We start from the raw sequence: 56,533 nt of genomic DNA, 5'->3' as shown, positions 1-56,533 counted from the left end.
GCCAGCGGTTCGCTCAGCGTGTGAGGTGCGAAGTAGACAAGCTCGAACCAGACAGCGGCGGCCACCGCCGTGACGACGGCGTGCGCCCGCGAGATTCGTGCGCCGAAATGCCATGCCGTCAGCACGATCGACAACGAGGCAAGTCCGACCAGGAGGCGCGGCACGACGAAGGCGCCCCACCCGCCTGGGGCAAGCCAGTCTCCAAGCGCGACCGGCCCCGCGAACAGGGTCGGCAAAAACCAGCTCCGGATGCCGTCGCGCCATTCCCAGGTCACGACGCCCTCATGGCCGAGCAAGCGCCAGGCGGGCTCCAGATACTGATAGATCTCGTCGGCATGGTTGATGTTCGGCCAGAAGGCCAGCGGCAGCCGCAGGGCCGCGGCCAACAACAGCACTGCGCAAAGCATGCCGTGCCGCTCCGCGAAGCTCGTGGCCTTGACGGCTGGGACTGTGACGGCCTCGGATAGTGTTGCAGCGCCGGCTGTCATGGTTTTTTGGCTACGTCGGCAAAATCGGGCCTGACGTACACAGTTTCGTACGCGCCGATGTATTGCTCGCGCCAGCCGCGCTTCTCGACGAGAAAGTGCCGCAGCTGGTCGTGCGCCTTGACCCATAGCACGGCGTCGATCCGGTACTTGTCGAGCACAAGGTCCCACGCCGTCTGGTCCACGTCCCAGCTCACCAGCCTGAAATAGTCGCGCAGGAGATCGTCTGGATAAGCCGTGGCGGCGCGGCCGTCGACGAACAGGGGCACCTCGCCGCGCGTGCGGAAGATCAGGTAACCGCCGACATTCCAGTTGTTCAGGACGCGCGCGCCCGCGAAGTGCTTTTGCAGATAGCCGGCATCTTCGCGCGACAGCATCTCCGGAAGTGCGAGATCGGGCGCAACGCGCAGGTAACCGATCGGCAGCGTGCATAATCCTACGATGCCCGCGGCGAGCAGAGGTCCGCGAAAATCGCCATTGGTGAATCGCGCAGGCAGCAACCGATCGATGTGAAGGGCGAGCGGCCCGGTCGAGAATATGAAGAAGAAGGCGATGTACCTGAACTGATAGAGCCCAAGGAGCAGGAACAACCAGGACATCAAGCGTGTTTCGAGCGGGATTGGTTTGGAGTTGCGAAAGTGCAGCTCCAGCGCGACGAAGCTCAGCATGTACAGAATGCCGGGAAGGCTGCCTGGCATTTCCATGTTGTGGTAGTAAGACAGCCACTCGCCAATATTGCCCTGGACGAAGTGCCCCATCGTCGCGGCTGCACCGGTGTAGATTTTCCAGCCGAGCGGATTGACGAATGTCGCAGCGAAACTTCCGATTCCGGCGAGCGCATATATCCTGAGATCGGGCCAGGCGCGCCGGAGCAGGGCTACGCAGAAGAATACGCCGATCACGAAAAATCCGAGCAGGAAGCCGCCGTGCAGATTGGCCCAAAGCGCCATCAATGGAGGAAGCACCAGCCACCGCGTTCGGCTCAGGCATTCACGGTAGAAGACGACGCAAAACAACATTGTGCATGTGTTCGGCGACACAGCGAGATAGATGTTCGGCGACGCTTCGTAAGCGGGATAGAGCAGGCATCCCAGAAACACGGCGATGCACACCGCTATTGGCGATGCGCCAAAGCCGAGACAGATGGACGTGAGAATGCCGATGATCGCCGCGCCAGAGAGCACAGCAAAGAGGACGAGGCCGCCGAATCCTGCATATTGAAACGTTGCGCTGGCGAGCGCGTCCCAAAGCCAGGACAGGTTGAACCATGTCTTGGCATTGTGGGTGAACGACCAGGGATCCTGGACAGGGATGCTGTTCCGCTCACGGATGAGGTCGCCGGCGGCGAGATGCCAACCCAGATCGTAGTGACCAAGCAGAACCGGCCCGTTCAAGAGGTAGAACAGGCCAACGAACGAGATCAGGAACAGATAGACTGCCGATCGGAGGAAGAACGGCCCGATCGCGTTGGCAACCTTGTCCAACGTCGGCTGGTGCCAGACCTCGTGCTGATCCATCGCTTCCCTCGGAACAAAGCCAGCCTGAGGGCTGTGCACCGGCCGATCGCCGGATGCGAGCTTTGGCGATGATTTACGGCCAATTTATCTAAGGTGGAGTAAATTCCGGCAATGCAATCCGTCGGGATTCGACTGGAGGAGCAAGCCCAATCGACCGAAGAGCCTACACGATCGTGTGTCGGAAATTGCGTGGGGGCTGATGGTGCCCGGCCCGCGGCCGCGTCGATCGAGTGATGGTCCGCCGAGCGCCACCTCGAAAACTGACGCTGTCATGAATTTGTGCCGTCCGCATCCAGGCGCTCCGGCTCGGCCCGAAAATCGAGCAGCAGGATCCAAAAGGATGTCAGGGCAACGATGAGCAGACCAAAGCCGCCTTCGAATGTGTGGCCTGTCATCGAGATCAGCGCAGGAACAGCGAGGCCGATGGTGAAGAAGGCGGCCAGCGCCAACGCTGGGAGATCGACGACGAGGATCGCGGCATAGAGCGCAAGCTCGAAGAAGGCATATTCCTTCAAGCGTGGCGAGCTGAGATACAGCGCCAACATGGCGAGGACAGTGACGCGCATCGCGGTGCGCGGATGATCCATCAGCCAGCGGTCCAGTTGCGCCCGCAGCGATCCCGCTGCCGTTCCCGGCTGGCTCCGGGCGGCGCGCAGCACGGACAGCACGAGCGGCCCCAGCACGAGCGCGAAAGCCCCGAGCACATAGGCCGCCAACAGTGCCGGCTTGGGGGCGCCGAGCCCGGCATGCTCCATCAAGCTCTGTGCCAGCAGCAGCAGCGACGGATTCGTCTCCAACAGATCGACCGCGTGCTGGTTTGGGATCTGTCCTCCGATTGCAAGCAGCCAGCTCGCGAACGGATCGGGGTACAGCAGCTTCGATAACAGGATCATCATCGCGAAGCCGAACGCCGCACCAGCGATCAGCGTCAACTTGCGGCCGGGCGGCAGCGGCAGAAAGTAGAGCGCCGCCAGCACGGGACAAAACACCAGCTTGAAGGAGGTCACGAGGCCGAGCAGCACAGCGCCGCCGAGACGAATGGCGAAGGTCCAGCGTTCGGTTGCGGCAGACGCAGGCGAACGAAGCAGAAGATGCAGAGCGATCACGGTCAGCAGGCCGCTCAGAAGCGCGAAATTCCCCGACGCTACGACCCATTCGAAGCCGACGAAAGCGCCGAGCGCGCAGAGCACCCTGAGCGCAACGTCGCGCGAGCGCGTTCGTGGTCGGCCGAGACCGGGCAGAAGCAGGCCGCAGAGCACCGCGAGTATGAGATAAACACCCCTGTAGTGGTGGATGAGAAAGCCACCAGCACACAGCGGCCGGAAGACATCCAGGGTCAAGGGCAAATAAGGATAAGAGAAGGTGGTGCCCGCCAGATTCTTGACGAAATATGGATCGAGCCCCGCGGCATGGGCGTCGACTGCGGCGCAGTTGACCTTCACGTCCCAGCCATAGTCGACGTCAACGGCGGCATCCTTGGCGAGATTGCCGAGCACCAGCAGCGCGGTCAGCACGATCAGGCCGGCAAGCCAGCCGTTGCGCCTCGCAGCCATGCCGGCCGAGGGTCCCAACCATCGTGCTGTACCGGTGACGTCGGACACCGCGAAAATACCTTGTCGTTCTGGGTTGTCGTCTTGAGTTGTCGTCTTGGGTTCCCTCGGCGCCCTGCGCAGCGCCCGGTCAGGCCACAATGGAGAGGATGGGTTGCGGATTCATCTCCCCGGTTCGGCGTCCCCGGTCTTATGGTGAACAGCTCGTTGCCGGGCCGCCCCCGCCTGCCAGCTATCCCGAAACAAGGGTTGTGCAACGCAGCATGGACGATAGATAAAGCCTCTGAATTTCAGAGGTGAGCTTCTTGTCCGACGTCAACGCCGACGATTGGGTGTCCTCGGGACACCGCCCCATGGGTTTTCCCGAATTCGTTATCGTGATCGCGTCCATCATGGCGCTGAATCCGCTTGCGATGGACATGATGCTGCCGGCGCTGCCCAATATCGGAGCAGCCTTCAACATTCCCAACGCCAACCACCTCCAGCTCGTGCTGTCGACCTTCCTGATCGGTTTTGGTGTGGGCCAGTTCATCATGGGGCCCCTGTCCGACCGGTTCGGCCGACGTCCGGTGCTGCTCGGCGGCATGGCGGTCTATGCGGTGGCGAGCGTCCTGGCGATTGCAGCACCCTCGTTCGAGACATTGCTGCTGGCGCGCGCCCTCCAGGGTTTTGGCACCTCCGCAACGCGCGTCATCGCCACCTCGATCGTGCGCGACTGTTACGTCGGCCGCCGCATGGCGAGCGTAATGTCGCTGGCGATGATGATCTTCATCGCGGTGCCCGTGATCGCGCCCTCGTTCGGACAGGCGGTGCTGCTGGTGACGCACTGGCGCGGCATCTTCGTCGTGCTGATGCTCTACGGCCTGCTCGCGCTCGCATGGTCCGTGCTGCGGCTGCCGGAGACGTTGCCTGAGAGCGAACGCCGGTCGCTCGCGCCACGCGACGTGCTCGCGGCCTACTGGCAGACCGTGACCAATCGCCAGACCATCGGCTACGCGCTCGCCGCCGGCAGCGTCATGGGCGCGCTGTTCGCCTACGTCTTCTCGGCCCAGCAGGTTTTTGTCGGCATCTATCATCTCGGCCATTATTTCCCGCTCGCCTTCGCTGCGATCGCGGCCGGCACCGCCGTCGCCGGCTTCCTCAACGCCAAGTTTGTCGGGACGCTCGGCATGCGCGTGATCTCGCACGGCGCGCTGACGCTCTACACGGCGGTCGCGGGCGTGATGCTGCTGACGGAAAGCCTCGGCATGCTGCCGCTACCCCTGTTCATGGTGCTCTCCGCGCTGATGATGTTCTCGTTCGGCATGATGGTCGCCAACTTCACCGCGCTCGCCATGGAGCCGCAGGGCCATATCGCCGGCACCGCCTCCTCGCTCTACGGCTCGATCACGACGCTGATCGGCATCGTGGTCGGCATGGCGATCGGCCAGAGCTTTGACGGCACGCTGCTGCCGTTCTCGGTCGGCTTCTTCCTGTCGACGGTCGCGGCGCTCGCGATCGTGCTGGTGGTGGAAAAGGGACGGCTGTTCAAGCCGCATCATCGCCCGATCGCTTAAGGAACTTGCCGGCGACCTCGATGTTGTACCGCAGCAATTCGAAAGGCCGCTGCAATGGAACCCGAACACCGCGAAGATCATACTGCTTCGGATCGGCAGGCGACGGAGCGCCCCGTGCCGAAGACCGACAAGACGGCATTCACCGCGCCGTTCGCAAGCGAGGGCCTCGAGCAATTGCGCGACAGCCATTGCTGAGCGCGAAGCCTAAAGCATGATCCGGAAAAGTGCGAAGCGGTTTTCCGAAAAGATCATGCGCAAACAACAACCTCAAGCGCGATGACGATTCATCCCAATCTCATCGCGCTTTAGTCCGCAGGACGTCTGCTGGCGCTGAAATCGTCGGCAGCGCTCTCGGGCGCCGCGCTGTTTCCGCGTGGCGGCACCATCAATATCACGACCTCTCGCGTGAGACCGGAGCGCCCCCACAAGGTCGCCTGCACGGTGAACTCGCGCTTGACGAAATGCCCGGCGCTTCCGGAAACCCACTCCATCCAACGGCCGCAATAGTCCTGCCCGCGGAAACAGAGCGCGGCCCAGCCGCGATCCAGCGTGGTCTTGCGCGGCAGGCCCCAGCTGTATTGGTACTCGAAGGGCCGCGCATAATTCGGATGGTCGGGGCTGTAGAACGCCGTCGCGAAAGCGAGCGAGTCATCGCCGCTCACGGCGCTCAGCGGCTCGCTCGTCAGCTCGCGCCATTCGCGCGTCAATTCGTTCGCCGCCTGCGCGTAGAAATTCCGGCCCTCTTCATAGCCGTGATTGTTGCGATAGACGGCGTGGATCGGCGCTGCGACCAGGACGGCGGCAAGCGCAACGCCAGCCGTGATCACCGCGACGTTGACGGTGTAGAAGCGCTCGATCGGATAGCGCGTCCCGCAAACCACGAGCACGGCGAACAGGAACATTCCCTGCAACGCCCACAGCGACGGCAGATCCGTCCCCATCGCGAGCGACGTCAGGACCGGCAGCACGATCGTGCCGACCGCAACATAGAACAGAAGCCGCAGGCCCGGACTCATGGCCGCGAAATCGGCCGGAAACTGCTTGAGCCGCGTACCCGCGATGAATATCCAGAGCACGGCCGACACGCTCATCGCCGCCGCCAGCCCCAGCAGAAAATTCCTGACCTCACCGATCGAGCTCGCGGCGTTGCCGTTGGCGTGGGCCAGCGCATACGTGAAGGCCGATGCGCCCGTCGTCTCCAGCCAGTAGATGTGCGGCGACAGAACCGCGAGCCCGGAGACAGTCGATATCCAGGGCGAAGCGGAGGTGAAATAGGCGCGCCGCGCCGGATGTGCCAGCGCGGCAACCACAAAGCTCGCGACGAGAAAGATCGAGTAATATTTGCCGACCATCGCCAGCGCCGTCGCGCATCCCGCCGCAACCGCCCACAGCGCTGAGCGCGTCTCGAACGCGCGCAGGAAGCACCAGGTCGCCAGCGGCCAGACCGCCAGCAGCACCGAATTGGCGTTGAAGCGCTGGGCATGGAATTGATAGGCCGGCGTCAGCATCAGGAGCAGCAGCACCAGGATGCGCTTGTGCCCGGTGACGAACCGGCGCGAAACCAGATCGACGAAGAACAGCGCGAGCCCGGCATTCACCATCGCCATCAGCTGCAGCGACCAGTCGCTGGACGGGAAGACGAAGGTCCAGCTCGCGGCGATCCAGCCCATCAGCGGCGGATGCTTGTGATAGCCGAAGGCGAAATACCGTCCCAGCGTCCAGGCCTCGAGCGTATCGGGATGCAGGCCACCACCGGCATAGGCGATGGCCAGATAGAGCGTCCAGACCACAACGAAGCACGCAATGAGAAGCGGCACCGCCCAGCCCGCCTCGATGCCATCGAGCCAGCGTAGAAACGGCCGGCGCCATCGCGCTGGCGCACGATCGGACCGTTCGGCCATCGCCTGGAATGCAAAATCGATCGGCAAGGGAATCAAATCTACGGATTCAAATCGGCGGGAGGGGGAAGCAAGTAATGTCCGAAGACGAACCATCTATTTCAGATTGGAAACAAATAGCAACAATTGGAAACTGGAAGAGCTAAAAGCGCGACCCCTTCGCGTCACATGACCGGCAAACGACACCCGGCAAACGACAACGGCGCCGCTGATGACAGCGGCGCCGCGTGATGATCGGGACGATAAGGTGCAGGACGGCACCTTCTCTTGCTCGGTCTTGCTCTTACTCAGTCTTGTCGATGTTCCAGAACACCGGGGTGGCCGGGCCGTCGAGCACGCCGGTCAGCGACTTCCGCCAGGCGCTGGGCGACAGATACTGGCCGAGCGGCATGTAGAGCACCTGATCGTAGGCTTCCTTCTGGATCTCGGTCGCGATCTTCTTCTGCTCGTCGAGCGAGGCAGCGCGAACGAAGGTGTCCTTGAGCTGCTCGATCTTGGCGTCCTCCGGCCAGCCGAACCATCCGCCCTTCTTGCCCTGCCCGCCGACAGCGACGTTGGAGATCGGGTTGCTCGCGTCGGCGCTGACCCAGTTGGTGACGAACATGTTCCAGCCGCCCTCCTTCGGGGGCTTCTGGCTGGCGCGCCGGCTCACCACCGTCTGCCAGTCGGTGGCCTGCAAATCGACCTTGAAGCCGGCTTCGCGCAATTGCTGGGCCACCACGATCGGCTGAGCCTTCAGCGTCAGCACGTCGCCCGGCGCCATCAGCACGACGGGTGTCCCGTCGTAACCGGACTCGGCCAGCGCCTTCTTCGCCGCGGCAATGTCGCCGCCCTTCGCCAGCGTCTCGCCGCCAACCTCCGTCGCGAACGGCGTGTCGCAAATGAAGGCCGCGGCGCAAGTCTTGTAGTATTTGGGATTGCCGATCAGCGCATCGAGCACGTCCTTCTGCTTGATCGCCAGGAATGCCGCGCGGCGGATTTTGACGTTATCGAAGGGCGGATGAAGGAAGTTCATCCGTGCGCCGGTCTGGAATCCGAACTTGTTCAGGATTTCGAGTTTGAGATCCTTGTCGGCTTCGATGGCGGGCAACATTTCGATGGCGGGAACTTCCATGAAATCGATGTCACCCGACTGAAGCGCATTCAACGCCGTCTGCGCGTCCGGCATCGTAATCCATTCGACGCGGTCGACCTTCACCACCTTGCCGCCGGCGGTCCAGCTCGCCGGCTCCTTGCGCGGCACATAATCGGTGTTCTTGACATAGATCGACTTCACCCCGGGCTGGAATTCAGCCTGCACGAACTTGAAGGGGCCGGAGCCGATCTGCTCGGGTATCTGCTTTTCCACCGGCGTCTCGGCGAGACGCTTCGGCATCATGAAAGCGACCCGCGAGGACGGCTTGCCGATCGATTCCAGCACGAGCGCGTACGGCTCCTTCAGCTTCAGCGTGATGGTCTTGGGGTCGGTCGCCTCGATGCTCGCGGTGAACAGCATCATCTGCTGCCCCATGCCATCGACAGCGGCCCAGCGCTTCAGGGAGGCAACGCAATCTTCCGCGGTGACCGGCGTACCGTCATGCCACTTCAGACCATCGCGCAGCGTGAAGGTGTAGGTCAGCTTGTCGTCGGAGATTGTCCAGTCGGCCATCTGCGGCTGGATCTTGAAGTTCGAATCCGTCGCGATGAGCGTGTCATAGACCATGTAGCCATGATCACGCGAGATATAGGCGCTGGTGAAGATCGGATCGAGGACACGCAAATCCGAATGCATCACGGCGGTAATGGTCTTGCCTGCGGCGAAAGCTGGCGAGGCCAGTGCCGAAAGCGCCACCACCGAAAGCGCAAGTTTGGAGGCAAACGCGCGACGCACGAGTCGGAACATCGAAGCTCTCCTGGAAAATTCTTCTTGCAAACGGCGCCGCTGATGGCAGCGGCGCCGCGTGATGATCGGAACCAAAGGTGCAGGGATGCACCTTGGACCTTACCGACTTGGCCTTACTCGGACTTGTCGATGTTCCAGAACACCGGGGTCGCCGGGCCGTCGAGCACGCCGGTCAGCGACTTCCGCCACGCGCTCGGCGCCAGATACTGGCCGAGCGGTACGTAGATCACCTGATCGTAGGCTTCCTTCTGGATCTCGGTCGCGATCTTCTTCTGATCGTCGAGCGAGGCAGCACGGACGAAATCGTCCTTCAGCTTCTCGATCTTGGCGTTCTCCGCCCAGCCGAACCAGCCGCCTGCTTTGCCCTGACCGCCGATCGAGAAGTTGGCGATCGGGTTGGACACGTCGGCGCTCACCCAGTTGGTGAAGAACATGTTCCAGCCGCCGTCCTTCGGGGGCTTCTGGCTGGCTCTGCGGCTCACCACCGTCTGCCAGTCGGTCGCCTGCGCGTCGACCTTGAAGCCGGCTTCGCGGAGCAACTGCACCGCGACCGTCGGCTGCGCCTTCAGCGTCACGACGTCGCCGGGCACCATCACAACGACGGGCGTGCCGTCATAGCCGGACTCGGCGAGCGCCTTCTTGGCTTCCGCCATGCCGTTGCCCTTGACCAGCGATTCGGAGCCGACATCGGTCGCGAACGGCGTGTCGCAGATGAAGAAGGCGCCGCAGATCTTGTAGTATTTGGGATTGCCGACGAGCGCGTCGAGCACGTCCTTCTGGTTCATCGCCAGAAGTGCCGCACGGCGGATCTTCGGATTGTCGAAGGGCGGATAGAGGAAGTTCATGCGACCGAGCGTCTGGAAGCCGAACTTGTTCAGCTCATCGACCTTGAGATCGGGATTGCCTTCAAGCACCGGCAGCAGATCCCAGGGCGGGTTCTCCATGAAGTCGATATCACCGGATTGCAGTGCGTTCACCGCGGTCTGTGCGTCCGGCATGGTGATCCACTCGACGCGATCGACCTTCACCACCTTGCCGCCGGCGGTCCAGTTCGCCGGCTCCTTGCGCGGCACGTAGTCGGTGTTCTTGACATAGACCGCCTTCACGCCGGGCTGGAATTCGCCCTGCACGAACTTGAACGGGCCGGAGCCGATCTGCTCCGGTATCTGCTTGTCCGGCGGAGTCTCGGCGAGGCGCTTCGGCATCATGAAGGCGACGCGCGAGGACGGCTTGCCGATCGAATCGAGCACCAGGCCGTAGGGCTCCTTCAGCTTCAGCGTGATGGTCTTGGCGTCGGTCGCCTCGATGCTGGCCGTGAACTGCAAAAGCTTCTGGCCCATGCCGTCGGCCGCCGCCCAGCGCTTCAGCGACGCGGCGCAATCCTCTGCCGTCACCGGCGCGCCGTCATGCCATTTCAGACCGTCGCGCAGCGTGAAGGTGTAGGTGAGCTTGTCGTCGGAGACCTTCCAGTCCGCCATCTGCGGCTGGATCTTGAAATTCGAATCCGTCGTGATCAGCGTGTCATAGACCATGTAGCCATGGTCACGCGTGATGTAGGCGGTGGTGAAGATCGGATCGATGATGCGCAGATCCGAATGCATCACTGCCGTGATGGTCTTGCCGGCCGCAAATACCGGCGAAGCCATCGCCGTGGACAGCGCGACGACCGACAGCGCAAGTGTGGAGGCGAACGCGCGTCGCCCCCGGCGCATCAAGCTCAACATAAAAGTTCTCCTGACGTGAAACTGTTCAAAGGCAGGTTATTGGTTGAGCATCAGGATCGTTCCTTAGGCGAACTAACCTCATGCAATGCCTTCATCTTTCGAGACTTGCAGACAGTCTTGAGCGCGTCAATCCGGTTTCGGTGCAGCCCATGGCGTCGCGCGCACGGGCTCCACAAGGATCGGTTTGGCTCTACAACACTCTCCGTCAGTCCTGCCACGCACCAATGCAATGCGCGTTCCACTTCGAAGCTTGAGAGACATTAAGATGAATCCAGCCAATCTTCCCTTCGATTCCGAGGCGATGCTCGAAGGCCTGCGCATTTGGGTGGAATGCGAAAGCCCGACCTGGGACGCGAGCGCCGTTAACCGCATGCTCGATATCGCAGCGCGGGATATGGCGATTATGGGTGCGACGATCGAACGCATCGGAGGCCGGCAAGGCTTTGGCGGCGTCATCCGCGCGCGTTTCCCGCATCCGAAGCAGGGTGAGCCAGGCATTCTGATCGCCGGGCACATGGATACCGTCCACCCCGTTGGCACCATCGAGAAGCTGAAATGGCGTCGCGAGGGCAACAAATGCTACGGCCCCGGCATCTACGACATGAAGGGCGGCAACTACCTCTCGCTGGAAGCGATCCGGCAGCTGGCACGCGCCTCCGTCACCACGCCGCTGCCGATTACCATCCTGTTCACGCCCGACGAGGAAGTCGGCACGCCCTCAACGCGCGACATCATCGAAGCCGAGGCCGCGCGCAACAAATATGTGCTGGTGCCCGAGCCCGGCCGCGCCGACAACGGCGTCACCACCGGACGTTACGCCATCGCGCGATTCAATTTGGAAGCGACGGGCCGGCCGAGCCACGCCGGCGCGACATTGTCGGCGGGACGCTCGGCAATCCGCGAGATGGCGCGGCAGATTCTCGCGATCGACGCGATGACGACGGAGGACTGCACCTTCTCGGTCGGCGTCGTGCACGGCGGACAATGGGTCAATTGCGTTGCCACGACCGCCACCGGCGAAGCGCTGTCCATGGCCAAGCGCCAGGCCGATCTCGACCGCGGCGTCGAGCGCATGCTGGCACTGTCGGGCACGGCAAATGACGTCACCTTCAAGGTGACGCGCGGTGTCACCCGTCCCGTGTGGGAGCCGGATGCGGGCACCATGGCGCTGTATGAAAAGGCGCGCGGCATCGCCAAGTCGCTCGGTGCTGAATTGCCGCATGCGAGTTCGGGCGGCGGCTCCGATGCCAACTTCACGGGCGCGATGGGCATCCCCTCGCTCGATGGCCTTGGCGTGCGCGGCGGCAACGGCCACACGCTCGAGGAGTTTATCGAGGTGGATAGCCTCGTCGAGCGCGGCCGGCTGATGGCGGGTTTGCTGGCAACACTGGCGTAAATTGAATCAATCTCGCACTGCACAATACGTTGGCAGTCGCGGTTGAAATTTAGCCTTGTCTAAAAATGAGGCGCATCGTACTGCTCGCTGGTCCACGCGACGATGCGGGAGAGATCGCAATGAAGGCCTCTAGCCTTCTTTGCGGCGCCGACGGAGCAACCGCCCCGGAAACTCTCAGGCAAAAGGACTGTATCGTCAGGACGATCTGGAGAGAGGCGGCACGATCTTGAGATCGTGACGTCCACCGAAGGGGATAGTCTGCAAAGGTCTCGTGAGGTCTGCCCTCACTGAGGTCCGCGCCGGATCAAGCTCTCAGGTAACCGTGACAGATGGGGCGCCGAACGGCCTTGTGGCCGTGCGGTCAGCCGTCTCTAACTCACGGGAGCCCTGAACTTTCCATGACCCATATCGCCATCATCGGCGCCGGCATCACCGGCGTGACGACTGCCTATGCCCTGCTCGAACGCGGCTTTGAGGTGACGGTGCTCGACAAGCACCGCTACGCCGCGATGGAGACCTCGTTCGCCAATGGCGGACAGCTCTCCGCCAGCAATGCCGAGGTGTGGAACAGCACCGCAACGATCCTCAAAGGCCTGCGCTGGATGTTCCGGCGCGATGCGCCGCTGCTGATGAACCCGCGACCGAACTGGCACAAATATTCCTGGATGAGCGAGTTCGTCGCCAATATCGGCAACTACCGCGCCAATACGATCGAGACCACGCGGCTCGCGATCGAAGCCCGCAAGCATCTGTTCGAGATCGCGGAGCGCGAAGGCATCGACTTCGATCTCGAACGCCGCGGCATCCTCCACATCTATCACGACAAGAAGGGCTTTGAATCCGGCCTGCGCGTCAATGCGCTGTTGCAGGAAGGTGGGCTCGATCGCCGCCCGGTGACATCAGAAGAAATCCGCAGCATCGAGCCAACACTGCGCAAGGACTATTTTGGCGGCTTCTACACGCCGTCGGATGCGACCGGCGATATCCACAAGTTTACCCGCGGGCTCGCGGAGGCCTGCAAACGTCGCGGCGCAACCTTCATCCATGAAGCGAACATCGATTCGATCGCGCAAGCCCAAGGCGGCTTTGTCATCGGCTGGGACGATCTTGCCGCAAGCGATGCTGTCGCATCCGCGCGCGGCATGCTGAAGGCGGATGGCGTCGTGGTCTGCGCCGGCGTGGCCAGCCGTCACTTTGCCGCCCTGCTCGACGAGCGCGTCAACGTCTACCCTGTGAAGGGCTATTCGATCACCGTGCAGCTCGACACCGCCGAGAGCCGCAACGCGACGCCGACCGTGAGCCTGCTCGACGAGGCCGCCAAGATTGTCACCAGCCGTCTCGGCGCGGATCGTTTTCGTGTTGCCGGCACCGCCGAGTTCAACGACTTCAACCGCGACATCCGCGCCGACCGCGTGCAGCCGCTGGTCGACTGGGTGCGCAGCAATTTTCCGGCTGTCGAGACGTCGCGCGTCATCCCATGGGCCGGACTGCGGCCAATGATGCCGAACATGATGCCGGTGGTGCGCGCAGGGCGGATGCCGGGCGTATTCTTCAACACCGGCCACGGCCATCTCGGCTGGACCCTGTCGGCCGCCACCGCGCAGATGATTGCCGGAACCATCGACGGCTGGCGCGGCCTCAACGCACCGCCGACCGTTCCATCAGCTCGCGTTGAACTTGGGGTTGAGCGAAAGCTGCGTCATGCATCCTGAGTGGTCAATGTCCCAGGCCGGGCGGCCCCTTGCGGCTGCCCTGCCCTTGGCACACAATTTGCCCCGAAAAGCCGGCATCTCCGGCCGGCTTTCCCAGCCCGAATGACAGGCGCGCATGATAGACACGATCGAAACCACGGGCGCCCTGGGGCCCCACACATTCCGCAGCCGGAGATAGGTGCATGCTAGGTTATCTCATTCGCCGCGTTCTGGCCGCGGTGCCCGTGATGGGCGTCGTCGCGCTGTTCGTGTTCCTGCTGCTGCGGCTGACGCCGGGCGATCCCGCCGCGATTCTCGCCGGCGACAACGCGACGCCGGAACGGCTCGAGCGCATTCGCGACTCGCTCGGCCTCAACGAGCCGCTGATCGTGCAGTTCATCACCTGGGTGGGCAAGCTGCTGCACGGCGATCTCGGGACCTCGCTGATCTCCAACCTTCCGGTCATCAAGATGATCGGCCAGCGCGTCGAGCCATCGATCTCGATCGCGCTCTCGACCATCATCCTCGCCGTCATCGTCGCGGTGCCCTTGGGGGTCCTCGCGGCGTGGAAGCACGGCACCTGGATCGACCGCTTCGTGATGGGCCTCTCCGTGCTCGGTTTCTCGGTGCCGGTGTTCGTGGTCGGCTACATCCTGATCGAGGTGTTCGCGATCGACCTGCGCTGGGTGCCGGTGCAGGGCTTCCGCAGCATCTTTAACGGCTTCGGACCGTTCTTCGAGCGCATCATCCTGCCGACCTGTGCGCTGTCCTTCATCTACATCGCGCTGATCGCGCGCATGACGCGCGCAGCGATGCTCGACGTGCTGGGTGAAGACTACGTCCGCACCGCACGCGCCAAGGGCATCAACGAGGTCGCGGTGATGATGCGGCACGCGCTGCGCAATGCGGCTGTGCCCGTCATCACCGTGATCGGCACCGGCTTTGCGCTGCTGATCTCCGGCGTCGTCGTCACCGAGAGCGTGTTCAACATCCCCGGCATCGGCCGCCTGACGGTGGATGCGGTGCTGGCACGCGACTATCCGGTGATCCAGGCGATGATCCTGCTGACCTCGCTGATCTACGTCGTCGTCAATCTCCTGATCGATGTCGCCTACACGCTGCTCGATCCCCGTATCAGGTACTAGGGTCAAGGATAACAACAATGACGGTCGATAGCCTTCCCCAGTCCTCCATTCCGATCACGTCGCCGCTACGGCCGCGTTTCGGCTTCCTCACCTCGACGCCGATCATCGCGGTGGCCACGATCCTGCTCGCGCTGATCGTGCTGGTCTCGATCCTCGCGCCGCTGATCGCGCCGCATGATCCGATCCAGCTCGCGCCGTCGCTACGGCTCAAGCCCTCCTCGGCGCAATTCCTGCTCGGCACCGACGCCTATGGCCGTGACCTGTTGTCGCGCGTCATCTATGGCGGCCGCATCTCGCTGCTGATCGGCATCGGCTCGGCGCTCCTTGCGGTCGTCATTGGGCTCGCGATCGGCCTCGTCTCCGGCTTCTTCAAGCTGGTCGATGCCGTGTTGATGCGCGTCATGGACGGCCTGATGGCGATGCCGAGCATTCTGCTCGCGATCGCCGTGGTGTCGCTGTCCGGCGCCAGCATCTGGACCGTATTGATCGCGATCACGATTCCCGAAGTCCCGCGCGTGGCGCGCCTGGTGCGTTCGGTCGTGCTCTCCGCGCGCGAAGAGCCCTATGTCGAGGCCGCGATCTCGGTCGGCTCGTCCCTGCCGAAGATCATGTGGCGGCATCTGATGCCGAACACGATCGCGCCCCTGATCGTGCAGGGCAGCTACGTCTGTGCGTCTGCGATCCTCACCGAAGCCATCCTGTCTTTCCTCGGTGCCGGCATCTCGCCGGAGACGCCGACCTGGGGCAACATCATGGCCGAGGGCCGCCAGTACTTTCAGCTCAAGCCGACGCTGATCTTCTGGCCGGGCCTGCTGCTCTCGATCGCCATCCTCAGCATCAATCTGATCGGCGACGCCGCCCGCGACGCACTCGATCCGCGCATGAAGCAGCGGGAAGGCAAGTAATGAGCGATCAAGTGATGAGCAACCCCATCCTCGATATCAACAACCTCGTCGTCTCCGTCGGCAAGAAGCCGAACGGGCCAAAGATCATCGACGGCATCTCGGTCCAGGTGCACAAGGGCGAGACGCTGTGCCTTGTCGGCGAAAGCGGCTCGGGCAAGTCGGTGACCTCGCTCACCACGATGGGCCTTTTGCCGAAGGGCACGCTGGTTCCGACCGCCGGCAGCGTCAAGCTGGTCGGTGAGGAGATTCTCACCGCGACCGACCGCCGCCTGCGGCAGCTCCGCGCGACGCAGATGGCGATGATCTTCCAGGAACCGATGACCGCGCTCAATCCTGTCGTGCCGGTCGGCCGCCAGATCGACGAAGTGCTGCGCGCCCACACCAAACTCGACGCCAGGGCGCGGAAGAAGCGCATCCTCGAGATGATGGAGCAGGTCCGCCTGCCCCAGGTCGAGCGCATTTTTGCCTCCTACCCGCACCGCCTCTCCGGCGGCCAGCGCCAGCGCATCATGATCGCGATGGCGCTCGTGCTCGAGCCGAAACTCCTGATCGCCGACGAGCCGACCACCGCGCTCGACGTCACCACGCAGAAGCAGATTCTGACATTGATCCGCGACCTCCAGCGTGATCACGGCACCGCCGTCTTGTTCATCACCCATGACATGGGCGTCGTGGCCGAAATCGCTGACCGCGTCGCGGTGATGCGGCAGGGCCGCCTCGTCGAGACCGGTCCGCTCGACACCGTGCTGCGCAATCCGACCATGGAGTACACCCGCAATTTGCTCTCTGCGGTGCCGAGCCTGGTGCCACGCGCGGCGCGACCCGAGACCAGAGAGCCCGTCGTGCTGGAAGCCAATGACCTCGGCAAGGTCTACAAGGAGCGCGCGTTCTTCGGCAAAGGCCGCGAGGTCGTCGCCGCGGACAAGGTGACGCTGACGCTGCGCAAGGGCCGCACGCTCGGCATCGTCGGCGAAAGCGGTTCTGGCAAGTCGACCGTGGCACGCTGCATCGTGCGCCTGATCGATCCGACCTCCGGCGGCGTGCGCCTCGCCGGCCGGGAGATCTCCGACCTTTCGCGCCGCCTGCTTCAGCCGCACCGGCAAAAGATCCAGATCGTGTTCCAGGATCCCTACCGCTCGCTCAACCCGCGCATCACCGTCGGCGAGAGCATCGCGGAGGGCCCGATCAACTACGGCACCTCGCATGCCGATGCCATGAAGCGGGCGCGCGAGCTGCTCGAACTGGTCGGCCTGCCGGCGGACGCGGTGACGCGCTATCCGCACCAGTTCTCCGGCGGCCAGCGCCAGCGCATCGCAATCGCGCGTGCGCTCGCGCTCGACCCGGACGTGCTGGTCGCGGACGAAGCGGTCTCCGCGCTCGACGTTTCGGTTCAGGCGCAGGTGCTGGAACTGCTCGACGAGATCCAGAAGCGGCTCGGCATCGCCATCCTGTTCATCACCCACGATCTGCGTGTCGCGGCGCAAATCTGCGACGAAGTCGTGGTGATGCAGCACGGCCGCGTCGTCGAACAGGGTCCGGCCGCCGAAGTGCTGACGCATCCGAAGGAGGCCTACACCAGGGCCTTGCTCGAGGCAGCGCCAGGTCGCGGCTGGGACTTTGCGAACTTCCGGCCGGTGTCGGAAGGCGTGGCGGCGAGCGCGTAGCTCTCTCCCCTCGTCATTGCGAGCGCAGCGAAGCAATCCAGACTGTTTCCGCTGAGGGATTCTGGATTGCTTCGCTGCGCTCGCAATGACGGCGAATGGCGCAAGTATTCCCAAAACGATCTGACGCCATGCGCAGCGCGATTGCTTCCCGGCTTGCTCTCGCCGCAAGCACAGGGCTAACGTCGCGCACTTTCAATCGCTGGACTTGAATTGATGACACGTATCGCCGTCGGCGGCTTCCTGCACGAGACCAACACCTTCGCTCCGACGAAGGCGACATTCGCGGACTTCCAGCATGGCGGCGGCTGGCCGGCGATGACTGAAGGTGCCGACGTGCTGAAGGTGATGCGCCGCATCAATGTCGGCCTCGCCGGCTTCGTCGACAGTGCTGAAGCCAGCGGCTGGGAACTCGTTCCGACCATCGCGTGCGGCGCGAGCCCCTCGGCGCATGTCACCAAGGACGCCTTCGAGCGTATCGTGAAGGTGATGGTCGACGGCATCGCAGCCGCCGGCCCGCTCAACGCGGTCTATCTCGATTTGCATGGCGCCATGGTGACCGAGCATCTCGACGACGGCGAAGGCGAGATCCTGGCGCGCGTGCGCCGCGTCATCGGCAAGGACGTTCCGCTGGTTGCGAGCCTCGACCTGCACGCCAACGTCACGCCGGAGATGATGGAACACGCGGACGCGCTGATCGCCTACCGCACCTATCCGCATATCGACATGGCCGAGACCGGCCGCGCCTCGGCAAAGCACCTCGCTTTGCTTCTGGACACGAAGCAGCGTTTCGCAAAATCGTTCCGGCAATTGCCGTTCCTGATCGCGATCAGCTGGCAATGTACCAACGACTTCCCTACCAAGGGCATCTACGAGAAACTCGCAGCCTTGGAAAGCGATGCGGTTCCGACGCTGTCCTTTGCGCCCGGCTTCCCCGCCGCCGATTTCCGCGACTGCGGGCCGAGCGTGTTCGCCTATGGCAAGACGCAAGAAGACGCCGACCGCGCGGCGGACGCGATCGTCAAGCTGATTGAGAGCCACGAGGACGATTTCGACGGCAAGATCTGGACACCCGATGACGGCGTGCGGCACGCCATGGAACTCTCGAAGGGCGCGAGCAGGCCGATCATCATCGCCGACACCCAGGACAATCCCGGCGCCGGCGGCGATTCCGACACGACAGGCATGCTGCGTGCGCTGGTGCGCAACAAGGCGAGCGCCGCGACCGGCGCGATCTACGATCCGGTCTCGGCCAAGGCTGCGCATGAAGCCGGCGTCGGCGCCACCGTGACGCTCTCGCTCGGCGGCAAGTCCGGCATTCCCGGCGACGAGCCCTATCGCGAAACCTTCGTCGTCGAAAAGCTCTCCGACGGCCGCTTCATCGCATCCGGCCCCTATTATGGCGGCCGCGAGATGGAGATGGGTCCCTCCGCAGCCTTGCGCATCGGCGACGTCCGAATCGTCGTGTCCTCGCACAAGGCGCAGCTCGCCGACCAGGCGATGTATCGCTATGTCGGCATCGAGCCGACCACTGAAAAAATTCTGGTCAACAAGAGCTCGGTGCATTTCCGCGCCGACTTCGAGCCGATCGCGGAAAAGCTGATGATCTGCGCCGCGCCCGGCGCGATGCCGGCCGACACCGCTTCGCTGCCCTGGACGCGCCTGCGCCCGGGCATCCGCATCAAGCCGAACGGCCCCGTTTTCAATCCCCCTTCACGCTAACCGGACAGGAACACATGCCCACGATCGAACGCATCGACGGCTACGCCGACGAACTCACCGCTATCAGGCGCGACCTCCACGCTCATCCCGAGATCGGCTTCGAGGAAGTGCGCACCTCCGGCATCGTCGCCGACAAGCTGAAGAGCTGGGGCATCGAGGTGCATCGCGGTCTCGGCGGCACCGGCGTGATCGGCGTCATCAAGGGCAAGGGCTCAAGCGGCAAGCGCATTGGGCTCCGTGCCGACATGGACGCACTGCCGATGGAAGAGAACACCAATCTGAAATGGAGCTCGAAAATTCCCGGTCGCTTCCACGGCTGCGGTCATGACGGCCACACCACCATGCTGCTCGGCACCGCGCGCTACCTTGCCGAAACCAAGAACTTCGACGGCACCGTGCATCTGATCTTCCAGCCGGCCGAGGAAGGCCTCGGCGGCGCCCGCGCGATGATCAAGGACGGGCTGTTCGAGAAGTTTCCGTGCGACGAGCTCTACGGCTTGCACAACGCGCCCGATCTCAACCACGGCGAGATCGCGATCCTGCCGGGACCTGCGATGGCCAGCGCCGACTTCTTCGACCTCCGCATCACCGGCTACGGCGCGCATGGCGCGATGCCCGAACGTTCCAAGGATGCGGTGATCATCGCGACCACGCTGGCGCAGGCGATCCAGACCATCGTCAGCCGCAACGTCGAGCCGCTGCAGGCCGCCGTCGTCTCGATCACGCAGATCCACGCCGGTTCCGCCTACAACGTCATTCCCGGCGACGCGCATCTGTGCGGCACTATCCGTACCTTCTCGAAAGAAGTCCGCACCCTGATAGCCGAACGCATCCGCACGATCTGCGCCGGCATCGCGAGCGCCTATCAGTGCGCGATCGACGTCGACATCCGCGACACCTTCGACGTGCTGGTCAACCAGGTCGAGCAGTCCAAGGTGGTCGAGGAGGTCGCGCGCACGATCGTCGATCCCGCCAAGGTGATCACCCGCGCCCAGCCGAAGATGGGCAGCGAGGATTTCGCCGACATGCTGCAGACCATTCCCGGCGCCTATTTCTGGGTCGGCCATGACGGCACGGTGCCCGTGCACAATCCCGGCTTCGTGCTCGACGACAAGATCCTGCCGATCGGCGCCAGCATGTTCGCCCGGATCATCGAAACCCGCATGCCGGTGGGCTAGCAATGCAGAAAAAGAGCGTCGAAGAGGCGGTCACCTCGCTGCACGATCTCTCCGCGGTCGATCTGATCGCGGGCTATCGAGCAAAACAGTTCTCGCCGAGCGAGGTGCTGGAGGATTTGCTTGCCCACGTCGCTGCGTGGGAACCGCATCTGAAGGCGCTCTATGCATTCGATCCCGACAGCGCGCGCGAGGCCGCCAAGGCCTCGACGGCGCGCTGGTCCGGGGGCGAACCGTCAGGCGCACTCGACGGCGTACCTGTCACGGTGAAGGACAACATCGCGACCAAGGGCGTGCCGGTGCCTCTGGGCGCTGCCAGCGTCAAGCTGGTGCCGGCCGAGAAGGATGCGCCGCCCGCCGCGCGGCTGCGCGAGGCAGGCGCGATCATCTTCGCAAAAACCACCATGCCCGATTACGGCATGCTGTCCTCGGGGCTCTCCAGCTTCCATGCGCTGGCGCGCAATCCCTGGGACCTCTCCAAGAATCCCGGTGGCTCCAGCGCGGGCGCCGGCGCTGCTGCCGCAGCCGGCTATGGCCCGCTGCATCTCGGCACCGATATCGGCGGCTCGGTCCGCCTGCCCGCGGGCTGGTGCGGCCTCGTCGGTCTGAAGCCGAGCTTTGGCCGCGTGCCGATCGATCCTGTCTATGTCGGTCGTGTCGCCGGCCCCATGACCCGCACGGTCGACGATTGCGCGTTGATGATGAGCGTGATCGCAAAGCCTGACCGGCGCGACGGCATGAGCCTGCCCACCGAACTGCTCAACTGGAAGGGACTGGAAAAGTCGCCGCGTAAATTGCGGATAGGCCTGATGCTCGATGCTGGCGTCGGCCTGCCCGCGGAAAAGCCGGTCCGTGACGTCGCGGTGAAAGCCGCAAAGGCGTTCGAATCCGCAGGCAGCGTCGTCACCGAAGTCGACGGCATCCTCACGCGCGACATGCTCGATGGCCTCGATGATTTCTGGCGCGCGCGGATGTGGGATGATCTCGCCAAGCTGACGCCGGCCGAACAGGCAAAGGTGCTGCCCTACATTTTCAAATGGGGCGAGTCCGGCGCAAAGCTGTCGGGCGTCGACGTGATCCGCGGCTTCAATCAGACCATGGCGATCCGCAACGCTGCAGCAAAGATGTTCTGCGAGCTCGACTACCTCATTTCGCCGACAGCGCCGAACGTGAACTATCCGGCGGACTGGGCCTCGCCCACCAACGATCCGATGAGACCGTTTGAGCACATCTGCTATACCGTGCCGTGGAATATGTCGGAGAACCCCGCCGTCTCCGTCAATGGCGGCTTCGACGCCAAGGGCTTTCCCATCGGCGTGCAGATCGTCGGCCGCCGTTTTGATGATATCGGCGTGCTCGGCATGGCCAAGGCCTTTGAGGGCCTGCGCGGCGCGCAGAAGCCCTGGCCCAAGCCGCCGGCGAAGTAGCTGCGCTTAAGTCATGGCCGCATGCCCAGTCCGCGCAAGACGGACGCTGGCGACCATGCATCTCGTCTCATCGAGAACGAATTCAAGACAGGGAAGGAAACCAACCATGGCGTATGAGACGATCAAATACGAGGTCGACGAGCAGATCCTCACCATCACGCTGAACCGGCCCGACAAGCTCAACGCCTTCAACGCGCAAATGCAGGCAGAGCTGATCGACGCGTTCGACGCCGCCGACAAGGACGACAATGTCCGCGCCATCATCGTGACAGGCGCCGGCCGCGGTTTTTGCGCGGGCGCTGACCTGTCCTCGGGCGCTGATACGTTCGATCGCGACGCCCGCCGTGGGCCGGTGAAACGTTTCGCCGACGGCAAGGTCGATTACAGCGATTCCCAGGTGCGCGACGGCGGTGGCCAGGTCACCTTGCGCATCTTCAAGTGCCTGAAGCCCGTCATCGCCGCAGTGAACGGCCCTGCCGTCGGCATCGGTGTCACCATGCAGCTCGCGATGGACATCCGCATCGCGTCCGACGCCGCACGCTTCGGCTTCGTGTTCTCCCAGCGCGGCATCGTGCCGGAGGCCGCCTCGAGCTGGTTCCTGCCGCGCATCGTCGGCATCTCGCAGGCGCTGGAATGGTGTTATTCGGGCCGCGTCTTCCCGGCGCAGGAGGCGCTCGCCGGCCGTCTCGTCAGCAAGGTCGTAGCCCCCGATGATCTCCTGCCGACCGCCCGCGCACTGGCCAAGGAGTTTGCCGCCAAGACCGCACCGGTATCGGTCGCGCTGATCCGCCAGATGATGTGGCGCATGATGGGCGCCGACGATCCCATGGAAGCCCACAAGGTCGACAGCCGCGGCATCTACGCCCGCGGCCGCTCGGACGATGTGAAGGAAGGCGTGGTGTCGTTCCTGGAGAAGCGCCCCGCGCAGTTCAAGAACAAGGTGTCGAGCGATATGCCGGATTATTTCCCGTGGTGGTCGGAGCGGGAATACAAGTGAGCTTTCGTAGGGTGGGTAAAGGCGCTCTTGCGCCGTGCCCACCATCTACTAGCAGCTGAAACCGGAATGGTGGGCACGCTTCGCTTTGCCCACCCTACGGCACGGTCAATCCATCACCAGCGCCACGCGCCCGATCGCCTTGCGGTCGAGCAGCAGCCGCATCGCCTTGGCATAATCCGCGAGCGGCAGGCGGTGCGAGATGTTCGGGCGCAGCTTGCCTTCTTCCGCCCAAGCGAGAAGCGCCTTCAGGCGGACTTCTCCGAGCGCTGGATTTTTCCGCACCGCCTCGCCTGCGCGCACGCCGAGCACGCTGGCGCCCTTGATCAGCAGCAGATTGGTCTTGGCCGAGCCGATGCCGCCCGTAAAACCGATCACCAGCAGCCGCGCGCCCCAGGCGATGCAGCGCATCGAGTTCTCGAACACCTCTCCACCGACGGGATCGAACACGACGTCCGCGCCACGGCCGTCGGTGATCCGCTTCACGGCATCGCGAAACGGCTCGCGGTCGTAGCGGATCAGATGATCGGCGCCGCGCGCCTTGGCTATGGCTAGCTTCTCGTCGCTGGAAGCCGTCGCGATCACGGTCGCGCCGAGCATCTTGCCGATCTCGACGGCGGCCAATCCCACGCCACCGCCGGCGCCGTGCACGAGCAGCACCTCGCCCGGCTCGACCCGGCCGCGATCGATCAGCGCGTGATAGGCGGTGCCGTGGCCGGCAAGATAGGTCGCAGCTTCCGCATAATCGAAGGTGGACGGCATCGGCGTGAGCTGTGAAGGTGTCACCACCGCTTCATCGGTGAACGCGCCATGGCGCATCTTCACGATGACCTTGTCGCCGACAGCGACTCCCCTCGCGTCCGCGCCAACCTCGGTGACATCGCCAGCCGCTTCCATGCCAGGCGTGAACGGCAGCTCCGGCTTGAGCTGGTACTCGCCCGCTGCCATCAGTACATCAGGAAAATTCAACCCGGCCGCGCGGATCGCGACGCGCACCTCGCCCGGTTTCAGGGCGCGCGATGGAAACTCTTCGAGCCGCAGCGTCTCGGGCGCGCCGAGCGCGCGGCAGACGACAGCCCGCACCATCAGGCCGCACTCGCCTTGCTGCGCTTAAGCGCTTCGCGGATCAGCGGCAGGCGATCATTGCCGAAGTACATGTCGGTCTTGTTGACGAAGATCGTCGGCGAACCAAAACCGCCGCGGGCGACGACTTCTTCCGTATTGGCCTTGAGCTGGTCCTTGATGCCCTGCTCGGAGATGCCGGCGAAGAATTTTTGCTCGTCGATGCCGATTTTCTTGCATATCTCGGCCAGCACCGCGTCCTGCGAGATGTCCTTATCGTCGCCCCAATAGGTCTCGAACAGTGCGGTCGCGAACGGCACCATGTCTTTGCCGAGCCAGATGCAGCCGCGCATCGCCTTGACGCTGTTCACTGGAAACACCGTCGGCGGCATCTTGATCGCAAGGCCTGCCGAGCGCGCCCAGTCGGCGAGGTCCTTCTTCATGTAGCGCGCCTTCAGCGGCACCGGCGTCTCGCGCTGGGCGTAGACGCTCGGATTGACCGTGTTGAAGATGCCGCCGACCAGGATCGGCCGCCAGATGATTTCGGCGCCAAGCTCTTTTGCGAGCGGCTGGATGTTGTGGAAGGCGAGATAGGTCCAGGGGCTGGAACAGTCGAAGAAGAATTCGATCATGGCGTTTCCTTTTCTGACGGTCCTCATCCTGAGGAGGCCGCGCAGCGGCCGTCTCGAAGGATGGCCGCAGGTGAAAGTCGGGCCTTCATGGTTCGAGACGCGCCTGCGGCGCTCCTCACCATGAGGGGCTGACACTACTTCTTCCCCAACACTTCCTTCGCACGCTGGCCAAACATGATCTTGCGTGATTCCTCATCGAACGGCTCTTTCACGAATTTCCCGATCGCAAGCCCCGCCTGTACCTGCGGCCTCGCCCGCACCTCGGCGTACCAGCGTTTCACATTCGGATAGTCGTCGAGCGTAAAGCCCTGCGCCTTGTGGGTCATGGTCCAGGGGAAGCAGGCGATGTCGGCGATGGAATAATCGCCGGCGACATAGGCGCCGGTCCTGGCCAACTGCCGGTCGAGCACGCCATAGAGTCGCGCCGCCTCGTCGCGGTAGCGCTCGATCGCATAGGGAAGCTTCTCGGCCGCATAGAGCGCGAAATGGCCGTGCTGGCCGAGCATGGGACCAAGACCTCCCATCTGCCACTCACCCACTGGATGGCGGTGGAGCGGCCGCGCAGATCACTGGCCAGGAAGCGGCCGGTCTTCTCCGTCAGATAAATCAGGATCGCGCCGGTCTCGAACACCGAGAACGGCGCGCCGCCGTCGGCAGGCTCATGATCGACGATCGCGGGAATGCGGTTGTTCGGGGAGATCGTTAGAAACTCGGGGCTGAACTGCTCGCCAGCGCGGATGTTGACAGGCTTCACCGTGTAGGGAAGCCCGAGTTCCTCCAGCATGATCGAGATTTTCCAGCCATTCGGCGTCGGCGCGTAATGGAGATCGATCATGACCTTTCCTTTGGCCTTCCCTGTCGCTATCGCCGGTTGAAATGACGACTTTTGTTGTTCTGTACCTTGACGTTAAGACATGGCAGGAAGGGGCGCAACACAACCTGCCGGGAGGGCCGCCATGCTGTTTCCAACCACGATTGCCGGCTCACTGCCGAAGCCGGAATGGCTCGCCGAGCCCAACATGCTCTGGGCGCCCTGGAAGTCGCAGGGTGACGAGCTTGTCCGCGCCAAGCGCGATGCGACGATGCTGGCCGTCAAGGTCCAGGAAGACGCCGGCATCGACATCGTCACCGAGGGCGAGCAGGCCCGGCAGCATTTCGTGCATGGCTTTCTGGAGAAGATCGAAGGTATCGACTTCGCCCACAAGGTCGAGATGGGCATCCGGAAAGACCGCTACAAGGCGATGGTACCGCAGGTGGTCGCGCCGCTCCGGCTCAAGGGGCGTGTCCATGCCGACGAGGCGCGCGTCGCCCGCACGCATACGAAGAAGAAGCTGAAATTCACCCTGCCCGGCCCGATGACCATCATCGACACCATCTCCGACAGTTACTATGGCGACCGCGTCAAGATGGCCTTTGCCTTCGCCGAGCTGCTGAACGAGGAAGCCCGGGCGTTGCAGGCCGATGGCGTCGATCTCGTGCAGTTCGACGAGCCCGCCTTCAACGTCTACATGGACGAGGTCAACGACTGGGGCATCAAGGCGCTGGAGCGCGCCGCGCAAGGGCTGACCTGCGCCACCGCCGTGCACATCTGCTACGGCTACGGCATCAAGGCCAACACCGACTGGAAGGAGACGCTCGGCGCGCAATGGCGGCAGTATGAGCAGATTTTTCCGGCGATCGATGCCAGCCCGATCCAGCAGGTCGCGATCGAGTGCCGCAATTCCAAGGTGCCGCTCGATCTGCTCGCGCTGCTCAAGAACAAGATCGTGCAGGCCGGCGTCATCGACGTTGCCAGCGATACGGTGGAGACCGCCGAGGACGTCGTCAAGGTGATCGACGCGGTGTCGAAATTCGTGCCCAAGAGCAACATCATCGCCACCACCAATTGCGGCATGGCACCGATGCGGCGCGAGATCGCCGAAGCCAAGCTGATGGCACTCGGCGCCGGCGCCGCGCTGGCGCGCGAGAAGCTGGGATAATGGTGGTCCGAGCGATACTCGTCGTCGCGACTCTCGCGGCGATGGCGCTGCCGGCGTGCGCGGAGGATCGCTCCGTGTTGCTGAACTGCAAGGCGATGGTGGAGCGCGTCGCGAAGGATGCGAACTCCGCGAGCGAGGCCGAGCTCATCCGCTGCCGCCAGGTGATCCGCGAATGGGCGCTGCGCGATGCGCGGAGGTCTGTGGACGAAGAGGGTAAGCCGCTGCGTTAATCGAAAGCCGTGGGATGCAGCAGCGGTTGATATCCGGCGCAGAGCGCGCGCAATGTGGATGGCGGCGTCAGCAACATCGGACTTTCCGGCTCGCGCTCAACGCGAGCATAGCCGGCTAGCGACCACAACAGCGCCCGGCCCCGCATCGCCAAGAAGCTCTCCTCGCCCTGCTGCACCATCGCGCCATCGGGCAATTCCGCGAATGACATCGGCAGCGCGTGCAGGCGCTTGCGGCCATGATCGAGCCGTTCCAGATGCAGCTGGGCATCCATCGCCTTTGCACTCAATTTGCCTGCGCCATTGCCCGTCTCCCATGCGGTGCGAAAACGCGTGGCATCGTCGCGGCGACAGAAGAAGCAGGGACGATGACCTGCGGCGAAGGCAGTGGCCTCATCGAGAAAGAACAGCTCGGTCCAGCTCCGCCGCGCCATCACCGGCCGCCGCCAGCCACGGAATTCGCACAGGCAGGTGATCCAGGCCGGCGATGACCAACGCTTCTTCAGCAGCGTCCTGGTCGCGGGATCGTGGATGATGCCGCGGTTGCCGGTGAACAGGCCGCGATGTGGTGTGGCGATGATGTCGCCGGTCGGCGTGACGCGATTTTGCAGGGGCATGGCTGCCTCCGCCCGTCATTGCGAGCGATGGTCACGCCGCCCCGTCGCGGAGCGGCGGGTGATAGGACAGCGCGGTGTCCCAGGGGAAGAAGATCCAGGTGTCCTGCGACACCTCGGTGATGAAGGTGTCGACCAGCGGGCGGCCCATCGGCTTGGCGTAGACGGTGGCGAAATGCGCATCGGGCAGCATCTTGCGCACCAGCTTGCCGGTCTTGCCGGTGTCGACGAGGTCGTCGACGATCAGGAGGCCCTTGCCGGTGCCGCCGCCGAGCTTCATCGCCGCGTCCGAAATGCCCTTGAGGACCTGGAGCTCACCCTGCTTGTCGTGATCGTAGCTGGCGATGCAGACCGTATCGATCACGCGCACGCCGAGCTCGCGGGCCACGATCGCAGCCGGCACCAGGCCGCCGCGGGTGATCGCGATCACCGCGTGGAACGGACCGACCTCGTTGAGCCGCCAGGTCAGCGCCCGGCAATCCCGGTGGAACTGGTCCCACGAGACCGGGAAAGCTTTGCCAGCGCGCTCCTGCGCACTCAATTCCGGGGCTTCACCAGCCATTGTCGTCTCCTGCTTCGTCTACCGGCGCTACCGGGTGATGTTCAATCCCGCCAGCATGTCCTTCACCGCGGCCATTGCGGCTGCGAGCTTGTCCGCATCGCGCGAGCGCACCACCAGATTGGTGTTGGGCTTTTGCTCTTCGTCCATGAAGGGATAGCTGCCGATGATGGTGTCGGGGTGGGCGGCGGCGATTTCCCGCAGCGGGCTGCCGATGTCGCCTTCCCGCGCGTTGGCGCGGACCGATTCGGACAGCATGCGGACGCCCGATTTCAGCTTGGGCGAGACGATGTCCATCATCGCCTGCATGATCGAGGGCACGCCGGCCATGACAATGACATTGCCGATCTTGAAGCCGGGGGCGAGGATGGTCGCGCTCTGGATCAGCTCGGCACCGTCGGGGATTCGAGCCATGCGTAGGCGGGCCTCGTTGAGGTCCTGCTCGCTCCAGCGCTCGCGGAAGCGGGCGACCACCTCCGGATGATGGTCGATGCCGACGCCAAAGGCCTTGGCGATGCTGTCGGCGGTGATGTCGTCATGGGTCGGCCCGATCCCGCCGGTGGTGAAGACGTAGGTGTAGCGATGCCGCAGTGCATCCAACGCGGCGATGATGTCGGGTTCGTCGTCCGAGACGACCCGGACTTCCTTCAGGTCGATGCCGATATTGGTGAGGTATTCGGCGATGAAGCCGATATTCTTGTCCTTGGTCCGGCCGGACAGGATTTCATCCCCGATGACCAGAATGCCCGCCGTGACGATCTCGCTCATGCCGTAAGTCCCTCACCTGTCGGCCCGACTTTGCCGAGGTAACGCGTTGAAGTCACGCGGTTTTGCTGCCGAAATAAGCAGACCTCAGCCATTTTTTCAGGCAAGCCACCAGCCATCCCCGGTAAATCCTGCCAGTCCATGCTTATCGCGCTGGCCCGCCCCTTGCTACCACATGAAAGTCATGCACTCTTGCCGCATGGCCAGGACGTTGCGGTCTTCACCCAAGGCTCAGCGACCTGTCACATGGCGCAACGCCTTGCGGAGACAAGTCGGGTTCTATGGCACTCGCGTTTGATGAAATGAATATTCCCGGTGGGGACCTTCGCCCTGCCTATCAGGAGCTGGCGCGCTGGCTCAAGGAGACGCCTCCCGAGGCGCTCGAATATCGCCGCCAGGAAGCCGAGCTCCTGTTCCGCCGGATCGGCATCACCTTCGCCGTCTACGGCGAGTCCGAATCGACCGAGCGCCTGATTCCGTTCGACGTGATCCCGCGGATCATGTCCGGCAAGGAATGGACGCTGCTGGAGAAGGGGCTGAAGCAGCGCGTGCGTGCGCTCAATATGTTTCTGCGCGACATCTATCACGGCCGCGACATCCTCCGCGCCGGGATCGTGCCCGAAGATCTGATCTTCCAGAACCCGGTGTTCCGGCCCGAGATGAATGGCCAGCAGGTGCCGCACGACGTCTACGTGCACATCGCCGGCATCGACATCATCAGGGTCGACGCCGAGGACTTCATCGTGCTGGAGGACAATGCGCGCACGCCGTCCGGCGTGTCGTACATGCTGGAAAACCGCGAAATCATGATGCGGTTGTTTCCGGATCTGTTCGCGCGCCACAGGGTGGCGCCGGTCGAGCGCTATCCGGATGAGCTGCTGTCTGCGCTCCGCTCGGTCGCGCCGAACAGCGCCTCAGGCGAGCCGACGGTCGCTCTCCTCACGCCCGGCGTCTACAACTCCGCCTATTACGAGCACTCCTTCCTCGCCGACAAGCTCGGCATCGAACTCGTCGAGGGCCGCGACCTCATCGTCAAGAACAACGAAGTGTTCATGCGGACGACCGAGGGGGTGAAGCGGGTCGACGTGATCTACCGCCGCGTCGATGACGATTACCTCGATCCCCTCACCTTCCGTCCCGACTCCGCGCTCGGCGTGCCCGGGCTGATGTCGGCCTACGCCGCCGGCAACATCACGCTCGCCAACGCCGTCGGCACCGGCATCGCCGACGACAAGGCGATCTACTCCTACATGCCGGAGATCGTGAAATTCTACCTCGGCGAGGAGCCGATCCTGAAGAACGTTCAGACCTGGCGCTGCCGCGAGCCGAAGGATCTGGCTTACGTGCTCGACCATCTCGGCGATCTCGTCGTCAAGGAAGTGCACGGCTCCGGCGGCTACGGCATGCTGATCGGCCCTGCCGCGACCAAGGCCACGATCGAAGCGTTCCGCGAAAAACTCAAGCGCGAGCCGGAAGGGTTTATTGCGCAGCCGACGCTGGCGCTCTCGACCTGCCCGACCTGCACGGCAAGTGGCCTCGCACCGCGCCATGTGGACCTGCGGCCCTTCGTGCTGACGGGCAGCAAGACCACCACGATCGTGCCCGGCGGGCTCACACGCGTCGCACTGAAGGAAGGCTCCCTGGTGGTGAATTCGAGCCAGGGCGGCGGCACCAAAGACACCTGGATTTTGGACGAGTAGAGAGATGCTGTCGCGTACCGCCGAAAACCTCTACTGGCTCGCCCGCTACGTCGAACGGGCCGAGTATCTCGCGCGCACCATCGATGCGACGCTGCGCGTCACCGCGCTCCCCGCCGCCTATATCGGCAAGACCAATGAATGGGACTCGGCACTTCTCACCGCCGGCGTCGCCACCAGCTTCTATCAGACCTACGAGGAAGCCAACGAACGTAACGTCGTCGACTACCTCTCGTTCTCAGCCGACAACCCGTCCTCGATCCGGAACTGCATCGAGGCGGCGCGGCTGAACTCGCGTTCAGTGCGCACCGCGCTCACCAGCGAGATGTGGGACACCATCAACTCGGCCTGGATCGAATTGCAGGAGGTCTGGAGCAAGGGCACCTCGACGCGCGAGGATCTCGCAAAATTCCTGCGCTTCGTGCAGGAGACCTCGCTGCGCTTCGACGGTTCGGCCTACCGCACCATGCTGCGCAACGACGCCTACTGGTTCTCGCGGCTCGGCCTGCACCTGGAGCGCGCCGACAACACGGCACGCATCCTCGATGTGAAGTACCATGTGCTGCTGCCCGAGGAAGAGCATGTCGGCGGCCCGCTCGACTTCTATCAGTGGAGCTCGATCCTGCGCTCGGTGTCGGCGCTGACGGCCTATCACTGGGTCTATCGCGAGACGCTGAAACCCTGGCTGGTCGCGGATCTGCTCATCCTCAACGGCACGCTGCCGCGCTCGCTTGCGAGCTGCTACGACAATCTCACGCGTAACCTCGACCAGATCGGCGTCGCCTATGGCCGCCAGGGCCCCGCCCAGCGCCACGCCCGCGGCATCCGCAACCGGCTCGAACACAGCAATATGAACGACATTTTCCAGCATGGCGTGCATGAATTCATTCAGGAATTCATCTCGGACAATTCCAGGCTGGGCGAAATCATCACGAAGCAGTATTTGATCTGATACTGCCGTCATCCCGGAGCGCCCGCGGGGCGAAACCGGAATGATGACGCCAGAACAACGGTCCACCATGCGCCTGCGAATCCTGCACACCACGACCTATCGCTACGAGCCGGCGGCCACGAGCGTGATCCAGATTCTGCGCATGACGCCGTGCAGCCATGACGGGCAATATGTGGCGGAGTGGCAAATCGACGTCTCGACCGACACCAGGCTCGACACCCATGAGGACGCCTTCGGCAACGTCACCCATGTGCTGTCATGCGGGCCCGTCAGCGACATCAAGATCACCGCCGAGGGCCTGATCGAGACCCACGACACCGGTGGCGTGCTGCGCGGCGCCGACGAGCGCTTTCCGGCCGACATGTTTTTGCGTTCCACCGACCTCACCACCGTCAATCCGGCGATGATGGCGGTCGCACGGCAGTTGCGCAGCGAGGCCGAGAGCGACAAGCTCGGCTTCCTCCACACGCTGATGTCGCAAATCAGCGATCACATGACCTTCGACGAGGACCCGACCAACAGCGGCACGTCGGCGGCCGAAGCGTTCACGCTCAAGCGCGGCGTCTGCCAGGACTACGCGCATATCTTCATCGCCTGCGCCCGCACCGGCGGCGTGCCGGCGCGCTTCGTCTCCGGTCACTTCCTGCGGTCCGACGGCACGGTGCACCAGGACGCCGGCCATGCCTGGGTGGAAGCCTATGTTGACGGTCTCGGCTGGGTCGGCTTCGATCCCGCCAACAGCATCTGTGCCACCGACGCCCATGTTCGCGTCGCGATCGGGCTCGATTATCTCGGCGCAGCTCCCGTGCGCGGCACCCGCTATGGCGGCGGCGCCGAGACGCTGTCGGTGGCCGTCAAGGTCGAGCAGGCCGGCCGCGGCGGCCAGTCGCAATCGCAGTCCCAGCGGCAGAGCTAGCGTTACAGCCGTAACCCGCGACCGCCGCCCTGAAACCACCCCGTAGCGCCCGCTGTCCAACCTCCGTTGCGATCCGTTACCCGCAACAGAGGTCAAGACAGATGCAGCTTCAAGAAAAAATCGGCAAGCGTTCCCTGCCGCTGCGTGATCCCCACGAGCGCATGCTTGCGGAGATCCGGGAGCTGGCTCCAGAGATCACGGCACGCGCTGCTGAAATCGAAGCTGCGCGCCATGTCCCTCCCGACCTGGTGGAGCGGCTGCGGTCGATCGGACTCTTTCGGATGTTCGTACCGCGGAGCCATGGCGGGCTGGAGCTCGATTTTCCGGCTGGACTGGAGGTCATCAAGGCCCTGACTCGTCTCGACGGCTCGATCGGCTGGATCTCGATTGTCGGCGGAATCGGAGCCCTTTTCGCCGCAGCGGCGCGCCCTGAATTGTATCAGCAGATGTATCAGGATGGACCCGATGTCGCGATCTGCGGCTCCTCCCAGCCGGCCGGAACGGCGGAGCGTGTGTCGGGCGGCTATCGCGTCAAGGGCCGATGGCCGTTCGCCAGCTCTTGCACGCATGCCGAATGGATCGGCGGGTTCTGCATCGTCACCGAAAATGGCAAGCCGATCCCCGGCCCGCACGGCAAGCCGCAGCTTCGCGCCGTAGCGCTGCCGGCGCGCGATTGGGAGATCGAGGACACCTGGCACGCGGCCGGGCTCAAGGGCACCGGCAGCCATCACATCGCGCTGCGGGAGCGGCTGGTTCCCGAGACCCATGTCTTCGATCTCGACGCGGCTCCCCGCATGTCGGGGCCGCTGTATCAGACGCTGCGGCAATGGCTGCCATTGCTGCACGGGGCATTTTCGCTCAGCATGGCCGAGGGCACTGTCGACGACCTGCTCGCGCTCGCCCATACCGGAAAGCAGCAATTATATGCGGCCGTGCCGATGCGGGAGTCCGAGACGTTCCAGTACGAACTCGGCCGGATTTCCGCCAACCTCAGGGCTGCGCAGGCGTTTCACGAGGTCCAGGTCGCCAGCCACTGGCGTCGCGCGCTGGCCGGTACGCTGAACGACGATGACGTCATGATCGAGGGGTCCGGGTCCGCGGTCTGGCTCGCCACGACCTGTGTCAGCATCGCGGATGCCTGTTTTGCGCTGGCGGGAAGCAGCGCAGTCTACGACAGCTCGCCGCTGCAGCGGCGCCTGCGCGACCTCCACGTCGGTGCCCAGCATGCTCACGCGCAGCAGAGGCTATATGTCGACGTCGGCAAGCTGGCCTTGCGCCACTCCGCCGACCAGGCCGGCTGATCGCGTCAGCCGTGCTACAATCGCAGGGTCAGACCAGACCCTGCGAGGTACCCCCCATGGCGACCGTAAAGCTGCTTTCCTACGATGAACTCTCCAGCGAGGCGCGCGCCGTTTTCGACGACATCCGCAAAGTCCGGAAGTCGGACTTCGTCAACAATTTCTGGCGCGCGCTGGCGCACGATCCGAAGACGCTGCGGCGGACCTGGGAGAGCATCAAGGAGGTGATGGCGCCGGGGGCGCTCGATCCCAAGGTCAAGGAGATGCTCTATGTCGCGGTTTCGATCGCGCATGGCTGCAGCTATTGCATCCACTCCCACACCGCCGCCGCACGGGCCAAGGGCATGACCGAGGCCGAATATGGCGAACTGCTCGCCATCGTCGGCATGGCCGCGGAGACCAACCGGCTGGTCACGGCGCTCGGCGTCCCCGTCGACGCAGCTTTTCTCGTCGACGGCCCTGAATAAGACAGGCCTTCCCTCCCCATCGATGCATGCTCCCCCCGGTAATCGGGGGTTTCATGCCTCCCGGAAATTGGCTAGTAATTCCGCGCAAACGCGTTCGGGGACCGGAAATGACCTATTGCTGCGGAATTCTGGTTCGGGACGGTCTGGTGATGATCGCCGATACCCGCACCAATGCCGGCCTCGACAATGTCTCGACCTTCCGCAAGCTGCACATCTTCTCCAAGCCGGGCGACCGCATCATGGCGATCGCCAGCGCGGGTAACCTCGCCATCAGCCAGTCGGTGCTGTCGACGCTGACCGAAGGCCTCGAGGACCCCAACACGGGCGACATCGAGACGCTGATGAACGCGCCGACCATGTTCCAGGCCGCACAGCGCATCGGCCGGGCGATCCGGGCGGTACACGCCACTGAAGGCCCGGCGCTGAAATCCGAGGACGTGTCGTTCGACGTCTCCTTCCTGTTCGGCGGCCAGATCAAGGGCGCACGGATGCGCCTGTTCATGGTCTACACGGCAGGCAATTTCATCGAGTGCACCACCGACACGCCCTACCTGCAGATCGGCGAGCACAAATACGGCAAGCCGGTGCTCGACCGCGCCATGCATTACGACGTCGAGCTCTACGAGGCGCTGAAGACCGGCCTGATCTCGATGGACTCGACCATGCGGTCCAATCTCGGCGTCGGTCTCCCGATCGACGTGCTGGTGGTGCGGGCGGATGCCTGCGATGCCGATCTCAACCATCGCATCGAGGCGGGCGAGCCCTATTTCCACGATCTGCGCTCGCGCTGGTCGGCGGCCTTGCGCGCCGCGCATCAGAACATTCCGCGGCCGCCCTACAAGAACGAAAAAGAACCCAAAACCTGACAGCCAAAAACTTGAAGAGAGAAGGCAGGAAACGATGAGTGAAGCAAACAAGATCGCAGTGGTGACGGGCGCCGGCACCGGTGTCGGGCGCGCCGCATCGCTGGCGCTGATGAACACCGGCTTCACCGTGGTGCTGGTCGGCCGCCGGCCCGATATGCTCGAGGAGACCGCGAAGCTCGGCCCCGCCGGCAAGAGCCTGTGCGTCACCGCCGACATGACCAAGCCCGACTCGATCGCCGCGCTGTTCGACAAGGTGAAGTCGACCTATGGCCGGCTCGACGTGCTGTTCAACAATGCCGGCATGGGCGCGCCGCCTGTCAATTTCGAGGACCTCAGCCTCGAGCAGTGGCAGGCGGTGGTGAACACCAATCTCACCGGCCCGTTCCTGTGCACCCAGCACGCCTTCCGCATCATGAAGGACCAGACGCCGCGCGGCGGCCGCATCATCAACAACGGCTCGATCTCGGCGCATGCGCCGCGGCCGTTCTCGGCGGCCTATACCTCGACCAAGCACGCCATCACCGGCCTGACCAAGGCCTCCAACCTCGACGGCCGCATGTACGACATCGCGGTCGGCCAGGTCGACATCGGCAATGCGGCAACGCCGATGACTGATCGCATGGTCGCCGGCCCCGGCGTGATGCAGGCCGACGGCAAGATGATGCAGGAGCCGCGCATGGACGCCAAGGCGGTCGGCGATGCCGTCGCCTACATGGCCGGCCTGCCGCTCGATGCCAACGTGCTGACCATGACGGTGATGGCGAGCAAGATGCCGTTCGTCGGACGCGGCTGAACTAAAAACTGCGAAAACAACCCCATGCACAGTAGGCGTCAAGAGGACGCCTATTGTTGCCGGCAGGCGGGGTGACGCGAGTTAAGTCCGCGCGCTATCTCAACAATCGTCATTGCGAGCGCAGCGAAGCAATCCAGGCTGCCGCCGCGGCGAGATTCTGGATTGCTTCGCTGCGCTCGCAATGACGGGGGAGAGAGCGGAGCTCTCTATTCCAGCGTCTCAACCCGCCGCAGGCTGGGAAACAGCTTCATCCACAGCAGCGCGACCGCGACCGTGCAGACGCCGCCGAGCACGGCCGCGGGCATGGCGCCGAACAGGGCCGCCGCTACGCCGCTCTCGAACTGGCCGAGCTGGTTGGAGGCATTGATAAAGAGGAAATTCACCGCCCCCACCCGGCCGCGCATCTCGTCGGGCGTGGCCAGCTGCACCAGCGAGAAGCGGATCACCACGCTGATCGTGTCGGCCGCGCCGAGGATCGCCAGCGACAGTACCGACAGCCACATCCACGACGACAGCGCGAACACAACGGTGGCAATTCCGAACACGATCACCGCCTGGAACATGCGCAATCCCACATGCCGCGAGATGGCGTGACGCGCCAGCACCATAGTCATCGCCAACGCGCCGACCGCGGGCGCGGCGCGCAAGATCCCGAGCCCCATCGGGCCGGTCTGGAGGATGTCGCGGGCATAGATCGGCAGCAGCGCGGTGACGCCACCGAACAGCACCGCGAACAGATCGAGCGAGATGGTGCCGAGGATCGCCGGATTGCTGCGGATGAAGCGAACGCCAGCAAAGATGTTGTCCGAGTCCGTCCCCGCTTTGGCGACAGCCTGGGGCCGTGGCCGGATGAAGCCGGTCAAAATCATCCCGAAAATCCAGAACAGCAGCATCAGGGCATAGGCGAGATGCGGCGCGATCGCATAGGCGAAGCCGCCGAGCGCTGGCCCGGTGATGGTCGCGACTTGCGCCGCGCCGCTGGAGACGGCGGTGGCGCGCTGGAGCGATCCCTGCGGCGCGATCGCCGGCAGCAGCGCTGCGGTGGTCGGGCTCTCGAAGGCGCCGGCAATGCCGAGCACGAAGGTCGCGATGAAGATCTGCACCTCGCTGACCGCGCCGAGATAGGTGATGATGGCGAGATAGAGCGCGGTCGCCGCTTCCACGAGCTGGCAGAGCTGGACCACGCGCTTGCGCTCGAAACGGTCGGCGGCGTGGCCGGCGACGAACACCAGCAGCGCGGTGGGCAGAAATTGCACGAGGCCGACCATGCCGAGGTCGAAGGCCGAGCCGGTGAGGTCGTAGATTTGCCAGCCGATCGCAACCGCCGCGATCTGGCTGGAGAAGCGCGACAGGCTGCGCGATAGCAGGAAGAACAGGAAGGCGCGGTGGGCGAGGAGCTCGCCGGCGGTCACCGGCGGATTCGCTGCTATTGGCTGCTCTGACATCGCCTGTTGGGTCACCCCTGACCGTCGCTCCCATGGACGTGCGTCCCGGGTGGCTGACACAGACCGGCTTGTCAACAGCGGGCGGCGCCTAGGGCCTTCCGGCATTGCCTTTGCAACGCAGGCGCGGCCATAATCATTGGAGGTTTGGGGACATCATGCTGCGGCTGCAATCGACACTCGGCGTTTTCGCATTGCTGGCGATCGCCTACGCGTTGGCGGAGAATCGACGCGCCGTGTCGTTGCGGCAGGCGGCAATCGGCCTCGTCGCGACCTTCGTCACCGCGATCGTGTTGTTGAAAGTGCCGTTCGTCGCGCGCGCGTTCGGCGCTATCAACGACGCGGTCGGCGCGATCTCGGCGGCGTCGCGCGCCGGCTCCTCCTTCGTGTTCGGCTATGTCGGCGGCGGTACCCTGCCCTTCGACGTCAAAGTGCCGGGCGCCGATTTCATCCTGGCGTTCCAAGCGCTGCCGATCGTGCTGGTGATGAGCGTGCTGACGACGCTGCTGTTCTATTGGCGGGTGCTGCCGCCAATCGTGCGCGGCATGGCCTGGCTGCTGGAGCGGACGCTGGGCGTCGGCGGCGCCGTGGGCCTCTCGACCGCCGCCAACATCTTCCTCGGCATGGTCGAAGCGCCGCTGTTCGTGCGGCCATATCTGGCGCAGATGTCACGCAGCGAGTTGTTTCTGGTGATGACCGGCGGCATGGCCGGCATCGCCGGCACCGTGTTGGTGCTCTATGCGACGCTGCTGGCGCCCCTCATCCCCGATGCGCCCGCGCATTTCGTCATCGCCTCCGTGCTGGGCGCACCGGCCGCGATCCTCATCAGTCTGATCATGGTCCCCGAGACATCCGACAAGCGTACCGGCGGCGCGCTGGAAGATCCCGAGATGGAAGTCTCCAGCACGATGGATGCGATCGTCAAAGGGACCGGCGCGGGGATCGAGCTGCTGATCAACATCGTCGCGATGCTGCTGGTGCTGGTGGCGCTGGTCTATCTCGTCAACGCCGTTCTCGGCCTGCTGCCTGATATCGGCGGCGCCGCGATCTCGCTGCAGCGCCTGCTCGGCCTCGTAATGGCGCCGGTGTGCTGGCTGATGGGATTGCCGTGGGACCAGGCGGTGACGGCAGGCAGCCTGATGGGCACCAAGACAGTGCTCAACGAACTGATCGCCTATGTCGACTTTTCAAAGCTACCGCCCGGCACGATCGATCCGCGCTCGCGCCTGATCATGCTCTATGCGATGTGCGGCTTCGCCAATTTCGCCAGCCTCGGCATCATGATCGGCGGCTTGGGTGTGATGGCGCCGGAGCGGCGCGACGAGATCAACGCGCTCGGGCTGAAGTCGATCGTATCGGGCACCCTGACGACGTGTCTGATGGGCGCGGTGGTGGGGGTGATCAGCTAATTCACAGCCACAGTCATTCCTGGGCGCGGGTACATTTGGTTTAGGGATTGTGTTGCTTAAATCTTCTTCTTTTTCTTCAATGGGCCGACCTTCACGGCGTTCTGGGCCACTGTCTTCGCTTTCTTGATCGCGCGTTCACGCGCCTCCCTTTCTTCCGGGGTAAGCTCTCTCAATTCCAATGGTTTCAACGCCATTCGATCCTCCGCCGTGATGCTCTAAACCAAAGCTCCAGCCACTGTGCGAAATGCGATGACCGCGCGATCAATATCCGCGTCAACGATATGGCGATGGGTCACACAACGCAAGCGATGCCTGCCCCAGGGCCTCGCCCTCAGACCTGCCCTCTCCAGAGCCTCCGACCACGCGGCGCTGTCACGCCCGGAGAGAGAGACATCAACCTGCACGATATTCGTTTGCGGGATTGTCGCGCTGATCTTCGGATGCATCCCGTTCAGCGCGTCACTCAGGACTCGCGCACGCCGGTGATCCTCCGCCAGACGCGCCCCCATGACCTGAACGGCTTCCAGTCCGGCTGCGGCCAGGATGCCGATCTGGCGCTGCGTGCCTCCCAGCATGCGGCGAAATTTGCGGCTCCGATCGATCACGGCGCGCGGCCCGGCGAGTACGGCACCGGCCGGCGCGCTCAGGCCCTTCGACAGACACAGGGAGACCGTGTCGCAATGCCTCGCAACCTGATCCGGCGCCAATTCGAGCGCAGTGGCTGCGTTGAACAGCCGCGCTCCGTCGAGATGCACCGGGACGCCACGAGCCGAAGCCATGGCATGCACGGCCTGCATATGCTCCAGCGGCAATACGGCGCCGCTCGCATTGTTGTGCGAGGTCTCCATCGCGACAAGGGCGGTCTTCAGCTTATGCCCGTCGCTCTGGAGGGCGTGCTCCAGCAAATTCAGGTCCATCGCGCCGGCGGTGCCGGCGACAGCGAGGCAGAACAGCCCGGTGAATGTCGCCGCTCCCCGTTCGGAGGTGTACATATGGGCATTCGATTCCAACACGATTTGTTCGCTGCGCTCCGACTGCGCCAGCGTCGCCAGAAGATTGGCCATTGTGCAGCTCGGCACAAACAGGCCGGCGTCCTTGCCCAGCGCCGCAGCCGCGACGGACTCCAGCTCCTGAACCGTGGGATCACCGTCCAGCCCGTCATCGCCGGTCGACGCCGAGGCCATGCGGGCATACATCGCTTCGGTCGGCTTGGTGACCGTATCGCTGCGCAGGTCGACGGGCAGCAACTCGGCGCCCGCCGGGCTCGTCTCAGTTTTATGTGCCATTGCGGGACCTCTCAAGCGCCCGGCGCTTCATTCGTAGGCTGCGGGGTCGCCGGAATCGGTCGGGTTGGCCAACGCGCGCTCGAGGGCGGCGCTCATCGGAAATTTCAGATTGAGACCATGCGGCGGGATCGGTGAATTGAAGTATTTGTCGTAGAGCGCCGCAATCCGTCCGTTCTTCATCATGTCGATCACGGCCTCGTCGACGACCTTCTTGAAGGCAGGATCATCCTTGGGTTCGACGATGCCGTAAGGCGCGGTCTCGAGACCCTTGCTGCCGATCACGAAGTCATCCGGAGTCCTGGAGGTGGCAACCGTGGCATAGGCGAGACCGTCGTCGTTGGCCGTGCCGGCCACCCGGCCGGTCGACAGCATCAAGAAGGTCTCGGCGGTGTCCTTGCCCGGCACGACCGTGATACCAAGATTGCTCTTGGCATTGATCAGCGTAATCACCTTGAACGTCTGGCCGCCGGCCTGGGCGGCAATGGCCTTGCCGCGAAACGAATTCGGGTCGTTGACATCGACCCCACCATCCCTCCGCGCGACGAGAACGACCTGCGCAACGAAGGTGGTTGGAGCAAAGGCGACCAGTTTATGCCGCTCGACATTATTGGTCGTGTTGCCGCATTCGAGATCGATTGTGCCGTTGGCGAGCAGCTGAATACGTGTCGCCGAGGTTATGGGAGCGTAGCGAATCTCGAGCTTGGGGAGCTTGAGGGCCGTCTTGATCGACTGCACCACCTGTTCGCAGATTTCCACGGTGTAGCCGATGGGCTTCTGGTTGGCGTCGAGATAGGCGAAGGGCACCGAGGTCTCGGGATACCCCAATGTGATCGAGCCGCTCTCACGGATCTTGTCCAGCCTGCCCGCCCCCTGGGCCATGGCCTCGTTGGAGAGAAGACATACCGCGACGGTCGCCGTGGCGAGTGCCTTGATCGTCGTCGCTTTCATGTCGTCCCCTCTTCGCGAATGTCCGTGACGCCGTCCACGCCCAGGGAGCAACGACAGGACAGCTCCGTGCGCACGGCTTCGTGCTCTGGACTATCGTCCAAAAGCCCGGTCAGATGAAATTCCAGTTTCACACTCTCCTATACGGATTTGATATGGCCACCAGACGCATGGGCTTGAAGCATGTGGAGGCTTTTCGGGCCGTCTTCCTGACGGGATCGATGACGCAGGCAGCCCAGCGCATGCATACCTCGCAGCCCCAGATCAGCCGCCTGATCGGACAGCTGGAAGCGATCACGCAATTCGCGCTGTTCGATCGCAGTGGCGGCCGCCTCCGCCCGACCGTGGACGGATCGCGCTTCTTCCAGGAAGTCGAGAAGACTTTCATCGGCCTGGCCGGCCTGGAGGCCAGCGCAGCCAGCATCCGCTCGTTCGGCATGGGGCGGCTCAGCGTTGCGGCGATGCCGCGCCTGGCCGGCGGCCTGCTGACGCACATCGCGGCGCGCTTCAAAATGGACTATCCGCACGTGATGATCTCGATCCGATCCGGCACGGCGAGCGCCGTGCACGACTGGGTCAGCTCCGGGCTTTGCGACATGGGGTTGGCCATGCTCTACGACGAGGTTGCCGGAGTGCATGTCGAGCCGGTGCTCAAGACCCGTTGCGTCGCGATCATGCCGAAGGCCCATCGTCTTGCACAGAAGAAGACGTTGCGCCCTGCCGATTTCGCCGATGAGGCTTTCATCTCCTTCGCCACGGGGAGTCCGCTTCACGGCCGCATCGATACGATCTTCGCGCAGGCCGGCATCACACGCCGCATTGTTGCCGAGACCGATCTGGGCGCATCGGTCTGTGCCTTGGTCGCAGCTGGCCTCGGCATCAGCATCATCAACCCGATTGCCGCACATGACGAAAGCTCTGGCGCGGCTCTGATCACGCGCCCCTTCACCCCTATTGTCCCCGTGACGATCGCACTGCTCTATCCACCTCATGCCGCGCCTGGCCGGTTGATCGATGCCTTCAGCAAATATGCTCGCAAGGTCATGAGCGCGGAGTTGGGCTATCTCGAGCGGTAGGCGGCCGGTGCAATCTCGGACGCCGTTCGTCATTGCGAGCGCAGCGAAGCAATCCAGTCTTCATCCGCGGAGAGATTCCTGGATGCTTCGTCGCAAGAGCTCCTCGCAATGACGAGGAGAAAGCCTACGCCTTCAACTCCACCGTCTTGAACTCCGCCGGCAAAATCACCTCCAGCAGCTCGACGTCATCCGAGTAATCCAGAATCATGTGCTTGATCTTCGGCGGCTGGGTCCAGGCGCTGCCTTCTTTCATCAGCGTCTCGCCCTCGCCGTCCATATAGGTCTTCACCCAGCCCTTCAGCACGTAGACCATCTGGAAGTCGACGTGGTGGACGTGCAGCTTCGAGACCTCCGCGGGATCGCAGGGGCCCTGCAGGCGAATGACGTGAGCTTGCGCGAGGCCGTGGCTGGCGGCGGCGATGCCGAGGTCGCGATATTTTGCGTAGGTGCGCAAGCCGTCGGCTTTGAAATCTTCCTCGCGGTGATGGCTGATGGCGATGCGCTGCTTGGGACGTGCGGGTTTTTTTGGCGCAGCCTTGGTTGTGGTCGTGCGCGCCTTCACAGCCTTGCGCGCGGAGGATTTTGCCGCGGACTTGGCTCCGCTCCGCTTTTTCACGGCGGCTGTAGCTGCGCTGCGCGATTTTGTTTTCTTGGCCATGGGCCGCCTCCCCTGTTGTTATGGGGGGAGGCTAGCACAGAATGCGAAATCGTAGGGTGGATTAGCCGAAGGCGTAATCCACCAGCTTTTGCATCTGCGTCGAGAGCTGTGGTGGATTACGCTTCGCTAATCCACCCTACGGCACCCTGCTTCAATGCAGCCTGAACACGCCATCCACCGCGCGGAGCTCGGCCGGCTTGATCAGCTTGGAATGCGCGACGGTCACCGAGAACAGCGGACCGTCGAGCTTCTCCTGCCAGAACGCCAGGAAATCCTTCAGCGCCGGGAATTTCGGAAACATGTCGTAGTTCTGCCAGACATAGGTCTGAAGCAACGACTTGTGATCCGGCATCCGGTAGAGAATTTCCGCCGTCGTCAGCCCGTAACCCAGCACCTGTTTCCGGAAATCGTCGGAAACAACCCCAACCCGCGAGACCATGCCAACCTCCTTTGCAGGAGCGCATATTCAAGGGGTGGCTTGCCGGTACGCTGCTTACGAGCCACCCGGTGGAGATGCGCTCACATGAGACAAATGTGACGCAAACTGACAATCCATCTCAAGCCTAAAAGTTTAACAAGCTGTTGAAATTCAATGCGTTAGCAGCAGACATGCCTCCGTGCTAATACGGCCCCGGCACCGGTTAACGATGGTAAAGGAATCTGGCACCCCGGCCTTCAGAGTGCCGATTTTTCTGCTAGAAGCCCTTGCCCCCGCAAATTTCCTGCCTTATCTGAGCTACGCCTGTGCTGGCACTCGCGAGCATAGATTGCTAACAATCCAAAACCACCAATACAAACAGCTACTTAGGAGGACTGCATGAAATTCCGTCCGCTTCACGACCGCGTCGTGGTCAAGCGCATCGACGCAGAAGAGAAGTCCGCTGGCGGCATCATCATTCCCGACAGTGCCAAGGAAAAGCCCTCCCAGGGCGAAATCACCGCCGTCGGCCCCGGTGGCCGCGACGAAGCTGGCAAGCTGATCCCGATCGACCTGAAGGTCGGCGACCGCGTGCTGTTCGGCAAGTGGTCCGGCACCGAGGTCAAGATCGACAACGTCGATCTCTTGATCATGAAGGAAAGCGACATCATGGGCGTCCTCGACGTCCCCGCTTCCAAGAAGAAGGCGGCCTAACAGCCCCTCTCTCCCTCCAGTCAAAATTACCTAAGGAAAATTCCAGATGGCAGCCAAAGAAGTCAAATTCTCGGTTGATGCGCGCGACAAGATGCTGCGCGGCGTCGACATTCTTGCCAACGCGGTGAAGGTCACGCTCGGTCCGAAGGGCCGCAACGTCGTGCTCGACAAGTCGTTCGGCGCTCCCCGCATCACCAAGGACGGCGTCACCGTCGCCAAGGAGATCGAGCTCGAGGACAAGTTCGAGAACATGGGCGCGCAGATGGTGCGCGAAGTCGCCTCCAAGTCCGCTGACGCGGCCGGCGACGGCACCACCACCGCCACCGTGCTCGCCCAGGCGATCGTGCGCGAAGGCGCCAAGTCGGTTGCCGCCGGCATGAACCCGATGGACCTCAAGCGCGGTATCGACCTGGCGGTGGAAGCCGTGGTCGCCGACCTCGTCAAGAACTCCAAGAAGGTCACCTCGAACGACGAGATCGCCCAGGTCGGCACCATCTCGTCCAACGGCGACACCGAGATCGGCAAGTTCCTCGCCGACGCCATGAAGAAGGTCGGCAACGAGGGTGTCATCACCGTCGAGGAGGCCAAGTCGCTCGAGACCGAACTCGACGTCGTCGAAGGCATGCAGTTCGACCGCGGCTACATCTCGCCCTACTTCGTCACCAACGCCGACAAGATGCGCGTTGAGATGGACGACGCCTACATCCTCATCAACGAGAAGAAGCTCTCCTCGCTGAACGAGCTGCTGCCGCTGCTCGAGGCCGTTGTGCAGACCGGCAAGCCGCTGGTCATCGTCGCCGAGGACGTCGAAGGCGAAGCTCTCGCCACGCTCGTCGTGAACCGCCTCCGTGGCGGCCTGAAGGTCGCCGCCGTCAAGGCTCCGGGCTTCGGCGATCGCCGCAAGGCCATGCTGCAGGACATCGCGATCCTGACCGGCGGCCAGGCGATCTCGGAAGATCTCGGCATCAAGCTCGAGAACGTCACGCTCAACATGCTCGGTCGCGCCAAGAAGGTGATGATCGACAAGGAGAACACCACGATCGTCAACGGCGCCGGCAAGAAGGCCGACATCGAAGCGCGCGTGGCGCAGATCAAGGCGCAGATCGAGGAAACCACCTCGGACTACGACCGTGAGAAGCTCCAGGAGCGTCTTGCCAAGCTCGCTGGCGGCGTCGCGGTGATCCGCGTCGGCGGCGCGACCGAGGTCGAGGTGAAGGAGCGCAAGGATCGCGTTGATGACGCGATGCATGCGACCCGCGCGGCTGTCGAGGAAGGCATCGTCCCGGGCGGCGGCGTCGCCCTGCTCCGTGCCTCCGAGCAGCTCAAGGGCCTGCGCACCAAGAACGACGACCAGAAGACCGGCGTCGAGATCGTGCGCAAGGCGCTGTCGGCTCCCGCTCGCCAGATCGCGATCAACGCCGGTGAAGACGGCTCGGTGATCGTCGGCAAGATCCTGGAGAACAAGACCTACGCTTACGGCTTCGACTCCCAGACCGGCGAATACGTCAATCTCGTCACCAAGGGCATCATCGACCCGACCAAGGTGGTCCGTACCGCGATCCAGAACGCAGCCTCGGTTGCCGCTCTGCTGATCACCACGGAAGCCATGGTTGCCGAGCTGCCCAAGAAGGGCGGCTCCGGTCCCGCGATGCCCCCGGGCGGCGGCATGGGCGGCATGGACTTCTAAGGTCCAACCACCTCAAGAACTACGAAACCCCGGCAGCGATGCCGGGGTTTTTGTTTTGGCCGTCATTCCGGGGCGCGCCCCCTTGGGCGCGAGCCCGGAATCCATAACCACGAACGTTAGTTGGTTATCCCGGGATACAGATCATCCCAGTTCGGGTTCTGCTCCTAGATCAATCGCGTCTTCCAATCGCGCCGCCATTTCTTGAGCTCCTTCTCGCGCGCAATCGCGCTGGAAGGATCGTCGTAGATTTCGAACAAGACAAGCTTGTCGACGCCGTATTTCTTCGTGAAGCCGGGCACGGCCTTCGTTTTGTGCTCGTACACACGACGGACCAAGTCGTTGGTCACGCCGATGTAGAGGGTGCCGTATTTCTTGCTGACGAGGATGTAGACATAGTAGGCCATTCCATCCGCCTGTGGTTATGGATTCCGGGCTCGCGCCCAAGAGGGCGCGCCCCGGAATGACGGTGCGCCCTCACCACACCTTCCCCATCCGCTCGCCGCGCAGCCGGCCATTGGGGCCGAGCGACCAGAAGATCCGGGTCACCTTGCCGACCAGATGGTCCATCGGGATGAAGCCCATCGCGGACATCATGCGGCTGTCGGTGGAATTGTCGCGGTTGTCGCCGAGCACGAAGAAATGGCCTGATGGCACGGTGTAGACGTTGGTGTTGTCGAAAAAGCCGTTGTCGACGCAGTCGTCAGTCAAATAGCTCGCACCATTCGGCAGCGTCTCGCGCCAGCGCTTGATTTTCACGCCGTCGTCGGTGCCGCAGACGGTCCCGCCCGCCACGCTCGGAAGCGCGACGCGGGTCACCGGCCTGTCGTTGAGGATGAGCTGGCCGCCCCGCATCTGCACCCGGTCGCCCGGCAGGGCCACCACGCGCTTGACGTAGTCGACCGAGGTGTCTTTCGGCGTCCGGAATACGACGACGTCGCCGTAATCGGGACCGGCGGCGAAGATCTGCCCCGAAAACCACGACGGCGCGAAGGGCAACGAATAGCGGTCGTAACCGTAGGCAGACTTCGCGGCCAGGACGTAGTCGCCGACGATCAGCGTCGGCGCCATCGAATTCGAGGGGATGTTGAACGGCTGATACAGGAAGAAGCGAAACAGGAACGGCGGCGACCACAGCACCGGGACCAGCAGGATCAGGATGACGATCGCCTTCCATTCCCGCGATTGCGCCGAGGGACGGATGGTTTGCTGGAGCGTGGTCATGTATCGGCCCGATCAGACTGTGATGTCGCGAGAATACGCAACCTTAGCGGGCATGCAATCCCCGCAAGCTCCGAACTTAGTGGCGTGGCGGGCGAATTGCGTTCACGCAAGGAGCGACCGGCAGTCAACGATGCGCAAGGTCCCTGAAACAGTGCCGCACCCATTCGATGGTGAGCCGCGTCGCGGGATCGCGCTTGAGGTGGTTTTGTACCAAAAGCCAGACGTCGCGCCGCCTGATGAGGGCCGTCGCACGCAGGCTGCGGTCGGCGAGCAACTCTGCGCAGCTGTGCTCGGGCAGCACGCCGACGGCGTGATGCGACCGGATCATGGTCCTGATGATGCGGACATTGTCGGTGACGCAGCGGACGTTGTTCAGCCGCTTCGCCCGCAGGAACTGCTGCTCGGGGATGGCGTCGAGCTCGTCGGGATAGACGCAGGCGACCGGCTCGCCGCCGGCGCGATCCACGGGCTCGAAGAAATACAGCCTGACCTCGCCGAGCTTGGAGATGGTGAAGTCGCCCTTCTCCGGCTTGCGCAGGCGAATGGCGAGGTCGGCCTGCCAGCGCGAGAATTTGACGTTGCCGCTGGCAGTGAGGAATTGCAGCGTCAGGCCGGGATGATCGCGCAGGAAGGCACTTGCATGCGGTGCCAGCAGCTCTTCGGCGACCGCGTTGGTCGAGGCAATGCGCAGGCGGCCGACCGGGCCGGGCTGGCTCTCCTTGATGCGATCGATCGCCGCGACATGCCCGGCCATCGCACCGACATGCTCGAGCACCGCTTCGCAATGGCGGGTCGGCCGTCGCAGGCCATCCACTGCGTCGAACAGCGGCACGCCGAGATCGCGCTGGATGCGCGCGAGCCTGCGGCCGACGGTGGTCTCGTCGATGCGCAGCCGCGCGCTGGCGCCGGCATAGGTGCCCTCGTCCCTCACCGCGGCGATGATGCGCAGATCGTCCCAGTTCATCGGCGGCAAGCCTAGCAGGCGCTGCGCTCGCCTGCAAATTCGCAGCCATATGCTGCAATAGTCCTGCACATTGGCAGGCCGTCGCCGCGCTAAGGTCGGACCAACCGATACCTCTTGGAAGGCCTGACCAGCATGACCGCTCCAAAGACCCTGCTCGAATTGTCCGGCGCCGATCTCAACCCGCCCAAGCTCGGCCAATCCTGCCTCGTGCTGATCGACATCCAGAACGAATACCGCTCTGGCCCCCTCGCCCTGCCCGACGCCGAGCCCGCGATCGCTGTCGCCGCAAAACTGCTCGCCCGTGCGCGGCAGAGCGGCGCGGCGATCTTCCACATCGCGCACAAGGGCCGCGCCGGCAGCCTGTTCGACCGCGAAGCCGAGCGCGGCGCGATCGTGGCAAGCCTGGCGCCGCTCGCGAACGAGGCCGTGATCGAGAAGGCACTGCCGAACGCCTTTGCCGGCACCGATTTGCAGGCACGCCTTGCCGCGACCGGCCGCACCAACATCGTGCTGGCGGGCTTCATGACCCATATGTGCGTGAGTTCGACCGCGCGCGCCGCGCTCGATCTCGGCCTGCGCACGACGATCGCCGCCGATGCCTGCGCGACGCGCGATCTGCCCGACGGACGCGGCGGCGCACTCTCGGCAAGGACCATTCACGAGGTCGCGCTGGCCGAATTGTCGGATCGCTTTGCGATCATCGCGCAGGGCGAAGCGCTGAGATAACGGAGCAACGCGATGCTGAAACTGTACTTCTTTCCGATGGCCTGCTCGCTCGCCAGCCGCATCGCGCTGATGGAGGCCGGCATCGAGGCGCAATATCACCTCGCCCATATCTGGACCAAGAAGGTCGTAGACGACGACAGCGACTTTCGCGGCATCTCGCCGATGGGCGCGGTGCCGGTCCTGGTGCTTGAGAACGGCGACCGGCTGACCGAAAGTGCTGCCGTGCTGCAGTACATCGCCGACGTGAAACCGGAAGCCAGCCTTGCGCCCCCCTTCGGCGATCCCGACCGCTATCGCCTCCAGGAATGGCTGAGCTTCATCGGCACCGAGATCCACAAGGCCTTCTTGTTCCCGACCTTCTGGTACAAGGACGATGGCTCGCTCGCCAAGCCGCGTGCGAGGATCACACAGACGCTGGCGGTGCCGTCGGCGCATCTTGCGGGCCGCGAATTCCTCGTCGGCAACAGTTTCACCGTCGCGGATGCTCATCTCACCTGGGCCTTGCTGATGCTCCGTCCGGCAGGGATCGACATCGCGCAATGGCCGTCCCTGTCGGCCTATCTCGACCGCATGCAGGCGCGCCCCGCGGTGCGGGATGCGATTGTGACCGAGATGGCGCTGCGGAAAACCATAGCGACGAGCGCGGCGTGACAGGATGTCACGGCCGCCAAATCTGACGGTTCCATCACGAGGCCATTGATGCCGGCGCGGCATGCGCTAATCTGGAGGAATATTTTTCAATATTTCCCCTGGAAGGCATTCATGCGTGCTCCTTCTGGAATTTTGCGGCAATTTGTCCTGGCCCTCCTCGCCTTCTGGCTAAGCCTTGCCCCCGCTTCGGCGGACACGCGAGTCGCATTGGTGATCGGCAACGGCGCCTATGTCTCCACGGCGCAGCTTCCCAACCCGTCGCACGATGCCGAGGACGTCGCTAGCTCGCTCAGGCGCAGCGGGTTCGAGGTGCTCCAGGGCATCGACCTCCGCCAGGCCGACATGCAGGACCTGACCATCCGCTTCGCGCGCGCCGCAAGCCGGGCCGATGTCGCGATGTTCTATTACAGCGGCCATGCCATGCAGTACAACGGCGTCAACTATCTGATGCCGGTCGATGCCGTGCTGACCGACGAAGCCGACCTCAAGCGTTTCGTGCGGGTCGACGACATCGTGAACGATTTGCAGCAGGCCAAGAACCTGCGGATCCTCGTGCTGGATTCCTGCCGCGACAATCCGCTCGCCGATATGCTGAAGCGCTCGGCGACCCGCGCGGCCTCGATCGGACGCGGACTGTCGAAGGTCGAGGCGCCGCGCGGCACGATCGTGTCGTTCTCGACGCAATCGGGACAGGTCGCCGCCGATGGCAGTGGCCGCAACAGCCCCTATACGACGGCGTTCCTGAAACACATCGAGGAGCCGCAGGAAATCGGCGACGTCTTTCGCGACATCAGCAGCGACGTCTATGACAACAGCGGCAAGACCCAGTTGCCGGAGCTGTCGCTGTCGATCATCGGCAAGTTTTATCTGAACGGACCTGTGTCGGTCACGGTGGCACCAGCAGCGCCCCAGGCCGCGCCGAAGGCTGATCCATGCGCCGCCGCAGAGGCCCATTGGAAAGCCGCTGATAGCATCGGCACGCTGGCCGCCTATGAAGACCACCTCGCCAGATTCCCGAATTGCATCTTCGCCACCCTCGCCAAGGCGCGGGTCGAAGGCCTGAAGCAGAAGACGGCGCTGGCACCTGCCGGCAACGTGAGGACGACGGACAGCAAGGATTTCGACGGCAGTTGGGACGTGACGTTGAACTGCCCTACCGCAGGCAAAGCACAGGGTTTTACCAGGGGATTGGCTGGCACCGTTGCGAACGGCGTGTTTCACGCCGAGGCTCAAAACCAAAATGGCGTCAACCGGCTGGAGATCGACGGTCAAATCCCGGCGAACGGCAAGACGACGTTGAGCGCGCGCGGCACGACGGGAGCAAGCACTTACACCCTCAACAACCTGCCACCCGGCTCTCCCTACGCCTTCACGGTCGATGCGCAGTTCGATCGCACCCGGGGCAACGGCAAGCGCAACGAGGCGCGCGCCTGTAACCTGGTTTTCGTCAAACGCTGATCGTGCGATATCACGCAGCGCAGGCGACGGCGATCGGCCTTAATCCCGCAGCGGACTGACATCTCTCGACAGGAACAAGATCATGACATCGCATGACACGGCGAAGATTCTGGCAGGCAAGGTTGCGCTCGTGACCGGCGCGGGGCGCGGGCTCGGCCGCGCCTTTGCAGAGAAGCTCGCCGCGCTCGGCGCCGACGTCGCCATCCACGGCATGCGCGAGAACGGGCCGGCGGAATATGGCGAGGGCACGACGCTCACCGCGGTGGCCGCAGAGATCGGCCAGCAATTCGGCGTCCGCAGCCAGCGCGTGCTCGGCGACCTCACCAAGGGCGAAGACATCGCACGCGTGATTGCGGAGACTGAGGCCGCGCTCGGCCCGATTGGCATTCTCGTGCATAATGCCGGCGGCGATATCGCAGCCGCCGGCGGCAAGCCTGATCCGAACGACGCGGTCTACATCAAGGAGGCCGATGTGCGCGCGGTGCTGGAGCGCAATCTGCTCTCGACCATCCTGACCTGCCAGGCGGTCGCGAAGGGCATGATGGAACGGAAACGCGGCCGCATCGTCACGCTCGGCTCGGTCGCCGCCTTCAAGGGACGCACCCAGGGCGCGATCTATGCGGTGTCGAAGGCCGGCGTGACCCATTACACGCGATGCCTCGCCGACCAGCTCCGCCCCTACGACATCGCCGTCAACTGCATCGCGCCCGGCGATACCCGCACCGGCCGTTTCCTCGGCACGCGCGCGGTGGACGCGAACCGGATGGTCGAGACCGGCACGCTCGACCGCATCGCGACCGTCGACGAGGTGGCGCGCGTCGTCGAATTCTTCGCAGGCCCCATGGGCGCCTTCGTTTCCGGCCAGGTGCTGAGGATCGACGGCGGCGGACAGTGCTGGCCGGGCTGAAGCACAAAAGAAAAGGGCCGCTGCGAGCGGCCCTTTTGCATCATCTTATATGAGCTGAGATCACTCGACCCGCGCCAGCACCGCGAGCTTGCGGATGCCCTTGTTGCGGTAGGCGTCGAGGAACGCGTAATAGTCCTTGAACGACACGCAGCCGTTGGAATCGCCATTCGGCCCGAGCATGAAGGTGTGCGCGAGCAGACCGTCGCGGCCGTAGATCGCGTTCTCGCCGCCGATCGGGGTCAGGCGCAGCGCCGGCACGCCGTGAAACAGCGCCTCGCGCGGCTTCAGCATGTAGATGTGCGGCGGCGTCACGCCGCGCATGCGGGTGCGCGAGGAGCGCGGATCGTCGAGATTCGAGCCGAGGCCGGAATGCGCCTCGAGCTTGGTGCCGTCGGGCAGATAGACCATCTTGGCCGTGATGTCATAGACTGCGGTGTCGCGCTCATAGGGGAACGAACCACCGAGCATGGGGTTCTGCTCCTTCGGCGCGATGGCAGACGTCACGCTGGCATCGGCCGAGGCATAGGCGAGCAGCCCGCCGGACGGCTCACGCTTGCCCCAGAGCTTTTCGACCATCGACTGGCGCGGCCCGGTGATCGACATCACCGCGGCCTTGGCGCGGTCGGCGAAGGATTTTGGCTTTGCCTCGGGCGCCGGCACGATCTCGGCCGGGTCGGCCGAAGCCAGCTGCATCTGCGCGTCCGGTGCGCGCTTGGCCTTGTCCGCACCCTTGTCAGCAATCTTGGCCGACGCCGCGGGCTTCAGCGCTTCGGTGACCCTCGCGATCACGCTCTGCTTCGGGGCCTCGGCGACCCTGGTCGCAGGCACGGCGCTCGCCGCGTTCGAGTCCACGCCTTGCGTGGCCGCCGCGGCAAAACGCTCGTTGAACATCTCGCGCGAAATCGGGGCTACGACCTGCAAGCGGTCGGGCAGCAGCGCAAACGCTTCCTTGATGGCGTCGCCCGCCTCGCGCAGCGCAACCTTGGGCGCGCGCTTGATCACGGGCTCGTCGTAACCGGCGCTGTCGACGGTCGGGAAGGCGCTGGCGGCGAAGATATTGTTGTAGACGGTCCAGCCGGTAAGCACGACGCAGCCGATCACAGCGGCGCCAAGCACGTTTTGCGGGGTCATTTTCCGGGAAGGCTTCCGATATGAATTCTTGCCAGGATTTTTGAACTTACGTGCCGCGTTACTCTGCGCAGCGATACTCGTACTCATTCGCCTTGCGTCCAGGACAGTGTCACTAAGTCCCCCTTAGAAGTGCCGCTGGTCACGATCCGGGAACAGCATTTCGCAGGAGGTCGGAGCGTCATTAAGGCGACTTTTAGTTAAATGCGGATTAAGTTCGGGCAGATGTAGGGCAACTCGTTAACGCTGTGCCATTTCGAGAAAAAAGCCCGCAGAATTACGGACTTAGGCGACACTGTTAACCATGATTCTCGGCCGGTTCAGCACGCTCAGCGGACGTCGCCGGCCGCCTCTCTAAACCCACCAACCAAGTCCTTTTCGTGGTCTTCAATACCCGGAAGATAGCGGGGAAGCGTTGCGCGAGGCTGGCGCGCGCTCGCTCTGCGTCGTCCTCCCCGCCTGCCTGGAGCGGGAGAAGAAAGATAGTTCGGCCTGACCGAAAGTTGATCGCGCCGGACTGGAAAAGACCGGAACGAGGAAATAGCTGCGAGAGCGGCACTTTTCAGCAGCCTCTGCGTGTGATACGGTACCGTATCAACATTGCCTTGAACTGTGCCACGCACGCAAATGGAGGCTGGCATGAGAGGGATCGCGGGCGCTGGTTTTTTTGCTCTGGCGTTGTTTCAGTTGATCGGGTCTGCGAATGCACAGCCTGCTGCCAATGCGGGCTGCACGGCGTCGCCAGCGGCCGCCGGCACGGAAGTTTGGCACTGCGACAACGGCATCACCATCGTTGCCGAAAGCGGCGCCAGATTTGAACTTAAGGACGCCAACCGCGACGGACATATAGACTCCGTCGAGTTGAGCAGCAAAGCGCTGCTGGTCGAGGTGCCCAAGAAGCCCGGCGGCAACCCCTTCAAGGTGCTGACGCCACAGGCCATCGCCGCAGTGCGCGGCACCAAATGGGCGGTCGATGTCGCCGATGCCAAAACCTCGGTCTTCGTCGCTGATGGCCGTGTCGGCGTCACCCGCAGGAGCCGCGGACGCGGCGTCGTGCTCGGACCGGGCGAAGGCGTCGACGTCGAGGCAACCGGCCCGCTGACCGTCAAGACATGGGGCCAGCCGCGCGTCGACGCGCTGATGGCGAGACTTGGTCAGTAACAAGACTTGGTCAGTAACGAGACTTGGTCAGTAACGAGACTGGGCCAATACGACCTGAACAATTAAGGCCCGCGCAGCAAGGCGCGGGCGACAAAGAAGATTGCAATACGTCATGACGAGACGCTTTCAGATCCTGGTGGCCCTCACTCTCACCGCGCTGTGGGGCGCAGGCATTTATGCGGCTCACGCCAACGGCCGTCTGCGCTTTCTCGATCGGCTCGAGGCGACGCTGACCGATTTGCGGACGCAGGTCCGCGGCGTGCAGACGCCGCCCGATCTCGTCACCATCGTCGCGATCGACGATACCGTGGTCAAACGCGGCGGCAGCTATCCGCTGCCGCGCGCCGATCTTGCCCGTGTCGTCGACACCATCGTTCAGTTCAAGCCGAAGGTCGTCGCGATCGATCTGCTGCTGGTCGACCGCAGCGCCGCGATCGGCGACGCTACGCTGGCCAACACGCTCGCCACCGGTCCCGTGGTGCTTGCCGCCGCGGCGATCTTCCCGTCCGCCAGCGAGACGGTGGAGCCGGGCAGCCAGGGTCCCCTCGCCGCCCTGCCGCAGGCCGAGCGTTTCCTGCTGCCGCTGCCGGCCTTCACCGATCACGCCGAGGTCGGCGTCGTCAACGTCGCCACCGGACAATCGGGCTCGCCGCTCTCGGTGCCGATGCTGTTCCGGACCCGCGACAAGGTCGAGCTGTCATTTCCCTTGCGGGTCGCGACGCGCGCGCTCGACAAGCCGCTGACGATCGCGCCCGATCAACTCATGCTCGGCGATCGCGCGGTGCCGACCGATACCGATTTCGCGCTGCCGATCACCTATTACGGCCCGCGCCGCACCATCCGCACCGTCAGCGCCCAGAGCATCTTCGACGGCACACTCAATCGCGCGGCGATCGAGAACCGGATCGTCGTGATCGGCGCCGCGGTCGCCGGCGGCGGCGACTTCTATCCGACGCCGTTCGACTCCCTGATGCCCGGCGTCGAGGTGATCTCGACCGCGATCACGCATCTCGTCGCCGGCGACAACATCGTGCGCGACCGCAGGGTTCACATCGCCGACGCGCTCACCGCGATCCTGCTGCCGATGCTGCTGGTCGGCCTGCTCGCCTGGCGGCGCAGCGCGTTCGGCATCGTCGCGGCAGCTGTGGTGATGATCGCCTGGGCCGGGCTCAATCTGTTCGCGTTCACGCACGGCGTCTGGCTGAACGCCGCAACCACGCTCGCCGCCGCCGTGCCGCCGGTCGCGGTCTTCGCCGGCGTGCAGCTGTGGGCGGGAGGCCGCCGCACGCAATATCTTGCCGCCAAGAGCCGGTCGCTCGCGCAATTCCAGGCGCCCGCCGTGCAGGAATGGCTGACGCGCGATCCGAACTTTCTATCCACGCCGGTCCGGCAGGATGCGGCCGTGGTCTTTATCGATCTCTCAGGCTTCACGGCGCTGAGCGAAGGGATCGACCCGGACGAGCTCCAGGATCTTCTGAAGGCGTTTCATGCGCTGATCGACAAGGCCGCGGTCGATTGCGACGGCCTGATCACCGGGTTTCTCGGCGACGGCGCCATGATCCTGTTCGGCCTGCCACACGCGATGCCCGACGACGCGGCGCGCGCGCTCAAATGTTCGATTGACCTGTATCGCAGTATCGATCGCTGGATCGCCTCGTTGCCATCAGCGATCCGCGGCCAGCTCGGCTTCAAGATCGGCGCGCATTTCGGCCCGATCGTCGCCTCCCGCCTCGGCGAAAGCCACCAGCACATCACGGCGACGGGCGACACCGTCAACGTCGCGAGCCGCTTGATGGAGGTTGCGGCCCAGAATTGTGCGCGGCTCGCGCTGACCGATACGCTGCTGGACGCGGCCGACTTCCACGGCGCCCCCGATGGCATCCTGACAGGTCCCCTGCTCACGCAGGTCCGTGGCCGCTCCGGCATCGTGACCGTCTGGTTCTGGCGCGACCAGGACAGGCCCAGTCAGACCGCCACCAGGGCTGAGATGATCGACTGAACTCCGCTCAGCCTTGCGCCTGAGCCCGGTCGAATTACACCGCGAGCTGCGTCAACTCATTCGGCTCGATAACGATCTTCTTCAGATAACCCGCTACGCTCTGGTCGGGGACGGCATCGAGGCGCAGCCCTCGCTCGGCCCAAACTTTCCCCCAGAGATGAACGCCCGTGACACGGGGGTCGCTCAAGATCTCGAAGCCCTCCCGGCTTTCGGAGACCAGCAAATCTACTTCACACCAGTCGATCGCATTGAAGGCCGTCGGAGGCAGGATCGACGACCGGAGCTTCTCGTCATCTGACAAAAGCAGATATTCGCTCAACAGCAACGGGCCCACCGCGCCGTATTCGACACGCCGTTCGCCCAAAAGACGCTGGAGCGACAGGGCGTACAGATTGGCCATATGAAGCGAGCCCTTGGGCGCGCGCATCGCGCCGCCGACGCAAACATGGCCGTTCTCGACTCCCGACCATTGCGTGGAAAACACATGCTCCGACGCAAAATCCAGCGGCTTGACGAGGATGATGTCGGTATCGAGCCACCATCCGCCAAACTCTTGAAGGGCGGCGTAGCGGAAGATGTCGCTGAAGTAGCGGATCTCGCTGTGCACGAGAGCATGGTGGTAGGTCGAAGTCAGCACGACGCTGCCGGCATCGACCACCATGACTCCGGACGGCACAAGCGCCTGCATCACGGCCACGTCGTCGTAGGTGTAAAGCGTAACCGGATGGCCCTGGCGGATCATCGACTGAAGCGAGAGATACGACAACCCGCTCAGCAGCGCGTCCGACCAGAAGCAATGGATGGGATCGCGGATCGCGCCTGACCGCGCGAGGTTTCGAAGGTGAGGATTGAACTGCTCCGTCAAGGCATTCCAGCCGTTCCGGGGAGCAGAGCGGCATTCCGCCAGGAACGGCAGCTTCTGATAGGCCCGCGCGATGACGAAGCAAAGGCTCGCCTGGTTGACATGCCCTGCCCTGTTCAAGGCGTTGCCAAAATTCTCCCAGATTGACGGATCAACGGGATCAAGCTCCACCGCTCGCTCAAACGCCTCGAGCGCCTGCTCCTGCATCCCTTTGCCTTGCAGGGCCGTCCCGAACGTTGCGAGATAGGTCGCCTTCATGTCGTTTG

52 protein-coding genes, 1 pseudogene and 2 riboswitches (2 of these 55 running past the window's edge) are annotated in these 56,533 nt (G+C 63.7%); of the genes and pseudogenes, 30 read left to right on the top strand and 23 right to left on the bottom strand.

Translation table 11 applies throughout. The annotated features are described in order from the left end of the window. The 3 genes from BMW89_RS18020 to BMW89_RS18010 all read right to left on the bottom strand — a co-directional run. On the bottom strand, window positions 1-488 hold the 5' end (the start) of the coding sequence (locus tag BMW89_RS18020) for a glycosyltransferase family protein (protein ID WP_092028325.1). Its footprint begins 1,042 nt before the window's first position; only the first 488 of its 1,530 coding nucleotides appear in the window; it begins with the start codon at window positions 486-488; its stop codon lies beyond the left edge, outside the window. Further along, a complete protein-coding gene (locus tag BMW89_RS18015; protein WP_092028324.1) occupies window positions 485-2,002 on the bottom strand; it encodes a hypothetical protein in 1,518 nt (505 codons plus the stop codon). The genes BMW89_RS18020 and BMW89_RS18015 overlap by 4 nt, the downstream gene beginning before the upstream one ends. A gap of 269 nt (window positions 2,003-2,271) precedes the next feature. Next, the gene (locus BMW89_RS18010; protein WP_177196126.1) at window positions 2,272-3,555 is read right to left on the bottom strand and encodes a hypothetical protein; all 1,284 of its coding nucleotides are present in this window, start codon (window positions 3,553-3,555) and stop codon (window positions 2,272-2,274) included. 302 nt (window positions 3,556-3,857) lie between these two features. Between BMW89_RS18010 and BMW89_RS18005 the strand changes: the two genes are divergently transcribed. Beyond that, on the top strand, window positions 3,858-5,108 hold the full coding sequence (locus BMW89_RS18005) for a multidrug effflux MFS transporter (protein WP_092028513.1): 1,251 nt from the start codon (window positions 3,858-3,860) through the stop codon (window positions 5,106-5,108). 54 nt (window positions 5,109-5,162) lie between these two features. Beyond that, entirely contained in the window at window positions 5,163-5,303 is a 141-nt protein-coding gene (locus BMW89_RS37925; protein WP_177196125.1) for a hypothetical protein, read from the top strand. Between the two features lie 110 nt (window positions 5,304-5,413). Here BMW89_RS37925 and BMW89_RS18000 read toward each other — a convergent pair whose 3' ends face one another. From BMW89_RS18000 to BMW89_RS17990, 3 genes are all read right to left on the bottom strand, one after another. Continuing rightward, window positions 5,414-7,009, bottom strand: a complete 1,596-nt coding sequence (locus BMW89_RS18000) for a glycosyltransferase family 39 protein (RefSeq protein WP_177196157.1) — start codon at window positions 7,007-7,009, stop codon at window positions 5,414-5,416. Window positions 7,010-7,289: 280 nt separating this feature from the next. Continuing rightward, window positions 7,290-8,888, bottom strand: coding sequence for an ABC transporter substrate-binding protein (locus BMW89_RS17995; RefSeq protein ID WP_092028321.1), 1,599 nt, complete (start codon window positions 8,886-8,888; stop codon window positions 7,290-7,292). 113 nt (window positions 8,889-9,001) lie between these two features. Further along, complete coding sequence (locus BMW89_RS17990) at window positions 9,002-10,612, bottom strand: ABC transporter substrate-binding protein (RefSeq protein WP_092028320.1); 1,611 nt, start codon at window positions 10,610-10,612, stop codon at window positions 9,002-9,004. A gap of 265 nt (window positions 10,613-10,877) precedes the next feature. Here BMW89_RS17990 and BMW89_RS17985 point away from each other — a divergent pair, with 265 nt between their 5' ends. The 9 genes from BMW89_RS17985 to BMW89_RS17945 all read left to right on the top strand — a co-directional run bounded on the left by BMW89_RS17985 (window position 10,878) and on the right by BMW89_RS17945 (window position 22,731). Further along, a complete protein-coding gene (locus BMW89_RS17985; protein WP_092028319.1) occupies window positions 10,878-12,008 on the top strand; it encodes a M20/M25/M40 family metallo-hydrolase in 1,131 nt (376 codons plus the stop codon). 95 nt (window positions 12,009-12,103) lie between these two features. Continuing rightward, window positions 12,104-12,208, top strand: a riboswitch (glycine riboswitch). Between the two features lie 3 nt (window positions 12,209-12,211). Next, window positions 12,212-12,339, top strand: a riboswitch (glycine riboswitch). A gap of 67 nt (window positions 12,340-12,406) precedes the next feature. Then, window positions 12,407-13,720 carry a D-amino acid dehydrogenase gene (locus tag BMW89_RS17980; protein ID WP_092028318.1) on the top strand — a complete coding sequence of 438 codons (1,314 nt, stop codon included), beginning with the start codon at window positions 12,407-12,409 and terminating at the stop codon, window positions 13,718-13,720. A 182-nt stretch (window positions 13,721-13,902) separates the two neighbouring features. Next, a complete protein-coding gene (locus BMW89_RS17975) occupies window positions 13,903-14,844 on the top strand; it encodes an ABC transporter permease (RefSeq protein WP_177196124.1) in 942 nt (313 codons plus the stop codon). Window positions 14,845-14,861: 17 nt separating this feature from the next. Further along, complete coding sequence (locus BMW89_RS17970; RefSeq protein WP_092028317.1) at window positions 14,862-15,749, top strand: ABC transporter permease; 888 nt, start codon at window positions 14,862-14,864, stop codon at window positions 15,747-15,749. A 14-nt stretch (window positions 15,750-15,763) separates the two neighbouring features. Further along, window positions 15,764-17,413, top strand: a complete 1,650-nt coding sequence (locus BMW89_RS17965; RefSeq protein WP_092028511.1) for an ABC transporter ATP-binding protein — start codon at window positions 15,764-15,766, stop codon at window positions 17,411-17,413. A gap of 213 nt (window positions 17,414-17,626) precedes the next feature. Beyond that, the gene (locus BMW89_RS17960) at window positions 17,627-19,132 is read left to right on the top strand and encodes a M81 family metallopeptidase (RefSeq protein WP_092028316.1); all 1,506 of its coding nucleotides are present in this window, start codon (window positions 17,627-17,629) and stop codon (window positions 19,130-19,132) included. Window positions 19,133-19,146: 14 nt separating this feature from the next. Beyond that, entirely contained in the window at window positions 19,147-20,310 is a 1,164-nt protein-coding gene (locus BMW89_RS17955; protein WP_092028315.1) for a M20 aminoacylase family protein, read from the top strand. 2 nt (window positions 20,311-20,312) lie between these two features. Further along, complete coding sequence (locus tag BMW89_RS17950) at window positions 20,313-21,734, top strand: amidase (protein WP_092028314.1); 1,422 nt, start codon at window positions 20,313-20,315, stop codon at window positions 21,732-21,734. Between the two features lie 106 nt (window positions 21,735-21,840). Then, a complete protein-coding gene (locus BMW89_RS17945; RefSeq protein ID WP_092028313.1) occupies window positions 21,841-22,731 on the top strand; it encodes a crotonase/enoyl-CoA hydratase family protein in 891 nt (296 codons plus the stop codon). Between the two features lie 105 nt (window positions 22,732-22,836). Here BMW89_RS17945 and BMW89_RS17940 read toward each other — a convergent pair whose 3' ends face one another. The 3 genes and pseudogenes from BMW89_RS17940 to BMW89_RS17930 form a co-directional block, all read right to left on the bottom strand. Next, window positions 22,837-23,814: an NADPH:quinone oxidoreductase family protein gene (locus BMW89_RS17940; RefSeq protein WP_092028312.1), complete on the bottom strand. Its 978-nt coding sequence runs from the start codon at window positions 23,812-23,814 to the stop codon at window positions 22,837-22,839. Then, window positions 23,814-24,422 (bottom strand): 2-hydroxychromene-2-carboxylate isomerase, encoded by a 609-nt coding sequence (locus BMW89_RS17935; protein WP_092028311.1) that lies wholly within the window; start codon window positions 24,420-24,422, stop codon window positions 23,814-23,816. Before BMW89_RS17935 ends, BMW89_RS17940 begins: the two co-directional genes overlap by 1 nt. A gap of 134 nt (window positions 24,423-24,556) precedes the next feature. Next, window positions 24,557-25,257, bottom strand: a pseudogene (locus BMW89_RS17930) (glutathione binding-like protein). Between the two features lie 121 nt (window positions 25,258-25,378). Here BMW89_RS17930 and BMW89_RS17925 point away from each other — a divergent pair. Together BMW89_RS17925 and BMW89_RS17920 are read left to right on the top strand one after the other, a co-directional pair. After that, complete coding sequence (locus BMW89_RS17925) at window positions 25,379-26,401, top strand: methionine synthase (RefSeq protein WP_092028310.1); 1,023 nt, start codon at window positions 25,379-25,381, stop codon at window positions 26,399-26,401. Then, window positions 26,401-26,631 (top strand): hypothetical protein, encoded by a 231-nt coding sequence (locus BMW89_RS17920; RefSeq protein ID WP_092028309.1) that lies wholly within the window; start codon window positions 26,401-26,403, stop codon window positions 26,629-26,631. Before BMW89_RS17925 ends, BMW89_RS17920 begins: the two co-directional genes overlap by 1 nt. On the opposite strand, the gene BMW89_RS17915 is transcribed toward BMW89_RS17920, so the two are convergent. From BMW89_RS17915 to BMW89_RS17905, 3 genes are read right to left on the bottom strand one after another with little or no spacing between them, the layout of a single operon-like run. Beyond that, window positions 26,628-27,245: a hypothetical protein gene (locus tag BMW89_RS17915; protein ID WP_092028308.1), complete on the bottom strand. Its 618-nt coding sequence runs from the start codon at window positions 27,243-27,245 to the stop codon at window positions 26,628-26,630. The genes BMW89_RS17920 and BMW89_RS17915 overlap by 4 nt on opposite strands. A 31-nt stretch (window positions 27,246-27,276) precedes the next feature. Then, window positions 27,277-27,804 (bottom strand): xanthine phosphoribosyltransferase, encoded by a 528-nt coding sequence (gene gpt, locus BMW89_RS17910; RefSeq protein ID WP_092028307.1) that lies wholly within the window; start codon window positions 27,802-27,804, stop codon window positions 27,277-27,279. Window positions 27,805-27,831: 27 nt separating this feature from the next. Next, complete coding sequence (locus BMW89_RS17905) at window positions 27,832-28,569, bottom strand: competence/damage-inducible protein A (RefSeq protein WP_092028306.1); 738 nt, start codon at window positions 28,567-28,569, stop codon at window positions 27,832-27,834. Window positions 28,570-28,847: 278 nt separating this feature from the next. Here BMW89_RS17905 and BMW89_RS17900 point away from each other — a divergent pair, with 278 nt between their 5' ends. The 7 genes from BMW89_RS17900 (at window position 28,848) to BMW89_RS17870 (ending at window position 35,555) form a co-directional block, all read left to right on the top strand. Then, a complete protein-coding gene (locus BMW89_RS17900) occupies window positions 28,848-30,266 on the top strand; it encodes a circularly permuted type 2 ATP-grasp protein (RefSeq protein WP_092028305.1) in 1,419 nt (472 codons plus the stop codon). Between the two features lie 4 nt (window positions 30,267-30,270). Continuing rightward, window positions 30,271-31,215: an alpha-E domain-containing protein gene (locus tag BMW89_RS17895; protein WP_092028304.1), complete on the top strand. Its 945-nt coding sequence runs from the start codon at window positions 30,271-30,273 to the stop codon at window positions 31,213-31,215. A gap of 67 nt (window positions 31,216-31,282) precedes the next feature. Further along, window positions 31,283-32,131 (top strand): transglutaminase family protein, encoded by an 849-nt coding sequence (locus BMW89_RS17890; RefSeq protein ID WP_092028303.1) that lies wholly within the window; start codon window positions 31,283-31,285, stop codon window positions 32,129-32,131. Window positions 32,132-32,232: 101 nt separating this feature from the next. Continuing rightward, the gene (locus BMW89_RS17885; RefSeq protein WP_092028302.1) at window positions 32,233-33,432 is read left to right on the top strand and encodes an acyl-CoA dehydrogenase family protein; all 1,200 of its coding nucleotides are present in this window, start codon (window positions 32,233-32,235) and stop codon (window positions 33,430-33,432) included. Window positions 33,433-33,488: 56 nt separating this feature from the next. Further along, window positions 33,489-33,896, top strand: coding sequence for a carboxymuconolactone decarboxylase family protein (locus tag BMW89_RS17880; protein ID WP_092028301.1), 408 nt, complete (start codon window positions 33,489-33,491; stop codon window positions 33,894-33,896). 107 nt (window positions 33,897-34,003) lie between these two features. Next, window positions 34,004-34,762, top strand: a complete 759-nt coding sequence (locus tag BMW89_RS17875; RefSeq protein ID WP_008143132.1) for a proteasome-type protease — start codon at window positions 34,004-34,006, stop codon at window positions 34,760-34,762. A gap of 34 nt (window positions 34,763-34,796) precedes the next feature. Continuing rightward, on the top strand, window positions 34,797-35,555 hold the full coding sequence (locus tag BMW89_RS17870; protein ID WP_092028300.1) for an SDR family oxidoreductase: 759 nt from the start codon (window positions 34,797-34,799) through the stop codon (window positions 35,553-35,555). Window positions 35,556-35,761: 206 nt separating this feature from the next. Here the strand turns inward: BMW89_RS17870 and BMW89_RS17865 are convergent, their stop codons facing one another. Further along, on the bottom strand, window positions 35,762-37,000 hold the full coding sequence (locus BMW89_RS17865) for an MFS transporter (RefSeq protein ID WP_092028299.1): 1,239 nt from the start codon (window positions 36,998-37,000) through the stop codon (window positions 35,762-35,764). Window positions 37,001-37,155: 155 nt separating this feature from the next. On the opposite strand from BMW89_RS17865, the gene BMW89_RS17860 reads away from it, so the two are divergent. Next, window positions 37,156-38,406 (top strand): NupC/NupG family nucleoside CNT transporter, encoded by a 1,251-nt coding sequence (locus BMW89_RS17860; protein WP_092028298.1) that lies wholly within the window; start codon window positions 37,156-37,158, stop codon window positions 38,404-38,406. A 56-nt stretch (window positions 38,407-38,462) separates the two neighbouring features. Here BMW89_RS17860 and BMW89_RS37920 read toward each other — a convergent pair whose 3' ends face one another. The 3 genes from BMW89_RS37920 to BMW89_RS17850 all read right to left on the bottom strand — a co-directional run bounded on the left by BMW89_RS37920 (window position 38,463) and on the right by BMW89_RS17850 (window position 40,640). Continuing rightward, window positions 38,463-38,600 carry a hypothetical protein gene (locus BMW89_RS37920; protein ID WP_177196123.1) on the bottom strand — a complete coding sequence of 46 codons (138 nt, stop codon included), beginning with the start codon at window positions 38,598-38,600 and terminating at the stop codon, window positions 38,463-38,465. 21 nt (window positions 38,601-38,621) lie between these two features. Then, a complete protein-coding gene (locus BMW89_RS17855; protein WP_244547618.1) occupies window positions 38,622-39,653 on the bottom strand; it encodes a threonine aldolase family protein in 1,032 nt (343 codons plus the stop codon). 66 nt (window positions 39,654-39,719) lie between these two features. After that, window positions 39,720-40,640, bottom strand: a complete 921-nt coding sequence (locus BMW89_RS17850; RefSeq protein WP_092028296.1) for an amino acid ABC transporter substrate-binding protein — start codon at window positions 40,638-40,640, stop codon at window positions 39,720-39,722. A 152-nt stretch (window positions 40,641-40,792) separates the two neighbouring features. On the opposite strand from BMW89_RS17850, the gene BMW89_RS17845 reads away from it, so the two are divergent. Beyond that, on the top strand, window positions 40,793-41,713 hold the full coding sequence (locus tag BMW89_RS17845) for a LysR substrate-binding domain-containing protein (RefSeq protein ID WP_092028295.1): 921 nt from the start codon (window positions 40,793-40,795) through the stop codon (window positions 41,711-41,713). A 124-nt stretch (window positions 41,714-41,837) separates the two neighbouring features. On the opposite strand, the gene BMW89_RS17840 is transcribed toward BMW89_RS17845, so the two are convergent. Then, complete coding sequence (locus BMW89_RS17840; protein ID WP_092028294.1) at window positions 41,838-42,371, bottom strand: cupin domain-containing protein; 534 nt, start codon at window positions 42,369-42,371, stop codon at window positions 41,838-41,840. A 151-nt stretch (window positions 42,372-42,522) separates the two neighbouring features. Further along, complete coding sequence (locus BMW89_RS17835; RefSeq protein WP_092028293.1) at window positions 42,523-42,810, bottom strand: usg protein; 288 nt, start codon at window positions 42,808-42,810, stop codon at window positions 42,523-42,525. Between the two features lie 378 nt (window positions 42,811-43,188). On the opposite strand from BMW89_RS17835, the gene BMW89_RS17830 reads away from it, so the two are divergent. Together BMW89_RS17830 and groL are read left to right on the top strand one after the other, a co-directional pair. After that, a complete protein-coding gene (locus tag BMW89_RS17830) occupies window positions 43,189-43,503 on the top strand; it encodes a co-chaperone GroES (RefSeq protein ID WP_092028292.1) in 315 nt (104 codons plus the stop codon). Window positions 43,504-43,549: 46 nt separating this feature from the next. After that, window positions 43,550-45,190, top strand: a complete 1,641-nt coding sequence (gene groL / locus BMW89_RS17825; protein WP_092028291.1) for a chaperonin GroEL — start codon at window positions 43,550-43,552, stop codon at window positions 45,188-45,190. Between the two features lie 164 nt (window positions 45,191-45,354). Here the strand turns inward: groL and BMW89_RS17820 are convergent, their stop codons facing one another. The 3 genes from BMW89_RS17820 to BMW89_RS17810 all read right to left on the bottom strand — a co-directional run bounded on the left by BMW89_RS17820 (window position 45,355) and on the right by BMW89_RS17810 (window position 47,375). Then, a complete protein-coding gene (locus BMW89_RS17820; RefSeq protein WP_092028290.1) occupies window positions 45,355-45,594 on the bottom strand; it encodes a GIY-YIG nuclease family protein in 240 nt (79 codons plus the stop codon). Between the two features lie 70 nt (window positions 45,595-45,664). Then, window positions 45,665-46,411 (bottom strand): signal peptidase I, encoded by a 747-nt coding sequence (gene lepB, locus BMW89_RS17815; protein WP_092028289.1) that lies wholly within the window; start codon window positions 46,409-46,411, stop codon window positions 45,665-45,667. 124 nt (window positions 46,412-46,535) lie between these two features. Further along, the gene (locus BMW89_RS17810) at window positions 46,536-47,375 is read right to left on the bottom strand and encodes a LysR family transcriptional regulator (protein WP_092028510.1); all 840 of its coding nucleotides are present in this window, start codon (window positions 47,373-47,375) and stop codon (window positions 46,536-46,538) included. 132 nt (window positions 47,376-47,507) lie between these two features. Between BMW89_RS17810 and BMW89_RS17805 the strand changes: the two genes are divergently transcribed. From BMW89_RS17805 to BMW89_RS17790, 4 genes are all read left to right on the top strand, one after another. Further along, window positions 47,508-48,101, top strand: coding sequence for a cysteine hydrolase family protein (locus BMW89_RS17805; RefSeq protein ID WP_092028509.1), 594 nt, complete (start codon window positions 47,508-47,510; stop codon window positions 48,099-48,101). Between the two features lie 12 nt (window positions 48,102-48,113). Continuing rightward, window positions 48,114-48,752 carry a glutathione binding-like protein gene (locus BMW89_RS17800; protein ID WP_092028288.1) on the top strand — a complete coding sequence of 213 codons (639 nt, stop codon included), beginning with the start codon at window positions 48,114-48,116 and terminating at the stop codon, window positions 48,750-48,752. A gap of 111 nt (window positions 48,753-48,863) precedes the next feature. Next, entirely contained in the window at window positions 48,864-50,210 is a 1,347-nt protein-coding gene (locus tag BMW89_RS17795) for a caspase family protein (protein WP_092028508.1), read from the top strand. 82 nt (window positions 50,211-50,292) lie between these two features. Next, window positions 50,293-51,117: an SDR family NAD(P)-dependent oxidoreductase gene (locus tag BMW89_RS17790; RefSeq protein WP_092028287.1), complete on the top strand. Its 825-nt coding sequence runs from the start codon at window positions 50,293-50,295 to the stop codon at window positions 51,115-51,117. Between the two features lie 60 nt (window positions 51,118-51,177). On the opposite strand, the gene BMW89_RS17785 is transcribed toward BMW89_RS17790, so the two are convergent. Continuing rightward, on the bottom strand, window positions 51,178-52,248 hold the full coding sequence (locus BMW89_RS17785; RefSeq protein ID WP_092028286.1) for a DUF2778 domain-containing protein: 1,071 nt from the start codon (window positions 52,246-52,248) through the stop codon (window positions 51,178-51,180). A 636-nt stretch (window positions 52,249-52,884) separates the two neighbouring features. Between BMW89_RS17785 and BMW89_RS17780 the strand changes: the two genes are divergently transcribed. Together BMW89_RS17780 and BMW89_RS17775 are read left to right on the top strand one after the other, a co-directional pair. Continuing rightward, window positions 52,885-53,406, top strand: a complete 522-nt coding sequence (locus BMW89_RS17780) for a FecR domain-containing protein (RefSeq protein WP_177196122.1) — start codon at window positions 52,885-52,887, stop codon at window positions 53,404-53,406. A 112-nt stretch (window positions 53,407-53,518) separates the two neighbouring features. Next, a complete protein-coding gene (locus BMW89_RS17775) occupies window positions 53,519-55,405 on the top strand; it encodes a CHASE2 domain-containing protein (RefSeq protein WP_092028284.1) in 1,887 nt (628 codons plus the stop codon). Between the two features lie 34 nt (window positions 55,406-55,439). Here BMW89_RS17775 and BMW89_RS17770 read toward each other — a convergent pair whose 3' ends face one another. After that, window positions 55,440-56,533, bottom strand: partial view of a glycosyltransferase gene (locus tag BMW89_RS17770; RefSeq protein WP_092028283.1) — the 3' portion only. The gene runs 253 nt beyond the window's last position; only the last 1,094 of its 1,347 coding nucleotides appear in the window; its start codon lies beyond the right edge, outside the window; the stop codon is at window positions 55,440-55,442.

This window comes from Bradyrhizobium sp. OK095 (genome assembly GCF_900109945.1).
Classification (GTDB): Bacteria; Pseudomonadota; Alphaproteobacteria; order Rhizobiales; family Xanthobacteraceae; genus Bradyrhizobium.
The sequence above is the reverse complement of the archived record's forward strand: the minus strand, read 5'-3'. Positions and strand labels throughout refer to the sequence as shown.

Bases quoted from the DNA above. Each gene is read 5' to 3' on its own strand.
- BMW89_RS17920 (WP_092028309.1), top strand. From the start codon at position 26,401: ATGGTGGTCCGAGCGATACTCGTCGTCGCGACTCTCGCGGCGATGGCG.
- lepB (WP_092028289.1), bottom strand. From the start codon at position 46,411: ATGACCACGCTCCAGCAAACCATCCGTCCCTCGGCGCAATCGCGGGAA.
- BMW89_RS17800 (WP_092028288.1), top strand. From the start codon at position 48,114: ATGCTGAAACTGTACTTCTTTCCGATGGCCTGCTCGCTCGCCAGCCGC.
- BMW89_RS17990 (WP_092028320.1), bottom strand. From the start codon at position 10,612: ATGTTGAGCTTGATGCGCCGGGGGCGACGCGCGTTCGCCTCCACACTT.
- BMW89_RS18010 (WP_177196126.1), bottom strand. From the start codon at position 3,555: ATGGCTGCGAGGCGCAACGGCTGGCTTGCCGGCCTGATCGTGCTGACC.
- BMW89_RS17945 (WP_092028313.1), top strand. From the start codon at position 21,841: ATGGCGTATGAGACGATCAAATACGAGGTCGACGAGCAGATCCTCACC.
- BMW89_RS17875 (WP_008143132.1), top strand. From the start codon at position 34,004: ATGACCTATTGCTGCGGAATTCTGGTTCGGGACGGTCTGGTGATGATC.
- BMW89_RS17995 (WP_092028321.1), bottom strand. From the start codon at position 8,888: ATGTTCCGACTCGTGCGTCGCGCGTTTGCCTCCAAACTTGCGCTTTCG.
- BMW89_RS37925 (WP_177196125.1), top strand. From the start codon at position 5,163: ATGGAACCCGAACACCGCGAAGATCATACTGCTTCGGATCGGCAGGCG.
- BMW89_RS17880 (WP_092028301.1), top strand. From the start codon at position 33,489: ATGGCGACCGTAAAGCTGCTTTCCTACGATGAACTCTCCAGCGAGGCG.
- BMW89_RS17975 (WP_177196124.1), top strand. From the start codon at position 13,903: ATGCTAGGTTATCTCATTCGCCGCGTTCTGGCCGCGGTGCCCGTGATG.
- BMW89_RS17935 (WP_092028311.1), bottom strand. From the start codon at position 24,422: ATGATCGAATTCTTCTTCGACTGTTCCAGCCCCTGGACCTATCTCGCC.
- BMW89_RS17845 (WP_092028295.1), top strand. From the start codon at position 40,793: ATGGCCACCAGACGCATGGGCTTGAAGCATGTGGAGGCTTTTCGGGCC.
- BMW89_RS17960 (WP_092028316.1), top strand. From the start codon at position 17,627: ATGACACGTATCGCCGTCGGCGGCTTCCTGCACGAGACCAACACCTTC.
- BMW89_RS17940 (WP_092028312.1), bottom strand. From the start codon at position 23,814: ATGGTGCGGGCTGTCGTCTGCCGCGCGCTCGGCGCGCCCGAGACGCTG.
- BMW89_RS17950 (WP_092028314.1), top strand. From the start codon at position 20,313: ATGCAGAAAAAGAGCGTCGAAGAGGCGGTCACCTCGCTGCACGATCTC.
- BMW89_RS17780 (WP_177196122.1), top strand. From the start codon at position 52,885: ATGAGAGGGATCGCGGGCGCTGGTTTTTTTGCTCTGGCGTTGTTTCAG.
- BMW89_RS17820 (WP_092028290.1), bottom strand. From the start codon at position 45,594: ATGGCCTACTATGTCTACATCCTCGTCAGCAAGAAATACGGCACCCTC.
- BMW89_RS37920 (WP_177196123.1), bottom strand. From the start codon at position 38,600: ATGGCGTTGAAACCATTGGAATTGAGAGAGCTTACCCCGGAAGAAAGG.
- BMW89_RS17795 (WP_092028508.1), top strand. From the start codon at position 48,864: ATGCGTGCTCCTTCTGGAATTTTGCGGCAATTTGTCCTGGCCCTCCTC.
- BMW89_RS17905 (WP_092028306.1), bottom strand. From the start codon at position 28,569: ATGAGCGAGATCGTCACGGCGGGCATTCTGGTCATCGGGGATGAAATC.
- BMW89_RS17885 (WP_092028302.1), top strand. From the start codon at position 32,233: ATGCAGCTTCAAGAAAAAATCGGCAAGCGTTCCCTGCCGCTGCGTGAT.
- BMW89_RS18015 (WP_092028324.1), bottom strand. From the start codon at position 2,002: ATGGATCAGCACGAGGTCTGGCACCAGCCGACGTTGGACAAGGTTGCC.
- BMW89_RS17785 (WP_092028286.1), bottom strand. From the start codon at position 52,248: ATGACCCCGCAAAACGTGCTTGGCGCCGCTGTGATCGGCTGCGTCGTG.
- BMW89_RS17955 (WP_092028315.1), top strand. From the start codon at position 19,147: ATGCCCACGATCGAACGCATCGACGGCTACGCCGACGAACTCACCGCT.
- BMW89_RS17895 (WP_092028304.1), top strand. From the start codon at position 30,271: ATGCTGTCGCGTACCGCCGAAAACCTCTACTGGCTCGCCCGCTACGTC.
- BMW89_RS17980 (WP_092028318.1), top strand. From the start codon at position 12,407: ATGACCCATATCGCCATCATCGGCGCCGGCATCACCGGCGTGACGACT.
- BMW89_RS17805 (WP_092028509.1), top strand. From the start codon at position 47,508: ATGACCGCTCCAAAGACCCTGCTCGAATTGTCCGGCGCCGATCTCAAC.
- BMW89_RS17915 (WP_092028308.1), bottom strand. From the start codon at position 27,245: ATGCCCCTGCAAAATCGCGTCACGCCGACCGGCGACATCATCGCCACA.
- BMW89_RS17900 (WP_092028305.1), top strand. From the start codon at position 28,848: ATGGCACTCGCGTTTGATGAAATGAATATTCCCGGTGGGGACCTTCGC.
- groL (WP_092028291.1), top strand. From the start codon at position 43,550: ATGGCAGCCAAAGAAGTCAAATTCTCGGTTGATGCGCGCGACAAGATG.
- BMW89_RS17870 (WP_092028300.1), top strand. From the start codon at position 34,797: ATGAGTGAAGCAAACAAGATCGCAGTGGTGACGGGCGCCGGCACCGGT.
- BMW89_RS17865 (WP_092028299.1), bottom strand. From the start codon at position 37,000: ATGTCAGAGCAGCCAATAGCAGCGAATCCGCCGGTGACCGCCGGCGAG.
- BMW89_RS17835 (WP_092028293.1), bottom strand. From the start codon at position 42,810: ATGGTCTCGCGGGTTGGGGTTGTTTCCGACGATTTCCGGAAACAGGTG.
- BMW89_RS17775 (WP_092028284.1), top strand. From the start codon at position 53,519: ATGACGAGACGCTTTCAGATCCTGGTGGCCCTCACTCTCACCGCGCTG.
- BMW89_RS17890 (WP_092028303.1), top strand. From the start codon at position 31,283: ATGCGCCTGCGAATCCTGCACACCACGACCTATCGCTACGAGCCGGCG.
- BMW89_RS17985 (WP_092028319.1), top strand. From the start codon at position 10,878: ATGAATCCAGCCAATCTTCCCTTCGATTCCGAGGCGATGCTCGAAGGC.
- BMW89_RS17970 (WP_092028317.1), top strand. From the start codon at position 14,862: ATGACGGTCGATAGCCTTCCCCAGTCCTCCATTCCGATCACGTCGCCG.
- BMW89_RS17790 (WP_092028287.1), top strand. From the start codon at position 50,293: ATGACATCGCATGACACGGCGAAGATTCTGGCAGGCAAGGTTGCGCTC.
- BMW89_RS17925 (WP_092028310.1), top strand. From the start codon at position 25,379: ATGCTGTTTCCAACCACGATTGCCGGCTCACTGCCGAAGCCGGAATGG.
- gpt (WP_092028307.1), bottom strand. From the start codon at position 27,804: ATGGCTGGTGAAGCCCCGGAATTGAGTGCGCAGGAGCGCGCTGGCAAA.
- BMW89_RS17840 (WP_092028294.1), bottom strand. From the start codon at position 42,371: ATGGCCAAGAAAACAAAATCGCGCAGCGCAGCTACAGCCGCCGTGAAA.
- BMW89_RS17965 (WP_092028511.1), top strand. From the start codon at position 15,764: ATGAGCAACCCCATCCTCGATATCAACAACCTCGTCGTCTCCGTCGGC.
- BMW89_RS17860 (WP_092028298.1), top strand. From the start codon at position 37,156: ATGCTGCGGCTGCAATCGACACTCGGCGTTTTCGCATTGCTGGCGATC.
- BMW89_RS17850 (WP_092028296.1), bottom strand. From the start codon at position 40,640: ATGAAAGCGACGACGATCAAGGCACTCGCCACGGCGACCGTCGCGGTA.
- BMW89_RS17810 (WP_092028510.1), bottom strand. From the start codon at position 47,375: ATGAACTGGGACGATCTGCGCATCATCGCCGCGGTGAGGGACGAGGGC.
- BMW89_RS18000 (WP_177196157.1), bottom strand. From the start codon at position 7,009: ATGGCCGAACGGTCCGATCGTGCGCCAGCGCGATGGCGCCGGCCGTTT.
- BMW89_RS17830 (WP_092028292.1), top strand. From the start codon at position 43,189: ATGAAATTCCGTCCGCTTCACGACCGCGTCGTGGTCAAGCGCATCGAC.